This is a genomic window from Streptomyces sp. NPDC048664, from assembly GCF_040650555.1.
Taxonomy (GTDB): domain Bacteria; phylum Actinomycetota; class Actinomycetes; order Streptomycetales; family Streptomycetaceae; genus Streptomyces.
Genome location: NZ_JBEZHK010000014.1, coordinates 57,358 through 115,028 on the forward strand (window position 1 = coordinate 57,358; position 57,671 = coordinate 115,028).

General features: G+C 74.0%; 28 protein-coding genes and 1 pseudogene (1 of these 29 running past the window's edge). 14 read left to right on the forward strand and 15 right to left on the reverse strand.

Features of this window, described 5'->3' with window-relative positions:
• Positions 1–70 precede the first annotated feature (70 nt).
• Positions 71–3,991 (reverse strand): type VII secretion protein EccCa, encoded by a 3,921-nt coding sequence (eccCa, locus tag AB0C59_RS17425; RefSeq protein WP_363005485.1) that lies wholly within the window; start codon positions 3,989–3,991, stop codon positions 71–73.
• A gap of 280 nt (positions 3,992–4,271) precedes the next feature.
• Here eccCa and eccD point away from each other — a divergent pair, with 280 nt between their 5' ends.
• From eccD to AB0C59_RS17480, 11 genes are all read left to right on the forward strand, one after another.
• Positions 4,272–5,672, forward strand: a complete 1,401-nt coding sequence (gene eccD, locus AB0C59_RS17430) for a type VII secretion integral membrane protein EccD (RefSeq protein ID WP_363005312.1) — start codon at positions 4,272–4,274, stop codon at positions 5,670–5,672.
• Positions 5,673–5,727: 55 nt separating this feature from the next.
• Positions 5,728–7,254 carry a type VII secretion protein EccB gene (gene eccB / locus AB0C59_RS17435; RefSeq protein WP_363005314.1) on the forward strand — a complete coding sequence of 509 codons (1,527 nt, stop codon included), beginning with the start codon at positions 5,728–5,730 and terminating at the stop codon, positions 7,252–7,254.
• 155 nt (positions 7,255–7,409) lie between these two features.
• Positions 7,410–7,751, forward strand: coding sequence for a hypothetical protein (locus AB0C59_RS17440; protein ID WP_363005316.1), 342 nt, complete (start codon positions 7,410–7,412; stop codon positions 7,749–7,751).
• A gap of 55 nt (positions 7,752–7,806) precedes the next feature.
• Positions 7,807–8,130 (forward strand): WXG100 family type VII secretion target, encoded by a 324-nt coding sequence (locus tag AB0C59_RS17445; RefSeq protein ID WP_363005318.1) that lies wholly within the window; start codon positions 7,807–7,809, stop codon positions 8,128–8,130.
• 97 nt (positions 8,131–8,227) lie between these two features.
• On the forward strand, positions 8,228–8,683 hold the full coding sequence (locus tag AB0C59_RS17450; RefSeq protein ID WP_363005320.1) for a type VII secretion system-associated protein: 456 nt from the start codon (positions 8,228–8,230) through the stop codon (positions 8,681–8,683).
• Positions 8,684–8,749: 66 nt separating this feature from the next.
• On the forward strand, positions 8,750–11,410 hold the full coding sequence (locus AB0C59_RS17455; RefSeq protein ID WP_363005322.1) for an AAWKG family protein: 2,661 nt from the start codon (positions 8,750–8,752) through the stop codon (positions 11,408–11,410).
• Positions 11,410–11,910, forward strand: coding sequence for a YbaB/EbfC family nucleoid-associated protein (locus AB0C59_RS17460; protein ID WP_363005324.1), 501 nt, complete (start codon positions 11,410–11,412; stop codon positions 11,908–11,910). Before AB0C59_RS17455 ends, AB0C59_RS17460 begins: the two co-directional genes overlap by 1 nt.
• The gene (locus AB0C59_RS17465) at positions 11,903–12,259 is read left to right on the forward strand and encodes a hypothetical protein (protein WP_363005326.1); all 357 of its coding nucleotides are present in this window, start codon (positions 11,903–11,905) and stop codon (positions 12,257–12,259) included. Before AB0C59_RS17460 ends, AB0C59_RS17465 begins: the two co-directional genes overlap by 8 nt.
• A 6-nt stretch (positions 12,260–12,265) precedes the next feature.
• Positions 12,266–28,657 (forward strand): hypothetical protein, encoded by a 16,392-nt coding sequence (locus tag AB0C59_RS17470; RefSeq protein WP_363005328.1) that lies wholly within the window; start codon positions 12,266–12,268, stop codon positions 28,655–28,657.
• On the forward strand, positions 28,654–29,238 hold the full coding sequence (locus AB0C59_RS17475) for a type VII secretion system-associated protein (protein WP_363005330.1): 585 nt from the start codon (positions 28,654–28,656) through the stop codon (positions 29,236–29,238). Before AB0C59_RS17470 ends, AB0C59_RS17475 begins: the two co-directional genes overlap by 4 nt.
• A 49-nt stretch (positions 29,239–29,287) precedes the next feature.
• Positions 29,288–30,550 carry an RICIN domain-containing protein gene (locus AB0C59_RS17480; protein WP_363005333.1) on the forward strand — a complete coding sequence of 421 codons (1,263 nt, stop codon included), beginning with the start codon at positions 29,288–29,290 and terminating at the stop codon, positions 30,548–30,550.
• Positions 30,551–30,586: 36 nt separating this feature from the next.
• Here the strand turns inward: AB0C59_RS17480 and AB0C59_RS17485 are convergent, their stop codons facing one another.
• Entirely contained in the window at positions 30,587–31,261 is a 675-nt protein-coding gene (locus AB0C59_RS17485; protein WP_363005335.1) for an FAD binding domain-containing protein, read from the reverse strand.
• A 24-nt stretch (positions 31,262–31,285) separates the two neighbouring features.
• Here AB0C59_RS17485 and AB0C59_RS17490 point away from each other — a divergent pair, with 24 nt between their 5' ends.
• Complete coding sequence (locus tag AB0C59_RS17490; protein ID WP_363005337.1) at positions 31,286–31,441, forward strand: hypothetical protein; 156 nt, start codon at positions 31,286–31,288, stop codon at positions 31,439–31,441.
• Positions 31,442–31,463: 22 nt separating this feature from the next.
• Here the strand turns inward: AB0C59_RS17490 and AB0C59_RS17495 are convergent, their stop codons facing one another.
• From AB0C59_RS17495 to AB0C59_RS17510, 4 genes and pseudogenes are all read right to left on the reverse strand, one after another.
• A complete protein-coding gene (locus AB0C59_RS17495; RefSeq protein WP_363005339.1) occupies positions 31,464–32,006 on the reverse strand; it encodes a UTRA domain-containing protein in 543 nt (180 codons plus the stop codon).
• A 57-nt stretch (positions 32,007–32,063) separates the two neighbouring features.
• Positions 32,064–32,237 (reverse strand): annotated as a pseudogene (locus tag AB0C59_RS17500) (hypothetical protein); the annotation flags it as partial.
• 83 nt (positions 32,238–32,320) lie between these two features.
• Positions 32,321–34,288: a phosphocholine-specific phospholipase C gene (locus tag AB0C59_RS17505; protein WP_363005341.1), complete on the reverse strand. Its 1,968-nt coding sequence runs from the start codon at positions 34,286–34,288 to the stop codon at positions 32,321–32,323.
• A 28-nt stretch (positions 34,289–34,316) separates the two neighbouring features.
• Positions 34,317–36,086 (reverse strand): hypothetical protein, encoded by a 1,770-nt coding sequence (locus tag AB0C59_RS17510; protein WP_363005343.1) that lies wholly within the window; start codon positions 36,084–36,086, stop codon positions 34,317–34,319.
• 453 nt (positions 36,087–36,539) lie between these two features.
• Here AB0C59_RS17510 and AB0C59_RS17515 point away from each other — a divergent pair, with 453 nt between their 5' ends.
• Positions 36,540–37,415, forward strand: a complete 876-nt coding sequence (locus tag AB0C59_RS17515; protein WP_363005345.1) for a 3-hydroxyacyl-CoA dehydrogenase family protein — start codon at positions 36,540–36,542, stop codon at positions 37,413–37,415.
• Between the two features lie 24 nt (positions 37,416–37,439).
• On the opposite strand, the gene AB0C59_RS17520 is transcribed toward AB0C59_RS17515, so the two are convergent.
• Genes AB0C59_RS17520 through AB0C59_RS17545 form a run of 6 tightly spaced genes read right to left on the reverse strand, consistent with a single transcriptional unit; the run spans position 37,440 to position 52,911 of the window.
• On the reverse strand, positions 37,440–38,513 hold the full coding sequence (locus AB0C59_RS17520) for a class I SAM-dependent methyltransferase (RefSeq protein ID WP_363005347.1): 1,074 nt from the start codon (positions 38,511–38,513) through the stop codon (positions 37,440–37,442).
• Entirely contained in the window at positions 38,510–39,736 is a 1,227-nt protein-coding gene (locus tag AB0C59_RS17525) for a glycosyltransferase (RefSeq protein WP_363005349.1), read from the reverse strand. Before AB0C59_RS17525 ends, AB0C59_RS17520 begins: the two co-directional genes overlap by 4 nt.
• Positions 39,737–39,750: 14 nt before the next feature.
• The gene (locus AB0C59_RS17530) at positions 39,751–40,584 is read right to left on the reverse strand and encodes an alpha/beta hydrolase (RefSeq protein WP_363005351.1); all 834 of its coding nucleotides are present in this window, start codon (positions 40,582–40,584) and stop codon (positions 39,751–39,753) included.
• A gap of 3 nt (positions 40,585–40,587) precedes the next feature.
• The gene (locus AB0C59_RS17535) at positions 40,588–40,968 is read right to left on the reverse strand and encodes a phosphopantetheine-binding protein (protein WP_363005353.1); all 381 of its coding nucleotides are present in this window, start codon (positions 40,966–40,968) and stop codon (positions 40,588–40,590) included.
• The gene (locus AB0C59_RS17540) at positions 40,965–45,767 is read right to left on the reverse strand and encodes a beta-ketoacyl synthase N-terminal-like domain-containing protein (RefSeq protein ID WP_363005355.1); all 4,803 of its coding nucleotides are present in this window, start codon (positions 45,765–45,767) and stop codon (positions 40,965–40,967) included. Before AB0C59_RS17540 ends, AB0C59_RS17535 begins: the two co-directional genes overlap by 4 nt.
• Positions 45,757–52,911, reverse strand: coding sequence for an SDR family oxidoreductase (locus AB0C59_RS17545; protein WP_363005357.1), 7,155 nt, complete (start codon positions 52,909–52,911; stop codon positions 45,757–45,759). Before AB0C59_RS17545 ends, AB0C59_RS17540 begins: the two co-directional genes overlap by 11 nt.
• An 802-nt stretch (positions 52,912–53,713) precedes the next feature.
• Between AB0C59_RS17545 and AB0C59_RS17550 the strand changes: the two genes are divergently transcribed.
• Positions 53,714–54,460 (forward strand): SGNH/GDSL hydrolase family protein, encoded by a 747-nt coding sequence (locus tag AB0C59_RS17550; RefSeq protein WP_363005487.1) that lies wholly within the window; start codon positions 53,714–53,716, stop codon positions 54,458–54,460.
• Between the two features lie 83 nt (positions 54,461–54,543).
• On the opposite strand, the gene AB0C59_RS17555 is transcribed toward AB0C59_RS17550, so the two are convergent.
• The 3 genes in view from AB0C59_RS17555 to AB0C59_RS17565 are tightly spaced (at most 31 nt apart) and all read right to left on the reverse strand, a layout consistent with a single transcriptional unit that may run on beyond the window.
• Positions 54,544–55,968 (reverse strand): zinc ribbon domain-containing protein, encoded by a 1,425-nt coding sequence (locus AB0C59_RS17555; protein WP_363005359.1) that lies wholly within the window; start codon positions 55,966–55,968, stop codon positions 54,544–54,546.
• On the reverse strand, positions 55,965–56,576 hold the full coding sequence (locus tag AB0C59_RS17560; RefSeq protein ID WP_363005361.1) for a phage tail protein: 612 nt from the start codon (positions 56,574–56,576) through the stop codon (positions 55,965–55,967). The genes AB0C59_RS17555 and AB0C59_RS17560 overlap by 4 nt, the downstream gene beginning before the upstream one ends.
• A 31-nt stretch (positions 56,577–56,607) precedes the next feature.
• Positions 56,608–57,671: the 3' portion of a putative baseplate assembly protein gene (locus AB0C59_RS17565; protein WP_363005363.1), read on the reverse strand. Its footprint extends 889 nt past the window's final position; 1,064 of the gene's 1,953 nt are visible here — the last part of the coding sequence; its start codon lies beyond the right edge, outside the window; it ends in the stop codon at positions 56,608–56,610.

The following is a 57,671-nucleotide window of genomic DNA, read 5'->3' on the forward strand; positions in this document are numbered from 1 at the left end:
CGGTTCCCCGCGCCCCCCACAGAGGTGAGGTGCTGCGCGGGGGGGCTCGCGCTTCTGCGGGGGCCTTTCTCTACTCCTCGGCCAGGGCCGTCTGGATCAGGGTGGGCTTGCGGCGGGATACGTGTTGGGCTCGGCCCGGGGGGAGGTTTCGGGGCTTGATGGTGCCGAAGACGTAGCCCTCCGACGGGGGGCAGGACATCAGCAGGCCGGGGGTGTTGACCTCGTCCAGGCGGCGGAGCAGTTGGTCGTTCAGGCCTCGGCTCGCGCCGGTCGCCGAGCGGACGACGACCAGGTGCAGTCCGACCTCGTGGCCGAGGGCGAGATGGTCGAAGAGCGGGGCGAAGGGGTGGTCGAAGGCGTTGCTGCCGCCGACCATGTCGTAGTCGTCGACGAGGACGAACAGCCGCGGCCCCGTCCACCAGTCCGCCTGACGCATCCGGGCCGGGGTGATGTCGGCGCCGGGCAGCCGGGTCTTGATGGCGCGGGCCGAGCCGCCCACCAGTTCGCGCAGCCCGTCCACGGACACCGCGTGCCCGAGGCGGTACTCCTCCGGGACCGCCTCGGCCAGTTCGCGCCGGTAGTCCACGATCAGGATGCGCGCCTGGGCCGGGGTGTAGCGGGCGGTGATGCCCTGGGCGACCAGGCGCAGCAGGTTGGTCTTGCCGCTCTCCGTGTCGCCGACGCCGACGAGGTGCGGAGTGCGGCTGAAGTCGTGCCAGACCGGGGACAGCGTCTCCTCGTCCAGGCCGAGGGCGATGCGCAGGCCGTCCCGGGTCTCGGGGGCCGGGAGTTCGGCCACGGGGAGGCGGTGCGGGAGCATCCGTACCGACGGGGCCACGGGGCCCCGCCAGGCCTCGGCGACGCTCTCCACCAGCTGGGCCACGCCGTCCGTGAGGTCCTCGGCGTTCTCCTTGCCGTCGATGCGCGGCAGCGCGGACAGGAAGTGCAGCTTGGAGTCGGTGGTCAGGCCGCGGCCGGGTGACCGCGGCACGGTGGCGGCCTTGCGGACGTCGACCACCGAGTCCATGGTGTCGCCGAGCCGCAGTTCGAGGCGGGTGGCGATCTGGTCGCGGACCTGGGCGGACAGTTCCATCCAGCGGGCCGCCGCGACGACCAGGTGGATGCCGTAGTTCAGGCCGCGGGCGGCGATCTGGTTGAGGACGGGGAGGAGGTGGTCGAAGTCCTGGCGGACCGTGGACCAGCCGTCCACCACCAGGAACACGTCGCCGTGCGGCTCGTCGGCGAACTCGCCCGCCGTGCGGCGCCTGCGGTAGGTGGCCATCGAGTCGATGGAGTGGTCCAGGAAGAGCTGCTCGCGGTGGTTGAGGACCGCGGTGACCTCGGCCACCGTACGGGTGATGCGCTCGCTGTCGAGCCGGGCCGCGACCCCGCCCACGTGGGGCAGCCGGGCCAGGGAGGACAGCGTGCCGCCGCCGAAGTCCAGGCAGTAGAACTGCACTTCGCGCGGGGTGTGGGTGAGGGCCAGCGCGGTGATGAGGGTGCGCAGCGCGGTCGACTTGCCGCTCTGCGAGCCGCCCGCGACGCCGACGTGGCCGCCGCTGCCGGACAGGTCCACCACCAGCGGGTCGCGCCGCTGGTCGAAGGGCTTGTCCACCAGGCCGACGGGAACGCGCAGGTGCCCGGTTCCGGGCCACCGCGGTGAGGTCAGTCCGCGCTCCGGGTCGGGGGCGAGGCCGGGCAGCAGCGCGTCCAGGGTGGGGGCGAGGCCCAGCGGCGGCAGCCACACCTGGTGGGCGGGCGGGCCGGAGCCGCGCAGCCGGTCCAGGGCGACCGACATCAGCGTCGGGCCGCTCTCGTCGTCCTCCGCCGTGGCCGGCTCCGGGTCGGGGAGCTGTACGGGGGCGCGGGGCACCACCCAGCCGGCCGTCCACGGCACCACCTGGCTGGCCACGCGCTCCCGGGCCTCGGCTCCGCGGCGCCGCCGGTAGGAACCGGAGACGTAGGCGGCCCGGAAGCGGGTGAGCGCCTCCACGCCGCTCTTGAGGAAGCCGGCGCCGGGCTGCGAGGGCAGCTGGTAGGCGTCGGGCACGCCGAGCACGCCGCGGCTCTCCATCGCGGAGAAGGTGCGCAGGCCGACGCGGTAGGACAGATGGCTCTCCAGCTGGTGCATGCGCCCCTCGTCCAGACGCTGCGAGGCCAGCAGCAGATGCACGCCCAGCGAGCGGCCGAGGCGGCCGATCATCACGAACAGGTCCATGAACTCACGGTGTGCGGCGAGCAGTTCGCTGAACTCGTCCACGACCACGAACAGGCTGGGCAGCGGGTCCAGGGCGGCCCCGGACGCGCGCGCCTTCTCGTACTCCAGGGCCGAGCTGTAGTTGCCCGCGGCGCGCAGCAGTTCCTGACGTCGTATCAGTTCACCGTGCAGGGCGTCCTGCATGCGCTCCACGAGCGCGACCTCGTCGGCCAGGTTGGTGATGACGGCGGAGGTGTGGGGCAGTTCGTCCAGGCCGAGGAAGGTGGCGCCGCCCTTGAAGTCCACGAGGACGAAGTTGAGCGTCTCGGAGGAGTTGGTGAGCGCGAGGCCGAGCACGAGGGTGCGCAGCAGTTCGCTCTTGCCGGAGCCGGTCGCGCCGATCAGCATGCCGTGGGGGCCCATGCCGCCCTGCGCGGCCTCCTTGATGTCCAGTTCGACCGGAGCGCCGTCGGCGCCGACGGCGACGGGGACGCGGAGCCGGGCGGCGCCGGTGCCGCGCTTCCACAGCGTGGCCGGGTCGTGGCGGTGCAGGTCGGGGATGCCCAGCAGGGCGGTGAGTTCCACGTCGGTGGAGAGCGGTTCGACGGCCTCGGCGGTCAGGCTCATCCGGTACGGCGCGAGCATCCGGGCGAGCGCCTCGGCACCCTTGGGCCCGATGGCGTCGGGGCGGCCGAGCGGGGTCGTCTGCTCCTTGCGGCTGCTGTCGGTGCGCACCAGGCGCAGGGAGTCGGGCCGCAGGTCCAGGCGGAGCGTGGTGCGGCCGGGGCGCCAGCGCAGCGCGCCGGACAGGTCGAGGACGACGGCGTTGCGGAACCCGGGCCCGTCCAGGCGGTGTCCGGCGGGGACGGTGACCCCGTCGACGACGATCACGGTGAACGGCTCGTCACGGCCGGGCAGCGCGTCGGCGTCGAAGACCGGGCGTTCGGTGAACTCGGCGCCGAGCAGGTCCTCCAGGTCGTTGAAGGCGGTGGCGACCATGCGGGCGGGCCCGGCGCCGTCCTGCTCCTGCGGATGCAGGTTGTGCGGCAGCCACTTGGCCCACTCCCACTCCGCGCGGCGCTCGTCCGCGACGCACAGCGCGATCCACAGCTCCTCCGGCGGGTGGAAGAGGGCCAGTTGGCACAGGGCGGCGCGCACGGCGGACCGTATCGCGTTCTCGTCGCCGCGCATCAGCACTCGCACCCAGGAGCGCAGGTACAGGGCGATCGGCTGCTCCGGGACGGTGCTGTAGGCGCGTACGAACCGGCGCAGGGCGTGCGCGGACAGCGGGTCGAGGTCCTCGACGGGCTTGGTGGACAGCGGGGTCAGGCGCATCGCCAGCTGCTGGTCGCCGACGGCGATGCGGACCTCGGCGAAGTCGTCGTCCTTGGGACGCCGTTCCCACAGCCGGGTGGTGCGCACCATGGAACGCAGGGTGGCCGGCGCCGGGTGACGCCACGCCAGGGCCAGTTGCTGTTCGATCACGGCTCGGTGAACTTTGCGCCGGGTCTGGGACAAATACCGCAGATAGTCGCGGCGTTCGCCCCGCAGCCGCTGCTTGCGGTCGCTGCCCTTGCGCATCACCTGGCCGACCATCATGGCGCCGGCGGCCAGGACCATCATGCCGAGCGCCATGTAGGTGAACACGCTGGCCGAGGCCCCGGGCCGCACGAAGATCAGCATCATGGAGACGGACATCATCGCCATGGGCAGATACGTCCATACCGCCGCGTTGTCGGGCACGGTCTCCGGGAGCGTGGGCGGCTCCTGGAGGTTCAGCTCCCCCTGCGGCATCTGCGGGCCGCGTCGGCGACCGGGACGGCGGAACAGGACAACACTCAACGAACCGGCTCCTTCTGCGGCGACGCGACGCGCGGACCTGACGCCCTCGCGTCGCGGACGACGCGCCCCCGTACGTGGACAACCGCGGACAACCAGGGGGCAACCTCGGGGCAGTTCACGGAAACCGCCTGGACAGCAGTAGTCTGCATGTGCATCACACGCACGTCCAAACGTGCCTCACACATGTGTCCAAGTCGCCTCGGATGCCTCCCGGGAAGCGTGACCCTCATTCATGACTGACACCTCGGTGGCGGGCCTGTGCCGCCTCACCGTCCGTGCCCCCGCCCATGTGCTCGACCTCGCGGTGCCCGCGGACGTGCCGGTCGCCGACCTCCTCCCGATCCTGCTGCGGCACGCGGGCGAGGACCTGGAGGAGAGCGGCCTGGAGCACGGCGGCTGGGTGCTGCAGCGCGCGGGCGGCCGCCCTCTCGACGAGGAGGGCACCCTGGAGACCCTGGACGTCCGGGACGGCGAGGTGCTCTATCTCCGCCCGCACACCGAGGCGTTGCCCGAGGTGCGGCTGGACGACCTGGTCGACGGGATCGCCGGTGTCACCCGGGAGACCCTGCACGGCTGGAGCACCGAGGCGAGCCGGCGACTGCTGCGCGCGCTGGTCGTGGCCGCCGTGCTGACGGGCCTGGGCGTGCTGGCGTGGCCGGGCGGCCCGGTCGCCGCCCGCGCGATCGCGGCGGGCGTCGCAGGCCTGCTGCTGCTGGCGGGCGCCGCCTCCGCGGCGCGCGCCGTGGGGGACGCGGCGGGCGCGGCGACACTGGGGCTGCTGGCCGCCCCGAGCCTGGCGCTGGCCGGCTGGCTGCTGCCGGGCGGGGAGATCGCCGGGTCGAACGCCCACCATGTGCTCGGCGCCAGGCTGTTGGCGGCGGGCGCGGCGGGCGCGGGCGGCGCGGTGCTGGCCCTGGCGGCGGTGGCCGTGTACACCCCCTACTTCCTGGCCGGAGCCGTGGTGGCGCTCACCGGCGCGGTGGCGGGCGCGCTGATGAGCGTGCTGGACGTGTCCGTGGACGCCGCCGCGGCGGCGGTCGCCACGATCGTGGTGCTGTTCGGCGGCTTCGTCCCGGCCCTGTCCTTCCGGCTCGCGGGCATGCGGATGCCCGCCCTGCCCACCAGCCCCCAGCAGCTCCAGGAGGGCATCGAGCCGTACCAGGGCGAGGACGTCGCCACGCGCACCGAGTTGGCGAGCGGCTGGATGACGGCGCTGTACGGGGCGACGGGCGTGGTCTGCGCGGCCTGCCTGGTCGCTCTGAGCCACCGTCCCAGCCTTCCCGAGGCGCTGACCGCGCTGGCCCTGTCCCTGCTCCTGCTGCTGCACGGCCGGGGCATGGTGAACACCGGGCAGCGGCTGAGCCTGGTGGTTCCGGGCGCGTGGGGCGTGTTCCTGCTGGCCGTCCAGTACGCCGCCTCCCTGGACGCGGGCGAGCGGCCGACCCTGGTCGGGGGGCTGCTGGCCCTGGCCGCCGTCCTTGCCGTGGCCTCCTGGACGATCCCGGGCCGGCGCATGGCCCCGTACTGGGGCCGGGCCTTCGAACTGCTGCACTCCCTGCTGGCGATCGCCCTGCTGCCGCTGACCCTGTGGGTGCTCGGCCTCTTCGGCGCCCTGCGGGCCGTCAGCGGCTGAGACGGCGTAGCGGCAGCAGCGACAGGCCCACGACGGGATCGACAGGAAGACGACCATGCAGTCCAAGCGCGACCAGGTGCAGGCCCACACCTTCGTCATGAGCCGGCTGACCTCCGGCATGCTGATGGCCGACCCCGACGCCCCGGAGAGCCCGCTCGGGCGCACCACGCGCGGCGTCGTCGTCGGCACCGTCATCACGGTGCTGATCGCGGCGGGCGCCACGGTGTACGGGCTGATCAACCCCGGTGGCAACGACTCCTGGCGCGACGCGAGCAGCCTCATCGTCAACAAGGACACCGGGGCCCGGTACCTGTACGTGGACGGCCGTCTTCGCCCGGTGCGCAACTACGCCTCGGCCCTGCTGATCGGCGGCCCCGGCACCAAGACCACCGACGTGGGCTCCGCCTCGCTGCGCGGCACCCCCGTCGGCACCCCGGTCGGCATCCCCGGCGCCCCGGACTCGGTGCCGGGCGCGGGCGACCTGGACCACGGGGCGTGGCAGGTCTGCTCCGCCGCACCGGCCCCGGGGAGCGCGGGAGCCGCCGGGAGCGCGGGAGCCGCCGGGGACGCGGGCGGCACCGGAGCCCGGGCCGCCGTCACCGCCGTGGTCGTGGGCGCCCCGGCGGCCGGCACCGGGGTGGCCGCGGACCGCGGCGTCGTGGTCCTGGGCCCGGACAGGGCGACCTACCTGGTGTGGCGCGGCAGCCGGCTGCGGCTGGACAAGGCGTCCGGGGCCGCCGTCTCGCTGGGCTACGGCTCGGTCACCCCGCGGCCCGTCTCCGCGGCCTTCCTCGACGCGCTGGTCGCCGGGCCCGACCTGGCCGCGCCCGAGGTCGTCGGCCGCGGCACGGCGGGGCCGTCGCTGGACGGGCACGCCTCCACCGTGGGCCAGGTGTTCCAGGTGCGGGTGCCCGGCTCCGCCGCCCAGTACTACCTGCTGCGCCGGGAGGGGCTGGTGCCTCTCACCGACACCGGTGCCGCCCTCGTGCTCGGCGACCCCGCCACCCGCAAGGAGGCCTACGCGGGCGCGGCGCCCACCGCCTTCGTCATCGGCGCCGCCGCCCTCAAGGAGCACGCGGCGCCCGGCAGCGAGAGCCGCTCCCCCGCCTCGGGCGGAACGCCCGACTCTCCACCCCGCTCCCTGGACGTGCCGCCGGACTCCGCGGCGTGCGCCCAGGTGCAGCCGGGTCACGGCGGGACCCGGGTCACCACGGTCATGGTGCCCCTGGCCGCGGTCGGCCCGGCCGCGCAGGCGGACAGCGAGCGGCTGGTCCCGGCCTGCCTGCGGGTGGACGCCACCGTCGTACGTCCGGGGCACGGCGCGCTGGTACGGGCGCTCAGTGCGGACGGCTCGGCCGTCGGGGACACGACGTACTTCGTCGCGGACAACGGCGTCAAGTACCGCGTGCCGACCGCGACGGCGCTGCAGGACCTGGGGTACCGGCAGAGCGACGTCGAGGCGCTGCCCTCGCCCCTGCTGTCGACGCTGCCCTCCGGCCCGGACCTCGACCCGGCGGCGGCGACCGGCGGCACGGGTGCGGCGACCACCCCACCGGGCTGCGCGCCCGACAAGTCCTCTTGAGGCAACCGAATTCAAGGCACCTCACGTTGCCTTTTGGTTAACGCGGCTGAACAACTGCTCCCGGAGAGCACGGATTTCCCGCCGCGTTGCTCCGTTCCCGAGAACAACTCTAATCTTCAGCACAGCAGTTCATTCGTTCGATCGAAAGGCAGACCATGGCAGGCGATGGCCAGAAGTCAAGCGAGCAGGCGACACGCAACGGCATCCAGGCGCTGGAATCGGCCTTCAGCGGCATCATGAAGTCGCGCCAGGACGTGGACGGCACCCGCGCCACCCTGTCCAGCGGCTACCAGGGCAGCGACGGCGGCCAGTACGGGCAGCTCCTCCAGCAGTGGGACGACCAGTGCAACGTCATCCTGCGCAACCTGGAGGACATGATCGACAAGCTCAACACGAGCCTGACCGAGCACGGCAAGGCGCAGGGCTCCTCCAACGACGCGATCAACCAGGCGTACAACGCCTCGGACTCGGTCTTCCACCAGCTGACCGGCTCCTGACCCGCCCTCAGCCCGAGCCCTGACCCCCGCACCGACGACCGAGACGAGACGCCTCATGTCCGACAACCTCACCGACGGATACATCTACGTCGACTACGGCCACATGGAGAACGCGGCCGACGACATGGTCCAGCAGACGCGCGCCATCGCGAACACCCTGTCGTCGCTGGAGGCCGAGCTCAGCGAGCTCAAGAAGACCTGGTACGGCTCCGACGCCGAGGTCTACACGCAGAAGCAGGCGGCCTGGGACCAGGCGGTGCACAACATGGAGCAGCTCCTCACCTCGCACGCCTCGCTGCTGACGGACATCTCCGGCAACTACAAGTACAGCGAGAACTCCCTGTCCCAGATGTGGTCCGAGGTCCAGATCGGCCGCTGAGCCGCCGACCGCACCGACATCCCGCCCTCCGCCGTCCGGCCCCCGTGCCTGGACGGCGGTCGGGGCACCGCAGCAGGACGCAGAGCAGGAGGACGCGATGGCGGACCTGACCCATCTGGACAAGGCCGGGATGCAGGCCTTCGTCAACGGGGATCTCGCGGATTTCATCACCGCGATCGACAAGATCCGTAAGGACGACCCCGCGGGAGCGCGCGCGCTCAAGAGTCTTCTGGACGGCCGCAACACCGCCGACACCCTGCAGGAGAACCCGTTCCTCGCCATCGGGCTGATGGCGGGCAGCGACGACGTCCACGGGGCGAGCCTGATCACGAAGGTCAAGGCGATGGCCCAGTCGGTGGACGACATCTTCGGTTCGCAGAAGACGCTGTTCAAGGACATCGACACGGACGTGCGGGAGACGATCAGGACGCTGCTGGCGACCCAGGGCGACAACCTGGGCTCGATCGACGGCGAGAAGCTGCTCGACGTCTTCTCCGACGTCGACGGCGACCTGAGCGACACGGGTGGTTCCGGCCACAGCGAACAGCACTAAGGGCTGTCCCGCGGGCCCCTGTCCCGCCTTTCATCCGTCCCCCACCTCCGCGGAGCACACACCGCCATGCCAGCGACCAACGACGCCGACGACTACTGGGGCAAGGCCGTCAACCTGTACACCGGCTACCCCATGCCCAGCCGCAAGACGCTCTTCGACAAGCTGAAGAGCAAGGAGGGCATCCCGCTGTTCCGCATGGACATCCAGGACATGGACGTCCGGGCGGTCACCGCAGAGGACTACTCGGCGATCAGCGGCTGGATGAAGCACGACGGCGAGGACTACGACCTGGTCTTCTACACCGCCGGCGGTGACGGGCAGCACGACGACGGCGTGTCGATGCGGCGGGCGCGGATCGTGCTGATCGGTGTGCCCGTCGACGACAAGAGCAGGGCACGGCTGCTCGACCAGGGCGAGATGAGCTCGGGCGGCGCGTTCACCGGCCACTACGGCGACCAGTGGGACGCGGGCCCCATGTCGCAGTACATCAGCGGGGCGAAGGCGGCCCTCGACAAGCTGCTCACCGACCACAGCACCCGGGGCTTCTCCTACTCCGGTGCCACGGTGGCCGACGCGGAGGCCGTGGACCTCAACTCCTTCGAGCGGACCGCCGACGCCTTCGACCGCGCGGCCAAGTTCTTCATCGACCACGCCACGATCCTGGAGCAGTGGGAGACGTCGCTGGGCAGCGAGCAGTCGTCGTGGAAGGGCCAGGCGGCGGGCGTCTTCTGGCATCTGGTGCACCAGCTGCGCAAGAACTACGACAGCTACGTGACCCAGCTGGGCGGCACCGACTACCACGCCGCCAACACCACCGTGGGCGGCGTCACCCCGAAGTCCAAGCTCGGCGACTCCCTGGCCAAGGCGCAGCAGCAGCTGGTGACGGAGCTCACCAACCTCCAGACGGCGTGGACGAACTGGGCCAACACCCGGGAGCACGACCCGCACCGCGCGGTCCTGGAGATGCTGGACGACCTGTCCACCTGGGTGCTCGCCAACAACGTGCCGTTCATCGACGAGACGGAGAGCAGCACCGGTGACGGCGGGTCCAGCACCAGCTACTCGACCCGCGGCGGGTTCAAGCAGAACCATCCGACCTACGGCGACCTCAACGACACCCAATCCTGGAAGAAGCTCGGCGAGGCGGCGGTCGCCCGCTGGAACTCGTACGTGGACAACCAGTTGGTGCCGACCGCCACGACCTCGCTGTCCACGCTCAACGGCGACTGGATCGACGCGGGCACCGAGTTCGAGGACCCGCTGAAGACCAAGGACACCTCGTCGCTGTCCCAGTCGTACCAGCAGGAGCAGACCCAGCTCAACCGGGATCAGCTCAACCAGAACCAGCAGAACCTCAACAACATCCTGAACAACAACCAGCACGATCTCAACGACGGGCTGAACAATCTCGGCAACAACCTCAACAACCTCGGCGACAACTTCAACGGCCTCGGCAAGAACCTGAACGACGGGCTCAACAACTTCGGCGACGGGATCAGCAACGGTCTGAACAACAGCCTGAGCGGCCTCGGCAACGGGCTGAGCCACGGGCTGAACAACCTCGGCGCCGGTCTGAACAACAGCCTCGGCAACCCGCTGGGCGGCGGTGACCCGCTCCTCTCGGGCAGCACCCCGGCAGGTCTGAACGGGGGCCCCGGCCCGGCGTTCACGTCGGCGCTCAACGGTCTGACGGGCGGCGGTGCGAACGGTCTGAACGATCCGGGCGGCGGCACCACCCGGCTCAACTCCGACGGCACGCTGACCAGGACGCTCCCCGACGGCAGCAGCACCACCTTCAACCCGGCCACCGGCTCCCTGACGACGACCACACCCGGCGGCAGGTCCACCACCACGCATCTCAACCCGGGCGGCAGCTTCAAGAACTCCGACGGGTCGACGACGACCCTCAACCCGGACGGGACCCTCACCACGAAGTTCCCCGACGGCACCAGTACCACCGTCAACCCCGCCACAGGGCTGACCACGACCACCCACCCCGACGGGTCGACCACGACCACCCATCTCAACCCGGGCACGGGACTGAACAGCGGCGGCCACACCTCGCACCTGCCGGACCTCGACCTGCCCGGCACCCATCTGCCGGCCGGGCACTCCACCGTGGGCCTGAACGGCTCGGAGCACTCCCTGGACCACTCGCTGGACCATGCGCTGGAGCACTCCCTGGGCGGTCCGGCAACGAGCGGCCTGAACTCCGGAGCCTCGCACTCCGGGTCCCTCAACTCCGGCCTGGACGGGCATCTCGGCGACGACCTGGCCTACGAGGACTACGACAGCGACCCGTTCGGCGGCGGCGCGCTCGGCGCCCCCACCGGGTCCCCGGCGGCCGGCTCCGCCGCCACCCCGTCCAACGGCGGCACCCCGCTGAACCCGGGCGGCCTCGGCGGTATGGGCGGCGGCGGCAACTCCAACAGCAACGAGCGGGTCCGCAAGGTGCTGGACGAGACGGGCGGCGCCTCGCTGCGCCGTCCGACCGTCTCCCGCGGCACGGCCGCCGGGGAGGAGGAGGAACGGGAGATGGTGCTCTCCCGCGGCTCCACCCCCACCACCAGCTCCGGGTCGCCCGGCTACCCGGGCGGTGGCGGATCCCCGGCCGGCCAGGGCAACCAGTCCACCGAGAGCGGCGACCGGGAGCGGTCCAGCTGGGTGCCGGAGGACGAGGACGTCTGGGGCACCGACGAGGGCGGCGCCCCCGCGGTGATCGGCTGATGGGCGGCGTCGGTGGTGAGCGCCGGGAGCCGGCCCAGCCCCTGTCGATACAGCAGCGCCTCGCCGAGGCGATGGCCGAGCTGGAGGCCGTCCAGACCGGTGTGGCGCAGGCGGAGGAGGAGCTGAGGAGCGCGGCGGTCACGGTGCGGTCCGCCAACCGCGCGGTCGAGGTCACCGTCGGCCCGCAGGGCGAGCTGACGGGCCTGAGGTTCCTGGACGGGAAGTACCGCACCATGGCGGCGGCCGAGCTCGCCGCCAGCGTGCTGGAGTGCGCGGGTCAGGCCCGCACGCGGATGTCGCGGCGGGTGATGGAGACCTTCCGGCCCTTCACCGAGCCGAGTGCGCGGGTGCCCGAACTCACGGGTGTCGACGTCGACTGGTCGAGGGTCTTCGGGCCGCAGGTGCTGGAGGAGCCGGGCGGCGCGCCCGGCCGGGTGGGCGATCGCAGGCTGCGGGACGAGATCGTCGAGGACGCGGAGGACGAGGCGAACCATGGCTGACAACGACAACTCCTACTATGCCGACCCCGGCCGCATCCAGGGCGGTGTCCGGCAGATCGACCAGATCAGCTCCATCGCACGGGACATGATGCGGGACTTCGTCAACGAGGTGAACCTGACCCGGGACTGGACCGGCACCAGCGACAGCTTCGCCAAGGAGGTCGCCCCGCAGGAGAAGAAGGAGCGGGAGGGCGCGAGCGACACCGGGCAGGCGCTGGCCGACGCCGTCCTCTCCGTGGCCGACGGCACGACCGCCAACCTCAAGAACATCCTCACCACCCAGAGCGGGAACCTGGACGCCATCCACGAGTCGGGCGGCTCCCGCGGCGACACCAGCGGGAGACACTGAACCACCATGGCGATCGAGGCCTCGCCCCAGCTCAACAACCTCCTGTTCGTCCTGATCGGTGAGCGTCTGCTCCAGGCGAACGAGGATCTGGCCTACGCGAGCCATGTGCCGTACAAGCAGCTCGGCAAGCGGGTTCTCGAACTGTCCGACGTCATCGAGCAGTCGGTCGTGGGCACGGGGCGGGCGCTGCCGCCCCGGGTCGGCAACGACTACGTGCGGGCCATGAACCTGTTCGTGAACGACGGCGGCACGAACTACCTCAAGGACTTCGCCGACCAGCTGGACGAGATCGCGCAGGGGCGCGTCCAGACGTCGATGAACATCACCGAGTCCAAGTGGCAGATCATCGCCGAGCTGATCCGGCTGCTGGTCGAACTCGCCATCATCCTCGTGATGTCCGTCTTCAGCGGCGGTTCCTCGGCCGGGGAGGCGGCGGTCGCCAAGGCCCGCAGCCGGGTCGTGGTCCTGACCGTCATGGACACCCTGCTCAAGCGGACCCATCTGATGCCCACGCTGAGCGAGGCGTTCGAAGAGGCCTTCATGACCTTCGCCGTGCGCCTTGCCATGATGGTCGCGGGTCCCGAGGGCCGTCGCCCCAAAGGCTTCGACTGGGCGCAGATCGCCCAGGACGGCGCCTTCGGTGCCTTCGCCTCGCTGTTCCACGGCGCGTTCTCGCACATCGGCGACGGGCTCGGCAAGTTCTTCAAGAACGACTTCAAGCACGGGCCCGTCACCAAGGACCTGGCCGACGACATCACGTCGAAGGTCGGCAAGAACGAGACTCCTTCGAAGTTCGGCAGGAACAACGACGTCCACCACTTCGACGGCGACGGCAGCCACGTCCGCGACCTCGGTGAGGGGAAGAACTCCCGCTGGTCGCCGGACGAGATCGCGCGGGACCTCGGCCGGGACAGCCGAGACTTCGTGACCGAGGGCGGGTCCGAGGCCGCCGCCGAGTTCCTGGGCAGCGGCCTGTTCACGGGCAACTGGTCGACCAGTTGGGACACGTTCCTCGGCGCGGGCATCAGCGGCAAGGTCGAACACACGCTGAGCGAGGCGGCGGCGGGCGCCGGCACCTTCGTCAAGAACACCTTCGGCATCAACCTGCCCGGCACCAGCGGCCTGAAGAGCGACGACCGTGGCGGCACGGGGCATGGCACGGAGGGGAACGGAAGCGGCACCCGCACCTCGTCGGGGCCGTCCCCGACGTCCGGCGCGCCCGGGACCTCGGGCAAGGGCGGTGCACGCGGGGGTGTGTCCGGCACGCGCTCCGGCTCCGCGGAGGACGCCGAGGAGCACACGACGAGGCCGCGCACCGAGACCGAGCACGAGCAGGACCCCGAGCACGAGTCCGGGCACGGGGCCGAGGGCAGCGACGTGACCGCGCCACCCGTGCGCACGAGCACCGTCGGAACGGGAACCGGCACCGCCGGGAACACAGGCCACGCGCACGAACCCACCGACCCGGAGCACTCCGAGGAACCCGCCGGACACCAGGAACACGGGCCCACGGACAGCGACATGACCGCGCCGCCCGTGCGGACCACGGGGTCCGGCGCCGACGGGCACCGGGCGCACGAGGTCGAGAGCCCGACCACCGGGGTGCTCACCGAGGGCGGGGGCACTCCCTCGGCCACGGACCCCACTGCCCCCGGCAACCCGCACGTCACGACGAGTTCGGCGCCCGCACCCGGGGCTCGCGGCACGTCCGGCTCCACGGACGCGTCCACCGAACACCGCACCTGGCACGAGCTGTTCGGCAACCCGCACGGCTCTCCCGAAGAGCACCGGGCGCTGCTCGACCAGATCGCCGGGCACCGGGGCGGCGACCTGCCGTCGCCCGAGGAGCTGGATCTGCGCCGCGCGGTGCACGACCAACTCGCCGCGCTGCCCGGGGTGACGGTCGTCGTGGACGACGCCGCCAACTTCGGCCATCAGGCGGCGGCCACCATGCTGATGGACTCGCTGCACGAACTCGGATACCCGGGGCGGATCACCGTGATCGCCCCCGACAGTGTCCGCGACCGGCTCCAACTGCTCGTGTCGGACACCCTGAACCAGCGGATCGACTGGCACACGGGCACGTTCGGTTCGGGCACCCCGGGGTCCGGCGCGCACGCCGAGGGCGTCAAGGACTCCCTCGTCCTCGTGGCCGCCAGCGACCGGCTCGACTCGGACACCGGCACGGCGAAGGACTTCCTGGACTTCGTCGGCGCGGACCGCGCGGTCGTCCTCAAGCCGTACGCCTGGGGCGAGTCGCATCGCATGCTCTACACCCGGCCGGGCCCCGGCGACCCGGTCACGGTCCACGACCTGGAGGACGACGGCACCGGCACACAGCCCATCCCGGGCAGCGCCCTGTACCGCTTCCACGTGCCGAAGCTGACCGGGCCCGAGCTGGACGCGCTGATCACCGAGCAGGTCCCCGGCGCGCGCGGCCAGGGGCTGCGGGCCGTCGCGGACGCGGTCCTGCACAGCCGGGCCGAGCTGATGCCGGTCTACGGCCTGCACAACGTGGCGACCCCCGGCCGCGCCTCCGCGGCCACCACCCTGGCCTCCGGGGCGCACGCGGCCGGACTCGGCAAGCCCTCGGTGGTGCTCACCCTGGGCGAGGCGACGGTGCCCTTCGCTCCCCGTCACAGCGCGGACTGGCTGCACCACGCCGACCTGGGCGACCCGGACCTCGCGGACCGCATCGACTCCCTGGGACCCGACGAGGTCCTGGTCGTCAGCGGCGGGAAGCTGCCGCAGGACGTGTTCCGCCAGCTGTACCGGCTCGGGAACATGCCCGCGGTCCTGGAGGGCGCCAACACCAGCAACCTGGCGCAGCTGCTGGGGCGCCCCTTCTTCTCCGTGCTGACCCACCACACCCCGTACGACCGGCTCGACCCCGACGCCGCCGACCGGCTCCAGGGCGTCACGGACGCGATCGTCCACGAGAGCGAATGGGGCGGTCGACTGGAGGACGCCCCCGGTTGGGCGGACCTCCAGACGGCGCACACCGCGCGGTCGGTGCTGGGCGCGCTGCCCGCGCGGGACGGAGGACGTCTGCTCGGCCAGGACGAGATGCTGCGGCTGACCGACGTCCTGCCCACGGAGCGGATCACCGGCATCCTCGGCACCGGCGCGACCGTACGGCGGATGGTGGACTTCGATCCGAACGACCTGGGCCAGTACAGGCGGCAGGTGCGGGATCCCGCCGAAGTGGTCCTCACGTCACAGCAGTTGGAGCAGCTGACCCGGGCCGTCGACACCGCGTACGCCGACCACGAGAAGACCGTGCGCGAGGCCACCGGCACGTTCTCGGTGGCTCCCGGTCCGCAGCAGACCCAGGCCGTCGCGGACGCCATCAGGGACTCCCTGACCGAGGGCGCCCCTCTGCACACGTACTTCCAGGGCTTGGCCGCCCAGGCCCGGGACCCGCGCAACGACCAGGTGCTCCAGGCCCTGCACCTCGTCTTCTCCGGCACGCACACGAGTTCTTCCCCGGGCTCCGCCCGCCCCCTGCCGACGGTCTCCGCCCACGACCCGGCCGCCCCCTCGGCATCGACGTCGTCGGCGGACGCGCTCTCGTCCCCGTCCCCGGCTCCCTCCCCGTCACCGGAGGCGGAGCCGGAGAGCGGGCCGCCCCGAGCGGTCCGCGCCGTGTCCGCGCCGGCCCCCGCCCCGGCGACCTCCACGGCGGACCCCGAGGTCTCCGACACGGAGTCGCAGGCGGACTCCGAGGACTTCGGGGACTTCACCGACCTGCTGGGCGACCCGCAGCCCACGACGGGCGTGCTCACCGAGAGCGGCAGCGGACCCCAGCCCGACCTCTCCGAGCACTCCGCTCCCTCCCTGTCGACCCAACCGGCGCCGACTCACGCCGACTTCCCCGCCGAGCAGACGCTGACGGCGGACCCGGGGGACTTCCTGGGTGCGAACGTCCTGTCCATGGACCTCGACGAGGGACTGGCGCGGCACGCGCCGGGGCTGGACGCGAACGCCCGTCGTGCCTTCGTGCGGGCCCTGGTGGACCCGGAGCTGGACGAGCACCGGTTCGTGCTGGTCGAGGACGGCAGGCGGGACAGCGGCGGGCGGCCGGTGTACGTGCTGGCGCCCGCGGTCGAGTGGTACGCGCGGCACTACGCGGGCGTGAAGTCCTTCGGCCTGCCCGCGGACGGGCTGCCCCCGGTGCGGGCCGAACACGGCTATGTGGAGGCCGCCTTCACCCCCTACCTCACGGGCGGCACCGCCGACCCGGGGCGCAGTGTCGGCCACACCTCGGTGCCACGGGACCCGCGGGACGGCGCCGGTCCGACCCTCGTGGTGACGCCCGCCATGAACGGCTGCGCGTTCGTGGTGTCGGGCCACCCGGACCCGGACCGCTTCACCGTGTGGCACTACCAGTCCCCGGAGTCGAACTTCCACCACACCGTGGACTTCCGGCGCGACATCCGGCCGACCGACTGGTTCGGCCACGACGAGTACTACGGCGGCGACCACGCGGAGGGCGACGACCGGCTCTTCGAGGTCGCGAACATGCTGTGGCACGGCCCGAACGGCTGGGAGATCCTCAGCCAGGAGAACCACACCAGTGCCCGGTCCAAGGACTCCCTCTCCTTCGGGGAGCTGCGCAGGCGCCCGCTGGTCCTGGATCCCGGCACGGAGCTGGCGCACACCGTGCGCTTCTACCAGGCCATGGCGCGCAGTGAGCGCGAGCAGCACAACTGGCCGCTGCGGCAGGCGCGCCGCAAGATCCTCGACGTACGCCCGCAGAGCGGCGACCCGCAGGCGCTGAACCAGCTCTTCGGCGCGATCGACGCGCACATCGACCGGGAGATCGACGCGCTCGCCCGGGTCGGCGACTTCGACTCCCTGCGCGGCCTCGCGGACCAGTTCACGTCCCAGCGCGCCGCGCTGCGCGATCAGTTGGAGAGCCTGATCGGGCAGGCGAGCGTCCTGCGCGCCGGCGCCTCGAAGGCGCAGGCCGAGGCCGCCGTCAAGGTGCGCGATCTCGCGCAGCGGATGGTGAACGAGTTCATCCACAGTCCGGCGAAGAACTGGACGGACCTGCTGCGCGACGAGGGCGCGGCACCGCATCCCCGCACGGTCGCCGCGCTCCATCTGGCCAAGGCCAGGGCCGAGCGGGACGACCCGATCTCGCTCCTGAACGTGCACCGCGCCGACGTCACCCGCACCAGGCCGTCCGGTGCGGAGGCGGCGGCCGTGCAGCAGGTGCTCACCCGTGTCCACGACCACATCACCGAGGAGATCCGCCGGCTCGAACAGGTCAGGGACCTGGACACGCTGCGCGGGCACGCGACGACGTTCCAGCAGCGGCGCCGCGCCCTGACGGAGGAGCTGGTGGGGCGGTACGCGACGGTGATGGCGACGTCCGCCAAGGGCATGAAGCCGGACGCGCTGCGCGCCATGGCGGAGCGGCAGCGGCTGACGTCCCAGATGCTGGAGACCTTCGCCAACAGGCCGTTCGACGACTGGATCGGCAGCATGGACCGGGCGTCGTCCGCCCTCGCGGCCCGGCCGGCCACGGGGACGGCAGGGTCCGGCGCGGGGCGGGCGAGCACCTCCGGTGTCGTCACCGAGGGCCGCGCCCCGTCGCCCGCTCCCGGTGCGCCCCACCGTCTGGTGACCCGCCCCGTCACGCCCGCTCCGGCCCCGGGGACCTCCCCGCCGGCTCCCGGCTCCTCCACGCCCGCTCCCCCGGCCGCCCTGCGGACCCTGGACGACCGCACGGTGCCGGACACGGCGCTGCGCCGGACGACCCTCACGGGCAGCGACGGCCGGCCCGTGGGCCAGGCCTCCTACACGCGCGCGGACTGGTCGCGGCGCGAGCAGCGCATGCCGACCGTGCTCGCGGGAGGGACCTACTCGGACCACCGCAGCGACCGGGCCGCCCTGGTGGGGACCCCGCACGCCCTGCCGTGGCGGGACGGGAACGCCACCTTCTTCGCCGGGCACGGCACCGCGACCCGGGTCACCCTCGCCCTGGCGGACGGGACCACCGTGCAGGTCACGGGCCGGGAGCTGGCCCGCTATCTGGAGCGCGGGGACCTCGGCCCGAAGGACCGGCCCATCGTGCTGTACTCGTGCACCACCGGGCGTCCGCCGGAGCACGGCGGTCTGCCGGTCGCCCAGCACGTGGCCAACCTGACCGGCCGGGTGGTCCACGCCCCCACCACCGAGGCGGGCACGGCCGTGGACAGCCGGGGCCGGGTACGGCCGATCCTCTACCTCGACGCCGACGGCACCCGCGGCGCCTGGACGTCCTTCACCCCCGAACCGTCCGGCGGGGCCCTGGACGACCTGGCGCGCGCGGCCGGGCTGCACGAGGGCCCGGATCCCGCCGACCCCTGGGTCCGCAACCGGACCCTTCAGCTGGTGCGGACGCTGCGGGGCACGTGGGGCGCCGAGATCGAGGGAACGGCGGGGCACCGCACCCTGCTGCGCGGTCTCGCGGCCCTGGACACGCTGCGCTGGAACCCGGGTCCGGACGGCTCGCCCGCCCGCCACACGGACGGCCGGATGACCCCCGGTGTGCTGCACGCCATCACCCGCGACCTGCTCGGGCTGCCGCCCTCCGCCTCCCCCGGCCGTGAACAGGTCACGGCCGTGCTGAGCGCCGCCGCCACGGCCCACGGGGCCGATCCCGGGACCTCGCTGCACGGCCTGCGCCCCTCCCCCGCCGAGCCCGCGCCACCGCCGCTCCCCCACTCCCCGGGCGGCGCCGGTTCCCCGGCCTCGGACGCCGTACGGGACGGGGTCACCGACGGCTCACCGGAAGCGACGGCGGACCGTCGCGTGACCCGGAGGGTACCGGCGGCGGGCGGTCGGCCCGGGCTCGACGTGCTGAACGTGGTGGGCGACGGGGACTGCTTCTTCACCTCGATCCTGGCGAGCACCGCGCGCCAGCAACCGGACTCCGCCGTACGTCATATGACCGTGCGTCAACTTCGTGACCACGCGGCGGACCGGTTCGCCCGGTCGTCTCTGCGGACGTCCGCCGCCATGCGCACGGACCCCCTGGAGATCCTCGTCGGCGACCTGGACACCGACACGCTGCGCCATGTCCTCGGTGGCGTCGCGCTGCCCGCTCTCACCTCCGGGCAGCAGGCCCGGATCGACGGCCTGCTGACCGAGCGGATGTACCTGGACGAACTCCGCCGCCGTACCACCGACCCGGAGCAGCGCCGGGCCATCGCCGACCTGAACGCGGCGGGCATCCGCGCCCGGCTGCCGCACTACACGGCCGACCCGGCCACCGCCCCGCCCGCCGAGCGGGACCGGCTGACCGACCAGTACCACCGTGACGCGTTGCGGACCCGGCTCCTGGCCGAACTGCGCGCCGGCGGTCCCGCCGCCCGGCGGCGCTGGCAGGACCTGCTGACCACCGCCTATCCGCGCTGGGCGAGGACGGCTCCCGGGCTCGACGAGATCAGCGGCGCCACGACCGGCGACCTGGTCGAACGGGCCATCCGGGACGTACGCCTGTGGGCCACCCCGTTCTTCGACCGGGCGCTGCCGGCCGTGGCCGGCGCCATCGGGCTCGACGTGGTCGTGGTGCAGGAGGGCCGGCCCGACCACCATCTGGCCGAGGGCACCGCCGCGACGGTGTACGTCCACTACAACGGCACCGACCACTACTCGGCCGCCGCGATCACCGGGGCCGCGAGCGGGTCGACACCCCCGAAACCGCCCACGACGTCCGGGGAGACGTCCGGGAAGAAGGTCCGCTTCGCGCCGGGCACCAAGGGCGGCGACACGGCAGGGACCGCCACCGGAGGCAAGGAGGCCGTAACGGGGCCGTCCGCCGAGGACACCGCCGCGCGTGACCCGTTCGCCCGGATCGAGCGGCAGTTGGACACCCACCGGCCGCCCCGCCTGGACCGCTCCCTGCTCCCGCCGCCCCGCACCGGCGGACCGGTGGTCTTCAGCGACGGCAGCCGCCTGCCGTCGTACCTCACCGGCGACGGCACCGACGGGAGCCAGACCGGCAGCTACGGCCACAGCCAGGTCACCCTGCGCGGCGTCGACGCGGTCGTGCGCGAGATCGGCGACCGCATGGGCCTCGCCCGCGCGGCGAACCCCGGCCCGGGGGATCCGCTCGCCCATCTGGAGCGGGCGCTGCGCACCACCCCGCGCGTCTTCCACGGCGACGGCTACGAGTCGCCGCCCTTCCGCGACGCGCAGGGCCGGATCCGGGTCATGCGGGTGACGACCCGTCCGCACGGCCGCTGGGAGCGGTTCACCGACGTCCACGGCGCCCCCGTCAAGGTGGACGAGGGACAGCGCAGCCAGGTCACCACCGGCGCCGCCAAGACGGTGGGCACCACGGTGCAGGTGGCACCGTCCGTCGCCGTCGGGCCGCCGTCCGGGCCGGTCGCGTACGGCAGGGTCGGCGGGGCGCTCGCACTGAGCCGCTCGTACGAGTTCGGCATGCAGGACCAGACGCTCAGCCAGGTCGAGACCCGCATGGGGGACGGCTCCCATCTGCACCTGGACGATGTGCAGTACGAGGTGTCGCTGGTCGGGGCGCCCTCGGGCGTGGGCCCGTCGGGCCTGCCCAGGGCGTTCGCGGCGGGCGGGTCCCACACGACGTTCGCGGTGCGCGGCGGGCTGGCGGTACGGCTGTCGGACAGCGAGACCTCGCCGGCCGCGCCCGGACCGGCGCCGCGCACGATGACGCTCGGCCCGCAGGCCGACTACCGGCTGGTGCACACCGAGGGGTACGGCTCGCTCAAGGAGATCCGCGACTGGGCGGTGGCCCGCGCGGGTGCGCGGCCCGGCAGTGCCGCCTACGGCGAGATCACGGGCTTCTTCACCTCGGAGAGCTTCCACCGCATGGCGGACCGGCTGGCGCACGGCCAGGTGACGGGCCGCCCGCTGTTCGGCGAGGACACCTCCCGTTCCCCGCAGGGCGCGTTCGTGGTGGAGCGGGTGGTGCCCGGCAAGGCCACGCTGCTCACCGAGACCGACGCCGCGGAGATGCGGAACACGATCCAGCAGACCGTGAAGAACGAGCGGACGCTGTCGAAGACCTACACCCAGGAGGTCAACGCCTCACTCGGTCCCAGCTTCGACCTGCTGGGCTTCTTCGGTCCCGCCGCGAACCTGCGCGCGATGTTCGGCGCGGTCGGCCGCTACGGGCGCAGCACCACGCACGGCGGGGTGTTCGGCGGCTCGGGCGCGCGCAAGATCGTGGGGCGGGCCAAGAAGGTTCCGACGGACCTCTACCTGGTCGGCAAGACCGTCTACGTGCGCAAGACGGGCGACAAGGAGGCCACGCCGTTCACCACGTGGAGCCTGGACCGTATGACGCGCACCGAGGCGCGCCGTCAGGCGGGCTGGGACGACGGCACCCGGCTGCGCCGCCGAGGCGGCGACGAGCCCTTCGCCCCCGCCCATCTGACCACGAACGCACCGGCGTTGCTGGGTATGAGCCGCCCGGAGGCGTTCACGTACGACGACGGCGACGTGGTGCGCGCGCCCGCCGACCGCACCGGCACCGAGGCCTCGCCCCGCACCCTGCTGGACTCCTTCACCGACCAGGTGGTCCGCGCCGCCGCCCGCCGCTACCCGGGGATGCTCGCTCCGCTGGACGAGCTGGGCGACCCGTCGGACAGGCGCTGGCGCGACGCCGAGCACTACCGGATGGCGCTGCAGAACACGCTCACCGTCATCAACACCCTGTCCCAGCAAGGTGTCGCGGGAAACCTGGAGGCCCTCACGACGTCCGGCATCAGGATCGGCCTGGTCGATCCGGGGCGGTTCAGCCGCGCCTACCGCTGGATCTGGATCGACGGCGCGCTGTCCGACCGCCGGTACGAGGGAACGCAGAACGACCTGATCCTGCGCGGGAGTTCGCCGGGTACGGACCGGCTCGACGGCCAGCAGAACGTGGTGCGCACCGTGGAGGGCGGGTTCGACGCGACCCTGTCGGTGCGCGACACCCGCAAGGACGGCATCGGCGCGCCCCCGTACGTCGGCACCGTGCAGGCGGGCCCGCGCTGGGGCCGGCAGAAGGGCCGGAGGACGGGATACGGCGCCACCGCGTCGTACGAGCCGATGGCGGTCAGCGCCGGCCCGTCCCCTCTGCACAGCTACCGGCTGGAGTTGACCGCGACCAGCGGCGGCTACTGGCGCCCGCGCAGCCTGTGGCGGGGCATCGGCTCGCTGGGGCTGCTCGGCACCCGGGTGATGGTGCGCCGCGAGGCCGAGGTCGACCTGCTGGCCGAGCCGGTGGTGGGCCGCGTGGTGCTGTCGGTGCCCGACGAGCACACCCCGGGCACCGATCCCCACACGGCACCGGCCGCGGCCGTGCCGCCGCGCACGCAGACGCTGGATCCGGCGCGGGCCAAGGCCCTCGCGACCGGCGACACCCGCGAGGTGTCCGCGGACCACGGCAAGGACCCGTTCGGCGACCAGCCCTACCAGACCGTCGGCGTCGGCGGGCACGAGGAACTCGCCACCGCCGTCGAGGAGGTCATGCGGGACGCGTCGGGCGGCTCATGGCACTTCGCGGAGATCGGCGCGTCGGCGCACGACGCGTCGGTGCGGCCGTTCCAGCCGCAGTACCTGGCCGCGGGCTTCGACCAGTCGTCGGGCCCGGCCGGGACCCGGATCGCCGGGCTGTTCGGGAAGGGCCCGTATCTCAACCGGCTGGGCGCGCTGGTGCACCGGACGCGGGTCGTGGACCCCGTCGTGGTCTCCAAGCCGGTGAAGGTCGAGACGGAGCAGACGCTCGGCAGCGACCTCCAGGCCTCCGGGGCGGTCACCACGACCCACACCTTCACCCTGGCCGGTGGCGGCTCGCTCGGCCACACGCACCCCGTCGGGCCGTCGGTGAGCGGCGCGTACGGCCTGCTGGGGCGCCTGGGCCGCTCCCGTGCCGTCTCGCACACCGTCACCCGCACCGTGACCTCGGAGATCGACCGGGACGCCGAGGGCCACAAGGTGCTGGTGTCCGGGGGGACCCAGCACGACATCGCCGGTTCGGTGCGCACGGGCGGACTGCTCTCCCCGCTGCACTCGCTGGTCACCTGGTACCGCTCGACCTGGGCGGGCCGGCGGCTGACGTTCGCCTCCGACTGGCTCGGACATCTGCCGGAGAAGGCGGCGCACCGGCTGGGCCTCCTGCGCGACGGCCTGGGCGAGGTGCCCCGCTACACCGCGAAGGCGTGGAGCCAGCCGAAGTGGCTGCGCGACAACCCGTTCGGCTCGTATCCGGTCAACTCCCTGGACACCACCAAGGTGCTGGCCGACTTCGACCGGCAGCTGCGCGACCTGGGCATCGACGACGCGAGCCGCGACCGCGTCCACTCCATGGTCACGCCGCGCGCCGTGCGGGCCCTGCGCGAACGGATGACGGGGGGCGGTGCGACGACGCGGGCGCGGATCGGCGGCTGGGGGCACGGCTCGATCCGCGTCGGCGGCCGCACCGGCTCGCTGCGCGTCGAACTGATCGCGGACGAGCCGCGGTTCGACGGCCTCGACCACAGCGCCACCCTCCAGGACAACCGGGTCGCCACCGAGACGGTGGAGGAAGGCGTCGTCACCTCCCGGTCCCGGGCGCTCGGGGCGAGCGTCGGGGAGGGGGTGCGCACCGGGTCGAAGACCGCGACGGCGGCCGGGCCGGCCTACACCGAGACGGGCACCAGCGCGCAGTCCACGTCCACCGGCCGCTCCACCGCGCGCATGAAGACCCACGTCTTCTACGCGAACGAGCCCTACGCCGAGTACCTCACGGGCTACCGGCTGCGCCTGACCCTGGACGTCGGCGGACGCACGCTCGCCCGGCAGGAGGGCGAGGTGGGCCGGCTGCGGGAGCAGCTGCCGCTGAGCCTGACCGTCCCGGACCGCGACGACGCGAAGGGCGCCGGGGCCGATCCGCTCGGCACGCCCGACCTCGCCGCTCCCGAGCGTTCGGCGACCGTCTGGCAGCAGGGCCGGGTCACGCCGGACGCCATCGAGAAGTGGCGTGCGGCACCGCGTCCGGATGGCACCTCACGGCCTTTCCGGGTTCCGGCGAACGGCTTCCATGTGCGCCGTGTCGTGGGTCTGGACACGCTGCGGGACGCGGGTGACCTGGCCGTCGCCAAGGCGTACGGCACCTCCCTCGCCCCGGCCGCGAAGGGGCCGCGCGAGCTGACGGGCGAGGAGCTGGAGTCGGCCGTGGCCGCGGCGCGCCGCACCGGGCTGACCCGGCCGGGCACGGCGTCCGCTCTCGCGCTGCGCGACGGCACGGACAACGCGGCGCTCGCCGCCTTCTTCGGGGACAGCGCGGGCCCCGACGGCCATGCCGTGGCCGGACTGACCGAGGACACGTTCGCGGGCGGAGCCCAGGGCGACCTGCGGCTGTACTCCCGGCCCGACTTCGCGGGGGCGCGGCTGCTGGCGGTGGCCGCGGACGCGACCATGGAGAGCACGGAGCGGCACACCGACAGCCTGGACGCGTCGGTCTGGCGCACCGGCGTCCAGGACTCGTCCCTGGGCGGCCAGCCCGTCCTGGCCACCGACACGTCCGGCTCCGCGGTCCCCGGGGCCTCCGGCACGGGTGTGAACACCACGGAGACGGACGGCCGCAAGCTGGCGGGCGCCGAGGGCGCCCAGCTCAACGTCAAACCGAAGACGGGCCGCGCCTTCCTGTTCGCGATCCCCACGAGCTGGCTCGGTGTCGCGGACGTGGACCGGCACTTCAAGGACAGCGCGGCAGGCGCCTGGATCGGACGGCACCTGGGCCCGTTCGGCTATCTGAAGCCGGGCCCGCAGGCCGTGGAGGCACGGACGCAGGTCCTCGCCTGGGTCCGCGAGGACGTGGCACGGGAGCTGGGACTGGTCGGCGACGACACCTTCCCGCCGCGCGTCGCGGACGCCTGGGCGACGGTCACGCGGGCGAGCGACGCGTGGGTGGCGGCGGACAGGAAGTACTGGGAGCACCGCCGGGCCGTACCGGAGCTGAAGGAGGTGCGCCATGAGCGCAGGCGCGCACTGGCCTCCGCCAAGCGGCGGCTGGAACAGGCTCTGGAGGCGGACCGCACGCGCGCCGCGGACGCCGGCCCGTCCGGCGCGGCGGCCTCGGACGGCACCCGGCCGCCCGGGGTACCCGCGTCCGGGGTGCCCGCATCCGGGGCCGACCGGCCGTCCCGGTCTCCCGAGCTGCCCGAGTCGCCCGAGACCGCGCTCGCCCGGCAGCGGGTCCGTGAGGCGGCCGCTGCGCTCAAGGCCGCCCGGCGCGCACTGCATCTGAAGGTCGGCGCCGTGCGCACGGCCGAGCGGACGGCGGAATCGGCCGCCGCCGCCTTCCACGCGGTGCGGGCGGGCGCGGACCGGCTCACCCGCTGGCACCGGCTGCCCGCCGAGCCGCACGGCCCCGACGAGGCCCCGCGTCGCGCGGGCCTCACGGAGCCCCCGCCGGTCCGGTTCAACGCGCCGCCCGCCAAGGCCCGGCCCGCGTGGGAGCGCTTCACGGCGACACCCGGCGGCAAGGGCCTCGACGCGACCCTGGTCTCGCCGGGCGGGGACGAGTACACCCTGCGCGAGATGCCCTCGGACGGCGACGCCTTCGCGCACGCCCTGGCCGAGGGGCTGTATCACGCCGACCCGGATCTGCTCGGCGGACTCGCCGCGTCCCAGGACCGCCGGGAGATCGTCGCCGGACTGCGCCGGCGGCTCGCGCACGAGCTGGGCGAGCCGGCCAACGCGGACCTCGCGGAGTTCACCTCCCCCGACACCCTCGACGTGTTCAGCGCGGCCGAACTGGCCGACGCGGGAATCGCGTTCGAGCCGGGCACCCCCGAGCGCCGCGAGTTCGACGACTCCGGCCGGATGCCGCTGCACGCGGCGCTGCCCGAGGCCGGTCGGTCGGAGCTCGCCGCGGCGCAGATACGCCGTGCCGGTGACGGCGACGACGACGCGGGCTGGGACCACGGCGGCGCCGACCTGCTGCCCGCGCTCGCGTCGCGCGCCTTCGGGGTGCGCCTCACGGTGGTGCGCGGCGACGGCGGCTTCCAGGAGTTCACCCCGCCCTGGGCAGGACCCGACGAGGCGTTGCCCCAGGTCGTCCTGCATCTGAAGGACCGCCACTTCAGGCTCGCGGTCCCCGTGGGCGAACCGGCGCGGGAGCCCGCGCTCCCGGCCCCGCCACCGCGGTCGTACGCACCGAGGACCGGCGGGAAGGACGACGAGCCCGGCGTGCCGCGTCGGCCGGCCCATGCGAGCGCGCCGTGGAACACCACCACGACGACGGCCTGGCGCCACGGCACCGACGGCGGGGCGGCCACGCTGACCGCGCCCGACGGCGCCGTCCACGACCTGGTGGAGCCGTCCGGCGACGGCAACGGCTTCTGGTCCGCGCTCTCTTCGGCACTGGACCCGGCCGGTGAACGCGACGCGGCGGCACCGGTCGGCGCCGGCTCCCTGCCTCCGGGCGCCGCCCTGGACCGCGACGCGCGCTTCACCCACGACGAGGTGGTGCGGGCCGGGGTCGTCCTCGACCCGCGGCAGGCCGAGCTGCTTCGGCGCGACGGCGGCAGGCTGCCGGACGGGCTCGTCCTGACGCCAGGTCAGACCCGGGAGCTGATCCGTACCCAGCTGCGTACGGCCCGGCACTGGGACGGCGCCACCGCGCGCACCGCCGCCGAACTCGCCGCGGCCGCCCACGGGGTCCGGCTCACCGTCGTCTCGGAGGACGGCACCACCGAGACGCACGGCGCGGCGGACGGTCCTGTCGTGACGCTGTACCGGCGCGGCGGCGAGTACCTGTGGGCACGCCCCCGGCAGGCGGCGGCGCCGAGGCCCGACACGGCGGCCGAGGCGCACGAGGAGCCGACCACCGGCCCGTTGACGGAGTCGGGTGCCGAGTCCCTCACCGACGCCGATCTGACCGACGACTTCAGGCAGCGGCTCAACGCGCCCGCCCTCCTGGACGTTCCGGTCACCCGGGAGGACGTGGAGGGGCTCGCCCACGACGCCGGAGCCGAGATCGCCTGGCAGTTGGCACCCGCCATCCCCCTGCGGGAGGCCGGGCTGAGCGATCTGGACCGGGCCCGGCTCGTGCTGCGCCGCCCGGACCTGGACCCCGAGCTGGCGCGGGCCCTGGAAGGGCCGGGCGAGGAGACCGAGAGGGAGCCGAAGCGGCTGCTGTGGCAGCCGGGCTACGCCACAGGTGACCAGTTCGGCATCGCCGCGGCCCTCGTCGCCGACGAGAACCTGCATGTCGCGGTGCTCACCGGCATCTCCGGGCGGGAGAAGCAGGACAAGGGAGCGGCCATTCACGCGTTCTACCTGGCCTCCGGGGTGCCGGCCGAGCGCGTGCACCTCGTCCAGGTCGGCGAGGGCAAGCCCGCGAAGGTCGCGGAGGCCAAGGCCGCGGAGGTCATGGGCCGCAACCTGACCGGAGGCGAGAAGAAGAAGCTCGTGATCCCGGTGGGCTCCGGCACCACGTGGATCGGCAGGAACTTCAGCGTCGACGTCCGCCGCAAGGTCCGCGCGGCCTGGGGGCTGGACGAGGCGGGCTTCCCGAAGGACGCGCGCGCGGCGGTCGGGGAGTGGCTCGGCGGGCAGGGCGTCCACCCCTCGCCGGACCGCGACACGATCATCCTGTGGTCGCGGTTCAGCGGCAAGAAGGGCGACGTCCACGTCGAGCACGACACCGCCTACCGGGGCGTCCGGCAGATCCTGGACGGACTGCGCGAGGAGCGGGAGCGCACAGGGCACCACCCGCTCGTCCTCGTCGCGGGCGACCCGTACGCCGACCCCGCGCACGCGGACAAGTACCCCGGGATCGTCGCGGACTTCCGGGCGGCGGGCCTGGACGTGCACGACCTCACCGGGTTCTGGGACAAGGACAAGGACGGCACGGCCTCCTGGGGCGGCGGCAGCCGCATCGGCCAGATGCGGCTCTACGAGCACCTGCGCCTGGGGAGCCGCTCCACCCGCCACCTCGGCTTCCGCAGCGGCAACCTGGAGGCCATGGCCATGGTCGGGCACACCGTCCGCTACATGGAGGAGCCGGACAGCGAGGGCGGCGACCGGATGGCGAAGTGGCACGCGGCCCTCAACTCGCTGCACACCACGACGGGCGGGCTCGCCACCGGCTACGAGCGGATCACGGTGAAGGAGCCGCCGACCCGCTCCGGCAAGTTCCTGGTGGGGCTGCGCGGCGGCGAGGTGCACAACTCCACCCCGGACCCCAAACGCCCGCCGTGGGTGTACGGGGCGGACCCCCGGGTCGCGAAGCCCGACGAACTCCGTGCCAAGATCAGGGGTTTCGATCCGGAGGACGTCGACCGGATCCTGAGCTATCTGCTCGGCTCCGCCCCGCACCCCCCTGGCGGCGACGCCGGGCAGGACGGCGACGGCGGTCCGGTCCAGAACAGTCGAGAAGGAGTCAGGCAGTGAGCGAGAGCCCCGACGCCGCCGCGGCGTTCCCGGACGTGCCGGACGATGTGCGTGAGGCGGCGCGGCTCGCCCCGGACCACTGGCTGGGCGTGGTCGACCCCGCCTGGCGGGGCGAAGGCCCGCCGCCCGCCTGGGCGTTGGTCGGCGAGTGGCGCTCGGGCAGCGGTGGCGAGGTCGAGGAGTGGCGCGACAACGACGAGTACCGCCCCTCCCCCGCCGCGCTCGGGTGGCCGGAGCCGACGGACGCGGTGGACGAGGCCGTCCAGCGGGCGTCCACCGGCTACGGGCCGGCCGAGGAGGTGCCGCGCCTGCTGGCCGCCGCTCAGGTGTCGGTGCTGCTCGGCCCCGGCGGCGCGCCGCTCGCCGCGTGCACCCCGGACGGTGAGGCCGTGATCCCCGCCTTCACCTCCACCGATCATCTGCGGGCGGCCGGTCTGCTCGCCTCCAGGACCGTGCCGGTCGCCGAACTCGTCGGTGAACTGCCCGACGGACACCGGCTGTACGTCAACCCGACCGCTACCGTCAGCATGGTCGTCGAGAACGAGCCGCTGCTCGACGCTCTCGCCCCGACGGCACCGTGATCCACGTCGTACCCCCGCCCCCCGCCACCGTCTTCACCGGAAGGACGCCATGACGGCCTCCCAGCCCCACCGCTCCGAGAACGAGCCGACGCAGGCCGAGACCGAGGAGCCCCAGCAGAGCGGCACGGCCGGTGCGTCGGCCACCGCGACCGCCGTGGCCCGGATCGCCCCGGAGCCCGAGCCCGAGGCACCGCAGGCCACGGAAGGCGGGTCCGGCACCGAGGCGCCCGGCGCCGGTGAGGCCGGGCGGACGCCCGCCGAGGTCGCGGCCGAGCAGGCGTCGGGCGGGGCCGCGACCGACGAGGGGACGGGGGCCCCGACGGCGGCCGCCGAGGCGGGGGCCGGGGACGCGGGCACCGCCGCCGGGGAGAGCGCCGAGGCCACGCGGACCGACGAGGAGGCCGAGGAGCTGACCGCCGAGGCCGTGGCCGCCCAGACCGCCACCGCCGCCGCGCCCGGCAGGCCCCACAAGAGCCTGCTCGCGGCGGCCGCCATCGTCGGCACGCTGCTCGTCTCCGTCCCGTTCCTGGTGACGACCGGCGGGGACGGCTCCAACAGCCGGGCCGCCGCCTCCGGTGCGGCGCCCGGCACCGTGCTGGGCGGCGATCAGCAGGCCGTGGGCGCTCCCGGCGCCTTCGACTCCGCGTCCCCCTCGCCCGTCGCCTCCCTCGACGGGTCCCCGACGGCCCCGCAGAAGTCCGGGCACCCCGCCGCGCCCGCCGGCGCCGCGGCCGGTGCCGGGGCCGCGGCGGTCGGCGCGGGCGCGGGCGGCGGCGCGAAGCCTCCGGCCGCCGCACCCGGACACCACGCCGGGTCCTCGTCCGAGGGCAAGGCGGCGTCGGGCACCGGCTCGTCGTCGTCCGGGCACGGCGGTTCGTCCTCCGGTTCGTCCGGATCGGGCGGTTCGACCCATGTCACCCCGCAGATCCCCGGCGTCTACATCTGGAGTCACGCCTCCCATCGCTGCATCGACGTGGCGGGCGGATCGGGCAACGACGGTACGCCGCTGGACATCTGGGACTGCTTCAACGGCTACCGCGTCAAGTGGCAGTTCATGTCCGACGGGACGGTGCACGCCATGGGCAAGTGCATGGACGTGGCCTGGGGTTCGCGCGACGACGGCGCGGTGATCCAGCTCGCCAACTGCAGCGGCAACCCGGCCCAGCAGTTCCGCCTCAACTCCTCGAACGACCTGGTCAACCCGCAGGCGAACAAGTGCGTGGACGTGAAGGACCAGGCCACGGGCAACGGCTCCCGCCTCCAGCTGTGGACCTGCAACGGGCACGACAACCAGAAGTGGAGCTCGACCTGACCTGACCGCGCCCGGCGCGCAGGGCTCGGAACGTGGTCAGCCCCCGAGCCGGTCCACGAGGTCCGACACCTGGCGGCATGCCGCCTCCCAGGCCCGGGAGTGCAGTTCACCGATGGCGGTGGCGCGCAGGGCGCGCAGCACCTGGTCCGCACCGGCGCCGGCGTCGCGTGCGGCGGTGCCGGTGAGCACCTCGTAGCCGTCGCGGACGGCGACGCGGATCCGGTGCCCGTCCTCGCCGTCCGTGCCGTCCGTGAAGGCGGCGGACGCGATCACGAGCGGGGGCGGACCGGAGGGCGCGCCCTCCTGTTTGTCGTACGCGCTCACGGCCGGTGGGTGCCAGCGCAGTCCGAGCAGCAGCGGGTGCTTGTCCACGACCTCGGCCAGCTCCCTCTCCTCCACCCCCTCCCGGTCCAGTGTCACGGCCCGGGCGTCCAGGACGAGCGCGGCGGGCAGCAGGCAGCGCAGGGAGCTTCCGACGAGGTTGCCGCCGACCGTGGCCGCCCGGCGCACCGCCCCGGTGCCCACCAGGGCGGCGGCCCGTCGCAGGGTCTCGGGCACCCGGTCGTCGATCCTGTGCAGCACCACGGCCGCGCCCAGTTCCCCGTTCCCGATCCTGGTGGCCTCGGGCAGGTCGCGCAGCGACATCGCCCGTTCGGGGAAGCCGTCGCGCTGCCAGGAGGCCCACACCAGCGTCGCTCGGCCTCCCGGCACACCCTGGAGGTGCAGGGCGGGGTGATGTCCGCCGCGGAGGCCGCGGAGTTCGGGGCGACCGCGGGCGCGGCCGACGCGGTCGCGGTCCGGCGGTGGGACGAGGAGGCGAAGGACCCGCTCGGTGCCACACCGGCGTTGGAGCACTTCCTGCCGCTGCTCGAAGGGCTGCTGCGGGGGTGAGCCGCCCGGTGCCGGGGTGCCGTCAGGTGGTCCTGGGGTGGCGGCCCAGGGAGGTCGCCGCCACCGAGTTGTGGACCGTGAAGGCGATCGTGCCGGGCAGGTAGCGGTCCTCGGACCACTCCACCGGGGTGCCCGCCGGGTCGGTGGTGCGGCGGCGTTTCCGGAGGAGGACCTGGCCCGGCGGGCAGGCGAGGAGTCTGGTGTCGTCCTCGTCGGCCCAGGTGAGGTCGATGGTGTGGTCCGCGTCGGTGAAGTGCACACCGTGCTCCACCAGGGCCTCGGTGTGGGAGACGGCTTCGGGGGGCAGTGCGGCCACCAGGGCGCCCACCCGGGGCGGGTACAGCGTGCGCTCGACCATGACCGGCCGGCCGGACAGGGTGCGTACCCGCAGGACGAGGTAGAGCTCCGCGCCTTCCTCCAGGCCGAGCCGGCGGGCCTCCTCCGGGTCGGCGGCGCGGCGGTCCACGCGGTCGACGCGGCCGCCCGGCGTCTCGCCGAGGGAGCGGGCCCAGGCGGTGAAGCTCAGGAGCTGGGAGAAGCTCTGGGCGCGGGGGCCGCCGAGCACGGTGCGGCGGCTGCCGCGCCGGGAGGTGACCAGGCCGTCCGCGCGCAGGACGGCCAGGGCGTGCCGGATCGTGCCCCGGGAGACGCCGTGGCGTTCGGCCAGGGCGGCCTCGGGGGGGCAGCTTGGCGCCGGTGGCGTACTCGCCCGCGACGATCGCCTCGCGCAGTGCGGCGGCGACCTTGCGGTAGCGCAGGTCGCCGGCCGGGTCGTCGTGCTCCTGCCGCACCGGATCTCCTGGGCCTCTCACGGGTGGTGCGGGCCGGATCGACCGGCCCGCACCAGACCCTACCCGCGGTGGCCCCGAGGGGCGGGGCTCACCCCGCGTGCACGGTGCCCGCGTACCGCTGGGCGAAGCGGGTGCCGGTGCCGGCGGTGACCGTGACGTCGTACCGCCCGTTCTCGGTGGGCCAGGTCAGGCGGCTGCGCTCCCCGGCCCCGACCCACACCGTGCGCTCCTTGCCGGCGAAGTCGTTCGGGGTGAGGGTGAAGGCCACCTCGGTGCCGCCGAGGTTGCGCAGTTCCAGTTCCAGCGTGGCCGTGCGCGGGCGCCCGGACCGTCCCGGTAGCGCCGTCACCGAGGGCACCGCCACGTCGCTCTGTCCGGCGCGGACGACCGTGCCGGAGAAGCGGCGGACGAACCCGTCGGCGCCGTGGACGGAGAAGTCGTAGCGGCCGTCGGTCGCGGAGGTGTCCCACACGTAGGTGCGCGTCGAGCGCGGCGGGACGGTGAACGGGGTGCCGGTGAAGGGCAGGGCGGTGTTCGGCAGCACGGTGAAGTGGTAGCCGACGCTGCCGTCGTTGGTGAGGGTGCAGGTGACCTTGCCGGTGGCGCGGTCGACCGTCACGTCGGCCGACGGGCGGTAGGGCAGCGGACGGTGGGAGCGGGTGCCCGGTTCCTGGACGGGCATGGACTGCTCGGTGGGTATCTGCACGCCCGGCAGTGCGTTGCCGGCGTCGGCCTTCGCCATCAGGGCGACGGTGTCGGGCAGTCGCGGGATGCTGTAGTCGGGCTTGGTGAAGTCGAAGCAGCTGGTGAGGTCGCCGCAGACGGTGCGCCGCCAGTCGGAGATGTTGGGCTCGCGCACCCCGGTGACGCGCTCCAGGAAGCGGAGCACCGAGGTGTGGTCGAAGACCTGGGAGTTGACCCAGCCGCCCCGCGACCAGGGCGAGACGACCCACAGCGGGACACGGCTGCCGAGCCCGATGGGCTTGCCGTTCGCGAACTCGTCCTTGGTGCCGGGCTCGGGGAACGGCGGGATGACATGGTCGAAGTAGCCGTCGTTCTCGTCGTACATGAGGAGGAAGACGGTGTGCTTCCACACGTCCGGGTTGGAGAACAGCGACTGCAGCGCCGTGTTCACCCAGTGGGCGCCGTAGTCGGGGCTGGCCGCGGGGTGTTCGCAGAACAGATAGGGCGCCACCAGCCAGGAGACGGTGGGCAGGGTGCCGTCCTTGCAGTGCTGGTCGAACGCGGTCAGGTCCCACTTGGTCATGGCGTTGACGTAGCGCGGGTCGTCCTTGGGGAACGCGTGGAACTGCTTGAAGTACGACAGCGCGTTGTCGTCGTAGTCGCCGTTGCGGTCGTCGGAGCCGTCCGGGTTGTGGTAGACGCGCCACGTGACGCCCGCGTCCTGAAGGCGTTCGGCGTACGTCGTCCAGTCGGCCACCGGGTTGCCGGTGACGGGGGTGTTGTCGGTCCAGGGGCCGGTGGTGCCGTCGACGCCCGGGCCCGCCGTACCGGTCCACAGATAGAGGCGGTTGGGGTCGGTGGGGCCGTTGAGGGAGCAGAAGTAGCCGTCGCACAGGGTGAAGGCGTCGGCGAGGGCGTACTGGTAGGGGATGTCCTGGCGGGTGAAGTAGCCCATGGTGCGCTCGCCCTTGGACGGGACCCACTTGTCCATGGCGCCCTGGTCGACGGCGCTGTGGCCGGTGTCCCAGTCGTGCGGGAGGCCGCCGGCGTTCTGCGCGTTGTACCGGGTGGTGTCCATGCGGAAGGGCAGGAGGTAGCCCTCCTTGCGGCCTCTGTCGGGCTGGCGGAACACCGGGTCACCGTTGGAGAGCACGCTCGCCTGGCGGTCGCCGAAGCCGCGTACGCCGTTCAGGGTGCCGAAGTAGTGGTCGAAGCTGCGGTTCTCCTGCATCAGGATGACGACGTGCTTGACGTCGGCGACATCGCCCTGGGCGCCGCGCGACGCGGCCTGCGCCGTGCCGGGGAGCCCGGCGGCGAGGGCCGCCGACGCCGCTGTGGTGCCGATGAAGGTACGGCGGCTGATCTCGGTCATGGGGGGAAGTCCTTTCGGGGCGGCGCGGTCAGCCGCGGGCGGAGAGGGAGAAGGTGACGACGGCGGCGGCGTGGTCGGAGGGCCAGCCGTTGGCGGCGGTGTCCGGCACGGGCCGGGGCCAGCCGGTGGACAGGGTGTGCGCCTCGACGACGTTGAGGCGTCCCCTGTACTGGATCTGGTCGACGCGGTCCTGCGGTTCCGCTCCGTCGCCGTTCTCCCGCCGGGGCCTGACGGGCGACCAGGTGGTGCCCGGTGCCTTCACCGGGTCGGGGTGGGCGTCGCGGAAGGCGTCGACGAGGCCCGCCTTCTCCAGCGCCTCCGTGACGGGCCAGCGGACCCGGCCCACTCCGCCGTGCGCGGCCGCGGTGCGGCTGGTCCAGTCGCGGTGGGACGGGGAGGCGAGACCGGCCGCCAGCACGAGGGGGGTGCGGGAGCCGAGGTCCGTACGCAGCGCCGCCACCAGGGCCTGTGCCTGCGCGTAGCGCTTCGTCCCCTTCTCCGCCGCCTCGGTCTGGGCGGGCGTGCGGCCCGCGAGGAGGGCGTAGGGGCCGTAGTCGGCCTCGTCCAGCTGGGCCGTCCACACGCGGACCGCGCGGTCGCCGGTCAGGTGCAGCGTCGCGGCGGCGGCCGGCAGCGCGGCGGTCGGGGCGACGAGGTCGGTGAGCGGATGGCGGCTCACGATGCCGAGGCCGCCGGCCTGGTGCACATGCCAGCCGAGCGCCCCGGCGAGGTTCTCGGCTCCGTCGTCGCCGCACTCCTGGAGCGCCACGACGTCCAGGCCCTGGGTGAGCACCAGCCGCAGCTGCTTCTCCAGGGACCCGTCGACGTGGGCGCCCGCGTCCCAGAGGTTCAGGGTGGCGGCCTTCAGCCGCAGGCGCTCCCGTGAGGTGCGCACCGGCACCTGGACGGTGACGGTGTCGCGGCCGGCGGCGCTGTCGGTGACGGAGACCACCATCCGGCCGGGCCGGCGGGGCGCGATCAGCGGGGCCGTGCCGGTGACCGTCCCGTCCGCGCTCACCGACAGCCAGGAGTCGCCGCCGGCGCGCTGGAAGGCGGCGGTGCCCGGGGCGTTGCCCTCGGGTCTGATCCACAGGCCGCCGAGCTTCAGCGAGACGTCCGCGCCCGCGGTCCAGGGGGCGGTGGTGACGGCGTCCACCACCGCGTGCGGGCGCGGGATCACGGGGCGGGCGGCGAAGGTGAAGGGTTCCGTCCGGGCGAGGACGCCGTAGCCGTCCTTGGCCAGCAGGTAGGCGGTGTACGGGCCGCCGGTGAGGCCGGAGGTGTCCAGGGTGAGGTCGCCGCCGGCGCCGGGGGTGTACTGCCAGGCGAGGGAGGAGCCGTGGCCCGGCTGCCGGTCGCCGTCGTACACGCCGACCCAGTTCTTCGCGTCGGGCGTACCGGTCGTCCAGTGGAAGGAGAGCTTGTCGCCCTCGTGCGGGGCGGTGGAGGTCAGCTTCAGCGAGTCGGTGGCCGGAGCGCCCGGGGCGAAGCTGAACGGCTCGGTCCGGGCGAGGACGCCGTAGCCGTCCTTGGCCAGGAGGTAGGCGATGTACGGGCCGCCGGTGAGAGCGGAGGTGTCCAGGGTCGTCCGCACCGACGTGCCGGACACGTACGCCCACACCAGGGAGCTGCCGCCGCTGCCCGGCAGCCGGTCGGCGGGGTAGACGCCGATCCAGTTCTTCGGGTCCGGGGCGTCGGTCGACCAGGTGAGGGCCAGGGTGTCGCCGGGTTTGGAAGGCGTGGTGGAGCCGGTCGTGATGCTGCTCCCGGACGCGGCGGTCGGTGAGAGTGATGCCACGATGGTGGGTCCCCTAAGTTGTCTATATAACTTCGGGTCCCAGCAAGCCGTCCCCGGGCGACGGGCCCATGAACGAGGGGTTGCCGCCATCCGGGAAGTAGAGGGAAATCTGTGGATCCCCCGCGCCGGACGCACGAGGGCAATTCGACCCCGACAGGCCATCTGAGCGGGGGAGTTGACGGCTCGCGGGGCTCTGCGGGGGGGCTCGCCCGCTGGGGGCCACCGTCGGTGCGGGGGCGTGGTCACGGGCGTGCCGCGCCGCGCCGCCCTCTCGTCCACGGCTCCTGTCGTGCGCACAGCGGGGGCGGCGCGGAGGCGGCGGGACGCACCGGGTGGTCCCTCCTTCGGAGCAGCAGCGGTGGCCGCCGCGCACCGATCCGGCGGAAGCTGGCCATCGAGTGGGACACCGCGGTGCCGGCTCGGCGCCGCGGCCTGTCAGGAAGCGGGAAGAGCATGGCCTTCACCCTGCCCACCGACATCGAGAACCGGCCGGTCGGTGTGATCGGAGCGGGCACCCTGGGCCGCAGGATCGCGCTGATGTTCGCCACCCGCGGCGGCGAGGTGCGCGTCCACGACCCCTCCTCGCGGGCCCGGGAGGACGCCCGCGACTTCGTGGAGGAGAACCTGACGCAGGTCGCCGCCGGGATCGACGGCGGAACGCCCGGCCGGGTCACCCTCACGGACGATCTGGAGGAGGTGCTCGCGGGCGCGTGGCTCGTCGTGGAGGCCGTGCCCGAGCGGCTCGACCTGAAGAAGGACCTCTTCGCCCGCCTCGACCGGCTGGCCGGGCGCGACACGATCCTGGCGAGCAACTCCTCCTCGTACCCGGCCAGCCGGTTCATCGACCGGGTCGAGCACCGCGAACGGGTCCTCAACACGCACTTCTACATGCCGCCCGGCCAGAACGCGATCGACATCATGTCGGACGGCCACACCGACCCCGGCGTCATCGACCTCCTGAAACGTGAACTGCCCCGCTACGGCATCTACCCGTTCGAGGCGCGCAAGGAGTCGACCGGGTTCATCTTCAGCCGTGTCTGGGCCGCCATCAAGCGGGAGGCGCTGGCGGTGGTGGCGGAGGGCGTGTCCACGCCGCAGGACGTCGACCGGATGTGGCAGATCAACATGGGGACGGCGGCCGGGCCGTTCCGGATGATGGACATGGTGGGCCTGGACGTCGCCCTCGACATCGAGGAGCACTACGCCGCCGAGCACCCCGGACTCCCCTGGGGGCCGCGGGCGTTGCTGCGCTCCTACGTCGACGCGGGCCATCTGGGCGTGAAGACGGGCCAGGGGTTCTACGACGACTACGCGAAGCCGTCGCGCTAGGCGTGTTGTCCCGGGCGGGCCCTGTCAGTCTCGGCGGGCCAGCAGGCGGTACGCGTTGGACAGGCCGAGCCGCTGGGACACGGGCCCGGCCGCGCACCGGTCCAGGAGGGTGCCCAGGACGAGCAGCGGGACGCCGGCGAGCAGCGTCACCGTCCGCAGCGCGCGCCGGAGCGCGGTCGGTGGCCTCGGCAGCCAGGGCAGGTCCTCGCGCGGGGCCGCGCTGTCCAGTGCCAGCCAGACCGCCGCGAGGAGGTCCACGGGGTCGTGCGGCCCGGCGTGCTCCTCGGCGACCACGGTGAAGCCGAGTCCGGTGAGCCGGGCGCGCAGATTGCCGACCGGGGCCAGGTGCAGGTGCTGGGGCTGGAGCCAGGGCAGCCACCAGCGGCCGAGGAGGCGGGCATAGCGGCTCTCCGGGTCGGGGACCTCGATCAGCAGATGCCCGCCGGGACGCAACGCCGTGTGCGCGGCGCGCAGTTCACGGTCCGGTTCGGTGCTGTGCTCCAGGTAGTGGAACATGCTGACGACGTCGTAGCGGCCGGTGAGCTCCGGGGCGAGGTCGGGGAAGCTGCCCCGGTGGCCGCGGTCCACCCGTCCGGCGCGCTCGGCCAGTTCCACCCCGTCGGTGAAGTCCAGGCCGTCGAAGGAGGTCTCCGGGTGGACGGTGCGGGCCGCCTCGCAGAAGTGGCCGTGGCCGGTGCCCACGTCGAGCCAGGTCTTGGGCGCCGGTTCGTGGGCCTGCACCGCGCGGGCGCGGGCGACGTACATGCGGGTGCGTCCGCCGAACGTCCGCCCGAGTTGCCGCTCGCCGAGTCCGTCGTAGAAGTCCCGGTAGTAGAAGTCCAGTCCGGCCGCGCTCAGGCGGGGGTTCTGGAAGACGTGCCCGCAGTCCCCGCAGCCGGCGAGGGTGAACCGGCCCGGTTTGTGCTGGAGCAGGTCGGTGGTGCGCAGCCGTGTCGTCAGCCGCGCCGAACCGCACCAGGGGCAGTCGGCCCGGCGGGGCTCGAAGAAACGGTCGAGGCCGTGCGCCAGGTCCGCCTCGTAGACGGGGCGCAGCGCGGCCACCTGCTCGGTGCGGCTCGGTCGCGGCTCGTCGCTCACTGGGGCTCCTCGAAGGTCGCGTCGGTGGCCAGCCGTTCCAGATGGGACGCCGCCGCGGGGGCGCCGCCCGCGGCGTGGAAGGAGGCGCGGATCCGGTCGGCCGCGGCCCGGTGGCCGGGGTCCTCCAGAAGGGTGTCGAGCGCCGTGCCGAGCCGCGCGGCGGTGACCCGGCCGAACCTGACCCTGATGCCCGCTCCGGCCTCGGTGACCTGTCCCGCGACGGCGGGCTGGTCGTCGCGGATGGGCGCCACCAGGAGCGGCACACCGTGCCACAGCGCCTCGCACACGGTGTTGTGCCCGGCGTGGCAGACTACGGCTTCCACCCGTTCCAGGAGCGGGAGTTGGGGGACGGCGGGGACGACCAGCACATCCTTGTCGTCCCCGGTCCCGGCGGCGCCGAGCACCCGGCCCGGGTCGACGATCACCGCCTGGAGCCGGTCCGCGCGGGCGCGCAGCGCGGTGCGGCAGACGTCGAGGAAGCGGGCCCCGACGTCGGTGTTCGCGGTGCCGAGGGTCACGAGCACCGCGGCCCGGTGGGGGTCGAGCCAGTCCCAGGGGAAGTCCTGCTCGGCGGGGCGGGACGTGAGCGCCGGACCGACCCAGCGGATGCGCCGCGCCTCCTGCCCCTCCTCCCCCGTCGGCGCGCCCGAGCCGACCAGTTCGGGGGTGCTGAACGCGAGCACGAGGTGGGGTGAGAAGCGGGGGTCGGCGGTGCTCGCCGGATCGCCGACGCGGCGTCGCAGCGAGTCGAGAAGGGCGTGCAGCCAGGACGCCATGCCGGGCATGTCCGCCAGCGTCCGGTCGAAGGTGAACTCGACGGTCGTCGTGCAGGAGGTCGCCCACGGGATGCGCAGCCGCTCGGCGACCAGGCCCGCGACGACGGTCTGCTGGTCGGCCACGACCACGTCGGGGCGGAACTCCGCGACGGCCGCCTCCACTCCGGGCGCCATCTCCTCGGCCAGCGGCACCAGGAAGCGCTCCCACAGGAACCTCAGCGCCTCCGGACCGCGCAGTCCGGCCGGCCGCACCCCGTCCCCCTCCCCCGGGACGGGCCCGGCGCACGGGAACACCCGCGCCGTGCCGCCGGCGAGCCGGCGCACCAGCGCGGGATGGGCGCAGGCCCAGGCCACCTCGTGGCCGCGCGCGGCCAGCGCCGCCGCGACACCCACCGCCGGGTTGATGTGCCCGACCAGGGGCGGTACGACGAACAGGAATCTGCGCACCGGGCTCACCCCGCTCACCCGGCCTCGGTGGGCACGGCGTCGGCCGCGCCGTGTTGTGCGGCGACCGCCTGGATCAGGGCCAGGACATGCTGCCCGACGGTGCGCGGGGCCTCGACCAGGACGGAGTGCTCATGGCCCGGCAGGACGACGGTCCGGCAGTCGGGCAGCAACGACCTGAGCCAGGGCGCCAGTTCGGCCAGGTCCGAGTCACCGCCGTAGAGGAAGAGCGCCGGGCAGCGCACGGAGCCGATCTGCTCCTCGGTCAGGGCCGGTCCGGCGGGGATGTCGTCCACGATGGTCGTGGCCCGCACCAGGCGTGCCGCGCCCTTCGCCAGTCGCGCGGTGTGGGCGCCGCGGTGGGCGGCGATCCATCGCAGCGCGGCGGTCTCGTTCTGCGCGAGTTCGGTCACCACCCGGCGCAGGAGCCCGCCGATGGACGCCGCCCACGCCTCGGTCGCGGGACCGGACTCGATCACGGACAGGCTCGCGGTGCGTTCGGGACGGCGTACGGCGTAGCCGAACGCGATGGTGCCGCCGAAGGAGTTGCCGACCAGGTGGACGGGGCCGGTCACCCCGAGCCGGTCGAGCAGCGCGTCCAGGTCGTCGATGTAGTGGTCCGGGGTGTAGCCGGTGCCCGGGCGGCCGCTGCGCCCGTGGCCCCGCTGGTCGTACATGACCACGTCGATCCCGGCCGCCGCGAACGACGGTGCCACGGTCAGGTAGTAGCTGGCCAGGCTGTCGGTGAGCAGACCGTGCAGCAGCACCGCGGTGGCGGTGGCGGGGCGGCCGTTCGGGGGGCCCATCCGCTGGACGTGCAGCCGGATGTCGCCGGTGTCGACCATCGCCATGGGTCAGCCCGCCTCCGCCGCCTTCAGACTGAGCACGACGTGTTCCACGAGCCGGCCCACGGTCAGCTCGATGATCTCCTCGAACTCCATGCCGGCGAGGAACTCCGCGAAGTTGACCTGTCCGCCGTAGCGCTCGTCGAGGAGCCCGGCCAGGGTGACCAGGTCGATGCTCTCCAGTTCGAGGTCGCGGTGGAACGTGGTCTCCATGCCGATCTCGACGTCGAAGAGGCCCTCCCCGTCCCCGATCTCGCCTTCGTTCCCGTCCCCGTCCCCGTCCTCGTCGAAGACGGTCGTGAGCATGGCGACGACATCGGCGAGCACCGACTCCTCGTCCGCGCGCACGGGGCGGTCGGTCGGGCCCTGGGTGGTCGGGGTGGGGTTCATCGGTCGTTCTCCTCTTCGTCCGCCGGGTCCGTCGTCCAGGCGACGACGTAGTCCCTGCCCGGCAGCCCGGGCGGATTGCCGGTCCGTTCGCAGCGCACATGGTGGGCGGGGTGCCGCGGCCCCGAGACCACCAGCCGGTTCGCGTCCGCCGCGTCCACCACCGCGAAGTCCTTCGGGCGGCCCTGGAATCCGGTGCCCTCGGCCTTGGCGGCGGCCTCCTTCGCGGCCCAGAAGCGGGTGAACCACAGCGCCTCGGACTCCCCGGTCGCGGCGCGGGCCGCGCGCAGCAGCCGGAGCTCGTCCGCGCCGAGGCTGACGGCGAGGACCGCCGGGTCGCGCTCCGCGATCTCCTCGACGTCGATGCCGGGGCCGAGGCCGCCGGGGGTGCGCGGCCGGACGATCGCGACCCCGGCCTCCGCCCGGTGGGCCAGCGAGAGGTCCAGCGGGGGCAGGGTCCGGCCGTGCAGGCCGGTGGCGTACGGCCTTCCCGACGCGTCGTTGCGGATACGGATCTCCGCCGGGTAGACCGGGCCCTCGCCGTGGTCCCAGAGCCACCGGCGCACCGCGTCCTTGGCGGCGATACGGCCCAGCAGCCACTGCCTGCGGCCGCGAGGAGGGTGCGCGGCGTACTCCGCGCGCTCCTCGCCGCTGAGGGAGTTGCGCATGACCAGTTCGCGGGAGGCGAGGTCGGGCCAGCGCTCGTGGAGCAGGACCCAGCCGCCGGGGCGGGCCCGGGAGAGGGTGTTGCGGTCGGGGAAGCGTTCGACGGGCCTGGTGGACGGGTCGTTGTCGAAGCGGCGGTCCTGCCAGCCGCTCACCTCGGCCCACATTTCGCCGTCGACGGTGAGCAGCGCGTCCGCCTGCAGGAGGGTGTCGGTGAGCGAGGTGACGCGTACCAGGCACTCCACCTCGGTTCCCGGCAGGGGGTGTGGTCCGTGGAACCTCATGTGCCGCATGCCGACCGGGAACACCACGGTGCGCTCGGCGCGGGTGGACATGATCCAGTAGCCGAGCAGCTGGCCCACGTTGTCGAGCAGGGCGCCGGGGGCGGGGGGCGTGGTGATCACGCCCCGTATGTGGTGCTCGCCGATCGCGGTCAGTTCGGTGATCCCCTGGAAGGCGGGGCCGTGGAACATCCAGCGCTCGTCGTAGAGCTGGGCGGCGAGGTGCTCGGGGACGCGTTCGGTCGCGGGGTCGGTGCGCCGGTGGACGGCCGGTGGGGCCGGGTAGGCGGGGGCGAGTTCCACGACGGCCCGGGCGTAGGGGCCGCACGACACGGCGAGGCGGTGCGGGCCGCCGGCGTCCTCGGTGACGGTCACCGGCACGTCGACGGGCGGGGTGGCGGCCAGCCACTGGTCGAACCTGGCCCCGTGCACGGCGACCGCGCGCAGACCGGGGGCGGCTCGCTGCGCGGTGTCCATGAGCAGCTGGACGATGGTGGTGGCCGGCACGACGGGCCAGCGGTCACCGACCTCGGGCCACCCGGCACGCTGCGGAAAGAAGCAGTGGTCGAGGAGATGGGGCATGGCCTCCACCGAGACCCGCAGCACGCCCCGGCTGGTTCGAACTGCGGGCGCCGGGCCGGGGACATCGGCAGAGGTCGGGCCCGGCCCGGGGGTGGGGGCAGAGGGGATGCCGATGACCGAGGCGGCATCCGCCTGGGTCCGGCCCCGAGAGGGACCCGAATCCGCGCCTCGAACCACAGCTGGGGCGCGGCTCTGGGCCGGATCCGGGTCATGTCCCGAGCGCGACGGCTGAGCCAGCACGGGCGTTGGAGCCGGGGCCTGCCGGTGGGCCGAGGCCGTGGCCTGGGGCTGACGGTGGGCCGGGGTCGGGGTTGCGTGGCGGGGTGGGGGTCGGCGGTGGGACGCGGCGGTGAGGAGGGCGGCGGCGGTGTCGGCCGTGTCGTGGAGCAGCGCGTCGAGTTCGGCGGCGATGGGGGAGCGCGCGGCGAGGGCCTCCAGCGGGGCCGGTCGGCGCGTCCCGGTGGTGTGCAGCCGGGCGCGCAGCTCCGCGAGGGGCCCGGCGTCGAGGGACACCAGTGCTCCGCCCAGGTCGAGCCGGACCGGCGGCCGTCCGGCCGGGGCGGTGCGGGCGGGTGGCAGGCAGGGGGCCACCGCCGCGCCCGCGGTCCACAGCGCGGCGGCCACGCGCCGCAGCTGCGCGAGCCCGGTGCGGCGCGGTGAGTTGGCGGCGACGACGAGATGGTCGCGGCCGCCCAGGGTGTCCCCGATGAGCGAACCGAGCTGCCCGGTGCCGACCTGGACGAAGACTCGGTGGCCGGCCGCGTACATGGCCTCGGCCAGCTGCCGGAAGCGCACCGGTTCCAGCAGGTGCCGGAGGAACAGCTCGCGCACCGCCCCCTCCTCCTCGGGGAACGGCGCGGCGGTCGACCCCGACCACACGGCGACGGCGGGCGGGCACAGCCGGAAGCGGCTCGCGGCCTCCTCGATGGGCGCGAGATGGGACGCCAGCATCGGTGTGTGGAAGCCGGACCGGAAGGGCAGCACCTGGCTCAGCACGCCGCGGGCCCGGAAGGACCGTACGAACTCCCGCACCGCCGCGTCCGGGCCGCACACCATCGACTGGGCGGGCGCGTTGTCGTGGGAGAGCACCAGTCCGGCGTCCGCCCACCCGTCGTCCAGCGCGTGGAGCACCTGTTCGGCGGACGCCCCGATCGCACCGTAGGCGAGGCCGGGGACGGTCACCGTGTCGGGGTCGAAGGACGCCATGAAGTCGTCGACCTCACCGCCCGCGTACAGCCCGGCGACCGTCATCGCCGTCCACTCCCCGACGCTGTGCCCGGCGACGGCGCCCGGGACGACGCCCATGGCGCGCAGTGCGGCGTCCAGGAGCCGTCCGACGCCGACGACGTCGAACCCGTGTCGCCCCACGTCCGCGACGCGGTCGTGTCCACCGGAGCGGGCGGCGACGCGCGGCAGACCGAAGTGGGCGGCGACATCGTCCACATGGGGTTCGAAGTCCCCTTCGAGGCCCGGGAAGACGAACACCGGCCCCCCGTTCCCCGTCCCCTCCGCGCCCCGGCCCAGCAGCGGGCCCGGCCTGAACCACACGTCGCCGCGGCCGTGCCAGGCGCGCCCCTTGGCGACCGCCCGGCGGGCCAGGGCGAGCCGTTTGGCGGTCGGGGCGACGACGGCGAGCCGCGACCGTCCGGCGTCCGGGTGGCCGCGCCCGGCGTCGAGGCCGCGGGCGAGCACCACGTGGTCGTCCCCGTCGAGCAGGGCGGTGAGGCGCTCGGGGGTGTCGGCGGCGAGCAGCAGCACCCGCTCCGGCTCGGCGACCGCGACCGTGCGCGCGGTGGCGGGGAGCGGCGCCGCGGTGCGTGAGGGGCGCGTCGCCCCGGCGCCGGGCGCCTCCTCCAGTACGACGTGGGCGTTGATGCCACCGAACCCGAAGGCGTTGACGGCGGCCCGACGGACCGGCTGGGCGTCGGTTCTCTCCCAGGGCGCGGCCCGGTCCAGGGGGCGGAAGCGGGTGGCCGTGAGCGCGGGGTGCGGGTCGTCGCAGTGGAGCGTCGGCAGCAGCGTCCCGTGGTGGACGGCGAGCGCGGCCTTCACCAGCCCGGCCACTCCGGCGGCGGGCATCGTGTGGCCGATCATCGACTTCACCGAGCCGATCACGGCGCGGTCGCGTCCCTGGGTGACCGCAGGGCCGAACACGTCGAGGAGGGTGGCGAGTTCGGCCGTGTCCCCGGCCGGGGTGGCGGTGCCGTGGGCTTCCAGGAGGCCGATCGAGCCCGGCACGGCGGGGTCGAGCCCGGCGGCCCGCCAGGCCTGGCGCACGGCGTGGGCCTGGCCCCCGGGGTCCGGATTGACCAGCCCGGCGGCACGGCCGTCGCTCGCCACTCCGGTGCCCCGGATCACCGCGTACACCCGGTCGCCGTCCCGTTCGGCGTCGGCGAGCCGTTTGAGTACGACCACGCCGGTCCCCTCACCGATCAGGATGCCGTCGGCGTCCCGGTGGAAGGGGCGGATCCGCTGGCTCGGGGACAGCGCGCGCAGTTGGGAGAAGACGCTCCACAGGGTGATGTCGTGGCAGTGGTGGACGCCCCCGGCGAACATGACGTCGCAGCGCCCGCCGGCGAGTTCGCGCACCGCCTGGTCGACGGCCACCAGCGAGGAGGCGCAGGCGGCGTCCACGGTGTAGGCGGGGCCCCGCAGATCGAGGCGGCTCGCGATCCGGGAGGCGGCGAGGTTGGGTACCAGGCCGATGGCGGACTCCGGGCTGTCCGGTCCGAGCCGCTCGGTGAAGGCCTCCCGGATCTGGTCCAGTTGGCCGGGATCCACGTCGGGGAGCAGTTCAGCGAGGGTGCGCACCAGCTGGGTCGCGGTGCGGACCCGTTGGTCCAGGCGGACCAGGCCGGGGGTGAGGTAGCCGCCCCGGCCGAGGACGACGCCGACGCGGTGCCGGTCGGGCAGCCGCTCCGGGCCGCCCGCGTCGGTGAGGGCGGCGGCGGCCACGTTCAGGGCGATGAGCTGGTCGGGCTCGGTGCCGGGTACCGAGTTCGGCATGATGCCGAACCGGGTGACCTCCACCTCGGCGAGGTCGTCGACGAATCCTCCGCGCCGGCAGTACACCTGGTGGGCGACGGCCGGTTCGTGGGCGGAGCCCGGACGGTAGTAGTCGGTGTCCCAGCGCGTCTCGGGTACGTCGGTGATCGCGTCCACGCCCCGCACCAGGTTCTGCCAGTACGCGTCGAGGCCGGAGGCTCCGGGCAGCAGTACCGCCATCCCGACGATGGCGACCGGGAGTTGAGGGTCCGTCATGTCACTGGCCATGGCCCGACGGGGTGTAGACGACGGTGGGAGTCGACCGGTCGCCCCAGGCCAGTTCCCGCAGCAGGGCCGCGACCCCTTCCTCCGGGTCGATCAGCGCGATCCCCCGCCTGGCGTACTCGCGGGCGAGTTCCGGGCCGACCATGCCGCCGTGCGCGGCGGTGGGGGCCCAAGGGCCCCAGTGGACGGTGAGGACGCGGTGGCCGGTGCGGGCGGCCCAGGAGGTTCCGAGGGCATGGAGGGCGTCGTTGGCGGCGGCGTAGTCCGCCTGGCCCCGGTTGCCGAGGGCGGCGGAGACACTGCCGAACAGGACGGTGAACGCGGGGCCGTCGGGCAGTTCCTCCAGCGCCGCGAGGAGCGTTCCGGCGCCGCCCCGCTTGGTGTCGTAGACCCGTTGGAAGGAGTCGGCGCTCTTGTCGGCGATGAGCCGGTCCTCGATCACCCCGGCCGCGTAGACGACGCCGTCGAGCCTGCCGTGCTCGGCGTGGATCTCCTTCACGGCCTGGAGCGCCTGGTCCGGCTTGCGGAAGTCGACCGTGCGGTAGCGGGCCGTGCTGCCGAGGGCCGCGAGTTCCCGGAGGGTGGTGGCGATCTCCCGCTGGGCCAGTACGAGTTCGGCCTCGCGGTTGATGTCGGCCGGTGTGCGGGGTCCGCCGGGGCGGGCGGCGAGCGCGGCGCGCAGCTCCGCCGGTGTGCGGGCGGCGGCCAGGTGCGGTTCCTCGGGGCCGGCCGCCGCGGGTGTCCTGCCGAGCAGTTCGAGCCGGCACCGGGAGGCCGAGGCGAGCGCGGCGGCGAAGGTGGCGGTGATGCCCCGGGCCCCGCCGACCAGCACGACGACGCTCTCGCGGTCGAGTCCGATGGCCTCGGCCTCGGCCGCGCCGTCGCCCGCCGGTCCCGCGCCGGTGGTGCCGAGCGGTCCGAGGGGAGTCTCCACGAGGTGGAGGCCGTGCCGCCCGGACGCCGTGCGCAGGACGACGGGTTCGGGTCCGGGTGTGAGCAGTTCGGTCAGCAGCGCGTCGGCGACGGCGGCGGGGCCGGTGTCGGTGAGGTCGACGACGCGGGCGGTGGTGTCCGGGTACTCGCGTGCGATGGTGCGGAACAGGCCGTGCAGCCCGGCGGAGCGCAGCGGTGGCGCGGCCCCGTCGGCGGGCCGTACGGCGAGCAGCAGGCGCGGGGCGACCGCGAGGGCGGCCCGCAGCACGGGGAAGGCGTCGGGGAGCACCGGCGGGCCGTCGTCCGCGAGGGCGCCCAGGTAGAGCACCCCGTCGAGGGGGCCGTCCGGCTCGCCGAGGAGGTGCCCGGGATCCAGCAGGACCGTCTGCGCCCCGTGGGTGGCGAGTCTGGCGGAAACCTCGCGGGTGACCGCGGCGCGGTCCGCGCCGCCGAGGACGGCGAACCGCTTCCCGGCCAGGGCGGCCACGGGGTCGTCGGCCGTGCCGTCGCCGGGCTCCAGGGGGACCGGCCGGAGCAGGAACCGCTTCGGGGCCGCGCCGGCGACGGGGTCCACCGTCGGCGGCTGGGCGGGTTCCGCCGATGCCGATGCCGAGGCGGCCGCGGGTGCTGTCGCGTCCGCCGGTCCCGTCGCCTCCGCGGGTGCCGCCGTCATCGCGGGCTCCCCGGGTGGCACGGCGTCGGTCGGCTCCTCGGGGGTGAGCAGGCGCCCGGCCAGCCAGGCGGCCACGGCGGCCGCCGTGCGGGCCCGGGTGAGGTCCTCCAGTTCCGCGTCGCCCAGGTCGGCGAGGTCCGCGCCGCCGGCCGCGCCCAGGCGCCTGGCCAGTTCACCGGCGATCTCGGCTCGTTTGATCGAGTCGACGCTGAGGTCCGCCTCCAGATCGAGGTCGGGCTCGATCATGTCGACCGGATAGCCGGTGCGTTCGCTGATGATGTCCAGGACCGTGCGCAGCAGGTCCGCCTCGCTCACCGCCGCGTCCCCGGTCGCCGCGTCGGCGGCGGGCTCGTGCTCCGCCGACGGCACCTCGGGTGCGGGGAGTTCCGGCGGGGCGTGCCGCACGACCTCCGCGGCCCCCGGCGCGGGCGGTCGCACGGCCACGGGCGCGGGGCTCCCCTCCCGGGCCGTCGCGCCGAGATAGGTCATCAGCACGTCGCGCTGGGCGGCGATCATCTCGCGGCTGGTGCGCAGGAATTCGGAGATCAGCGCGTCCTCGTCGCGCGGGGCGCCGGGCGGGGGGTTCGTCGTCACAGTCGTCTCCACCGTCTCCACGACTCGTCGGGCCGGTGCGAGGGCACCGGGAAGGGGGGATCCGGCGGCGGTGCGGACCATGTGCCCGTCGACCGTCCAGCCGGGGCGCTCGGGGGCGGGGGCGCGGCAGGCGTCGACGGCGCCGCGTCCGCGCAGCAGCCATCCGGCGCGTACCGGGAGCCCGGCGACGGCCAGTTGGGCGAGCGCCTCCAGGAATCCGCGCAGACCGCTGTCCGGGCGTGGTTCGCACACGACGACGCGGTGGGGCCGGTCCCCGAGGATCCGGGCGGCCAGCCGGGTGAGGACTCGGCCGGGCCCGGCCTCGACGAAGATCCTCGCCCCGGCCTCGTACATCGCCTCGATCTGGTCGACGAAGCGGACCGGGGCGCCGATCTGGGCGGCCAGTTCCGCGCGGATCGCGTCGGCGTCCCGGCCGTAGGGTGTCGCCGTCCGGTTGGACCACACCGGGAACTCGAGCCGGTGCACGCCGCGGTGCGCCAGCGCCCCCGCGAACCGGTCCATGGCCCCGGCGACCAGAGGGCTGTGGAAGGCGCAGGCCACCGGGATGCGCTGGGCGCCGATCCGTGCCTCGCGCAGCAGGGCGACGGTGGTGGCGACGTCCTCCGTGGGTCCGGAGACCACGGTCTGCGCGGGTGAGTTGTGGTTGGCGACGACCACGGACGCGGGCGCTCCGAGCGTGCTCAGCGCGCGCTGGACGTCCGGCGCCGGGGCGGCGACGGCGGCCATGGCGCCCGGGTCCTCGCCCGTCGCCTCCAGGATGGCCGCCGCCCGTTCGGCGCTCAGCTCCAGCAGGTCCTCCGGGCTGAACGCGCCGGCGGCGCCGAGGGCGACCAGCTCGCCGTAGCTGTGCCCGCCCGCCATGTCCGGCCGTACTCCCGACGCGGTGAGCAGGGCGTGCACGGCGAGTCCGACGGCGCCCAGGACGGGCTGGGCGACCCGGGTGTCGGTGATCGCGGCCTGCCTGCTGTCGCGCGCGGCGTCGTCGAAGGCCGCGGGCGGGTACAGGACGTCGGCGCGGGCCCCCAGGGGTTCCAGGTGGTAGCGGAGTTCGGGGAAGGCGAGGAACAGGTCGCCGAGCATCCCGGGCCGCTGACTGCCCTGTCCGGGGAACAGGAAGGCCACCTTGGCCTCGGCGGCGTCGCGTTCGTCGCCCTCCGCGACGTGGATCCCCGCGGCCCTGCCGTGCTCACCGGCCAGGACCGCGCGCAGTTGTCCGATCAGCCCCTCCACGTCCGTGGCGACGACGGCCACCCGTACGGGGGCGTGCACGGTGTCGGAGCGGCGGGACGCGCTCAGGGCGAGGTCGCGCAGCCGCCAGGTCCGGCCGCCGTCGGCGGCGAGGGGGCGGTCGGCCTCGGCGGCCTTGAGGATGTCATCGACGGCCCGCAGCGCTGCCTTCTCGTCCTTGCCCCGGAAGAGGAACAGCTCGGCGGGCCAGGTGTGGAGCGCCCGGCCCGTCGGTGCGGCGCCCGCCGCCGGGTGAGCGGCGAGGACGACGTGGAAGTTGGTGCCGCCGAAGCCGAACGCGCTGACTCCGGCCTTGCGTTCACGGGCGGGGGCGGCCCAGGGCTGCGCGCGCGTGGAGAAGGAGAAGGGGCTGTCCGCCTCGCGCCATGCGGCGTTGGGCTTCTCCAGGTGGAGGGTGGGCGGTCGGACGCCGGTGTGCAGGGCCAGGGCGGTCTTGATCAGGCCCGCGAGTCCCGCGGCGCACTTGGTGTGCCCGATCTGCGACTTGACCGAGCCGAGCGAGCAGGCGCCCGGTGCGGCCCCGGCCTCGGTGAACACCTCGCTCAGCACGCCGAGTTCGGTGCGGTCCCCGACCACGGTGCCGGTTCCGTGCGCCTCCAGAAGGCCGACCTCGGCGGGTGAGACGCCCGCGTTGCGGTACGCCCGCACCAGCGCGGCCCGCTGCCCCTCGGGCCGTGGCGCGGTCAGCCCGAGCGAGCGGCCGTCGCTGGAACTGCCGACTCCCTTGATCACGCCGTAGACGCGGTCGCCGTCCCGTTCGGCGTCGGCCAGCCGCTTGAGCACGACACAGGCGACGCCCTCCCCCAGCGCGATCCCGTCGGCCGAGCTGTCGAAGGCCCGGGAGCGCCCCGTCGGGGACAGGGCGTGCACCGAGGAGAAGAGCGCGTAGTCGTTGATGCCGTTGTGGAGGTCTGCGCCGCCGCACAGGACGAGGTCGCTGGTCCCGCCGGCGAGTTCCTTGCAGGCGATGTCGATCGCCGCCAGCGAGGAGGCGCAGGCGGCGTCGACGGTGTAGTTGGCGCCGCCGAGGTCGAGCCGGTTGGCGATGCGGCCCGAGATGACGTTGGCCAGCATCCCGGGGAAGGAGTCCTCGGTGAGCCGGGGCAGTTGCTCCTCCAGGGCGGCCGGGAGCCGTTCGTAGTACGAGGGCAGCACGACGCGCAGGGTCGTGGCGTTGGCGAGGTCGCTGCCCGCCTCCGCGCCGAAGATGACGGAGGCGCGTGAGCGGTCGAACTCCCGCTGCCCGTCGGCGTACCCGGCGTCCTGGAGCGCCTGTCGGGCGGCTTCGAGCGCCAGCAGCTGCACCGGGTCGATGCTGCCCAGGGACGTCGGGGGGATGCCGTAGCGCAGCGGGTCGAAGGGGATGCGGGGCAGGAAGCCGCCCCATTTGGAGGGCGTGGCGCCGCGGGGGCCCCCGGCGTCCTCGGCGGCGGGCGCGAAGTGGACGGCGGGGTCCCAGCGGTCCTGGGGCACCTCCCCGACGGCGTCGTGGCCGGCGAGGATGTTCGACCAGTAGGTGGGCAGGTCGGGGGCGTCCGGGAACATGCACGCCATGCCGACGATGGCGACGTCCAGCGGCGTGGGCGCCGGCGCCTCCTGGTCGCCCTCCTCCCGGAGGCGGCGCCGCACCCGCGCGGCCCGGTCCGTCAGGAAGGCCGCGGCCTTGGAGGTCACGGAGGTGTGCAGGGCGCCGACCGTGGTGACGGCCGAGCGCAGGACGGCCACCTCCCCGGCCATGAACATGCCCTCGGCCAGCTGGCGTGGTTCCTCCACGCTCACCAGCGCGCCGGCGGCGTCGCGTTCGGCGCCCTTGCTGGCGATCCGCAGCCGCCCGATGTTGAGCCGCTCCAGCTCCTCCCAGATCTGCCGCTCGGGCGCTCCGCCGGCGCTCAACTCCGCGGCCCGCTCGTGGTAGTCGCGGGTGAAGGGGCTGGGTACGCACCGGGTGGCGTGGCCCGGCGCGGTCCGCAGCAGCGCGGTCCGGGTCGCGTTCACCACCTGGCGCTGGAACAGGGGCTGGACGGCCCCGAGTTCGACGGCCTCCTCGGTGAACAGATAGGCGGTCCCCATGAGGACGCCGACGGCGGCCCCGCGTGCGGTCAGCGGCGCGGCGAGCGCCGCGACCATGGCCGCCGAGCGCTCGTCATGGACACCGCCCGCGAAGAACACCTCGACGCCGTGGGCCGTGTCCCGCTCCGCGTCCTTGCCCGCGCCCTTGCCCTTGCTCTCGTCGGTCTCGGCGAGGAAGTCCTCCAGGACGCCGAGTTGGGCCTCCCACAGGGGGAAGCTGCCGCGCGGTCCCACATGGCCGCCGCACTCGGCGCCCTCGAAGACGAACCTGCGGGCGCCCGCCTGGAGGAACTGCCGGAGCAGCCCGGGCGAGGGGACGTGCAGAAAGGTCCTGATGCCCACCCGCTCCAGCGCCTCGGCCTGCGAGGGCCGCCCGCCCGCGATGATCGCATGGGTGGGCCGCAGCTCCCGTACGACGTCGAGCTGGGCGTTCCTCACGTCCTCGGGGGCGAAGCCGAGCACGCCTACGCCCCAGGGCCTGCCCGCCACCGCGGTGCGGGTCCGCTCCAGCAGTGTCCGGGTGCGCGCCCCGTCCGCGAGGGCCAGCGCGAGGAAGGGCAGCGCCCCGTCGCCGGAGACGGCGGCGGCGAAGCCGGGCTGGTCGCTGACCCTGGTCATCGGGCCCTGGGCGACGGGCAACCGGGTGCCGAGCGCCCGGCACATCGCGGAGCCCGGCCGCAGCGCGCCGGCCGGCGCGTCGTCGCGTGTCGCGTCCCGGACGGCGGCGGTCAGCGCGCGGATCGTGCGTCCCGTGTCGCCCCAGCGCTCGGCGAAGCGGGCGGCGAGGAAGCCGTCCTGGCCCACCGGCAGCAGCTGGGTGCGCGGATCCCGTGCGCCCAACCGGGCGGCCACCGCCTCCGGTTCGGTCGCGGTCACGTCCGGCGCGTCCGGTCCTCTGCGGTGCAGCACGCGGTGGCCCGCGCGGACGACGGTCTCCGAGCCGTCCATGTTTCGCAGCGTCTCGGCCACCGCCTCGTCCAGGCCCGATTCGGCCAGCAGCGCCAGTTGGCTGTCCAGGACCACCCCGGCCGCCCCGCCGGCCACCGCGGCGGCCGCCGTGCGGGGGCCGATGCCGCCGCAGGCCCAGACCGGGAGGTCGAGCCCGGGGTCGGCGAGCACCTGCTGCAGCAGGGTGAAGACGCTGAGCTCCCCGACCCTTCCGCCGCTCTCGCAGCCGCGGGCCACCAGCCCGTGCGCGCCGGCGCGGGCCGCCTCACGGGCCTGCTCCAGGTCGGTGACCTCGGCCAGGACCCGGTGGTGCGCGGCGAGTTCCTCGGGCCGCCAGGCGGAGCCCACGCCGAGGATCACCGTGTGCGGTACGTCGTCGCCGTCCCGTTCCGCGCGGTTGCCGCCCTCTCGCCCACCCCCGCGCGCGAGGTGCGCGGCGTCCATCCGGCAGCGCGCCCCGATCCGCACGCCGAACGGGCCCGGAGCGAAGTGACGCAAGCGCGCCAGTGCCTCGCGGGCGCGCCGGTCGCCGGACCCCAGGTCGAGCACCCCCAGTCCGCCGGCCCGGCTGACGGCCGCGGCCAGCCCGGCGTCGGGTTCCCCGAACGGGGTCACCCCGATGATCAGGTGCATGACATTCTCATGCTCGACAGACGTCATGGTTCTCCGAATGATCGCAAGACCGCGAGGTGGGGAATGCGGGCGGTGATGGGGGACGATCGACCGAGGTGCAGAGAAACAATCGACGCACTGAGAAACAGCGGCGCCAGAATGCAAGTGGAACCCATTGCATCAAGCCACAGGGAAGCTAGCGCCCTTGTTACTCGACAGTCAACGCCCGCGAAAACAGGACGCCCGACCGTCGAGTCGATCCAGCCAGCCCCCTCCGAGCACCCGCCGGACCCCCGACGCGCCCGCCGACGAGCAGAGAAACCCGGGCATTTCCCGCCAGGTGCGACACCACCCCGCATCCCGCGACGTGAAACACACCACCACAAGCCCGTCAAAGCGGCCGCGGGGCGCACCGGCACCGCACATCCGTGAAACGCGGCCACCATCGCGCCGAAACCCCCTGGAAAATGGGCGTCCACGCCACGATGGCCGAATCGGATCACCGCGAGAGAGGGATTCCCCTTTCTTTCCGCCGACCCGCCCCGCCACTCCGCCCGCGGAAGAGGCGGGGACAATTCCCGCCACGGTCCGCGTCGGAATTCCCCGTCCCCGCCGGCCCGCCGCGACGCGCCCGGCGCCCGCCCCCGCGACCCACCGCACCCTCACCCCCCGGAGCCCGCACCGCCGCCCGCGCCACGGGCCGGGCGGCTCTACGCGCAGAGAATCTTTGTCATGGACACTTCCCGAAACTGATTGCGACCTGTACCAACGGAGTGTCAGCTGTTCCTCTCAGGGAGGTTCCGTGAGACGCCCCACGCCCCTGTACGCCCTTGCCACGCTGAGCTTCGCGATCCTCCTCAGCCTGGTACTGACCGCACCGGCGCAGGCCGCCGGACCCGCCTACGTCGCACTCGGCGACTCGTACGCGTCCGGCAACGGCGCGGGCAACTACGACAGTTCGAGCGGCAACTGCCACCGCAGCCTCAGCTCCTACCCGTACCTCTGGAAGAACGCCCACTCCCCGTCCTCCTTCGCCGACACCTCCTGCTCCGGCGCGATCACCACCGACGTGACGAACAGCCAACTCGGTCCGCTGAACTCCGCCACGAGCCTGGTCACCGTCACCATCGGCGGCAACGACGCGGGCTTCGCCGATGTCATGACCACCTGCGTGACCGGCTCCGACTCCACCTGCGTCACCAAGGTCGACCAGGCCGAGGCCTACGCCCGCGCCACGCTCCCCGGCCGCCTGGACGCCACCTACTCCGCGATCCGCGCCAAGGCCCCCAACGCCAAGGTGGTCGTGCTGGGTTACCCGCGCATGTACACCCTGAACGTGTTCTGCATCGGCCTCAGCGACACCAAGCACCGCAAGATCGACGAGGCCGCGGACGCCCTCGACAGCGTGATCGCCGAACGGGCCGCGGCCCACGGCTTCGTCTTCGGCGACGTACGACCCACCTTCAGCGGGCACGAACTGTGCGGCAGCGGCAACTACCTGCACTCCCTGGTGATCTCCCCGAGCTGGGAGACCTACCACCCCACCGCCGCCGGCCACGCCAACGGCTACTACCCCGTCCTGAACGCCAACAGCTGAGCGGAGCCTTCACGCACCGAGCGGGACACTCCCGGACCTGGTCCGGGAGTGTCCCGCTCGGTGTGCTGGCGATGCGGCCGCGGTCAGCCGCCGTTGGACGGTCCGAAGAACTCGATCTCGGCGACGGCCACCTGCTTCTTGGCGCCGACACCGTAGGAGGACTCGACCGTGAAGCGGACCGAGGTGACGTCGCTGAACCGGAACTGCCGCCGTTGACCGCCGGCGCCCTGGTCCAGGGCCAGTTCAGTGGTCTCGGTCCGGCCCTGCGACGTCTTGACGATGGCCTTGACGCGGTGCGGCAGCGCCGACTGGGAGAGCTGGTCGGCGCGAGCGGACACCCCGGGGGTGATCACCAGGTCGAGCAGCCGCACCGGCTGGTCGAACTTGGCCTCGATCCACTGCCCCTCGCCGGACTGCGAGACGCCGGGCCCCCACCAGGTGTTGTTGAGCGCGTCGAAGGCGAGCTCCGGCTTGTGCCCCGGGTAGGAGCGGGAGGCGCTGACCCGGTCCGGGGAGATCGGGGCCCGCTTGGCGAAGTGGTCCCGCGTCGCCTGGACGCCCTTGGGGATGTTGACGACCAGCACGATCAGCAGGGTGAGGACCAGGGCCGCGCCCAGCCAGGTGAGCACCCGGTCGAAGGTACGGCGCAGCCGGGGCCGGTCGCCCGCCCAGGGGATCTCGCGGTTCCCGAACCGGAACAGCCGCCGCCACCAGGGGAGTCGGCCCTGCCCTGCCTCCTCCCCCGCCATCGGCATCGCGCAACGGGTGCAGAAGTGCCGGTCGGGCCGGTTCGGGGTGGAGCACCACGGGCAGGGGATCCCGCCGCCGGCGCCGAGTTCCTCGCCCGGGGCCCGTACCGTCTGGGGCCGCTGCGGCAGCGGCCGACCCGGCAGGACCGGCGCGACCGAGGGGGGCGCGGCGGCGGCCTGCGGATCGGCGACCGGGACCAGCAGGCGGCGGGCGCGGTCGGCGAGGTGGTCGTCGGAGGCGGCGGGCGCGGGGGCGCCGGACGTCGCGGCACCGGGCCCGGGCTCCCCGACCGGGGCGGACGCTCCGTGCCCTGCCGTGGGGGCCCCGGGGCCGGGCTGCTCGGGCAACTGCGCCGTGGCCGCCGGCTCGACCGGGGGCGGGGAGGCGGGAGCAGCGGCGGGGGCGTCGGCGCCCGGGGAGGCGTCATCGCCGCCGCCGGTCGCCGCGGAGCCCTCGGGGTGCGGAAGCGCGGCCGGGGTCGGGCCCTGGCCGGGGGCACGACGGGGAAGCGTCCCGGACGCGGTCCCGGCGCCGGACGCGGCGGTGGACGCGGAGGCCGACGGCGCGGAAGCGGCGGCGGAGCCCGCCGAGGCCGCCGGGGCCGCCACGGTGGCGGCCCGGCCCTCCCGCTCCCCCGTCGGCGCGCCGCCCGCGTGGGCGGCGTTCCCCCAGCTCAGTACGGCGCCGCAGGCGTCGCAGAACGACTGGCCCGGTTCCGCGCGGGTGCCGCACTCGGCGCAGTTCTGGGTGGTCGTCATCTCTCGGGGGTCCTTTCGGCGGGGTCGGCGGGTCGGCCGGAATCGGGGAACTCGGCGGTGCCGGCGGCCTCGGTGGCCGTCACCCGCACCGTGTACGGCATGTGGGCGGGGCGGGCGGCCGCGACCAGGGCTTCGAGACGCACCGTGTCCGCGGTGGTCGGGTTCGGCAGCCGCAGATGCACCTGGAGCCGAGGCCGCCGCTCGCCGGGGACCGGCCCCAGCGGGCGGGCGCTCCAGTCGGCGCCTCCGCTCTCGGTGATCTCCGGCTCGGTGCCGAAGGCCAGCCGGACCGCTTCGGCCAGGCCCCGCCGTGTGCCCCGGATCCGGTGCAGCCGGGCGGCGGCCGCCACGGCCGCGCGCAGCAGCGGCTCCGGCTCCGTGCCGTCGGTCTCGGCACCCACCCAGGTACCGAGCCAGCTCGCGAAGTCGGCCGGGGTCAGGGCGGGGTCGAAGTAGGTGTGGAGGCAGTCCAGGACGTTCAGGACCGGCGCCATCACGTCGTCCAGGCCGCCGACGAACCGCTGGGCGAGGTCGTCGTCCGCGAAGACCGCGGGAAGCATCATGCCGATCGGGGCGGACGAACCGAGGCCGTCGATGGAACCTCTCATCGCGCGCACCTCCTGGAGGAGCGAGGGCCGCTCATTCGCCGATCACCCGCACGCGGTGGTCGAAGGAGAACACCAGCGACGGCGGTGACAGGTCGATGCGGTCGGTCGGGTCGCCGCGCTTGCCGGTCAGCGGGTCGGCCGGGTGCAGCACCACCTTGTCGACCAGTTCCACGCCCGGCACCCGCTGGAGCACCGCGAACACCTCGCCGGACTGGACGGGCCGCCCGAAGGGCCAGCCCTTCCCGTCCGCGCCCCCGGTGAGCGGATCGAGGTGCCGGTACAGGGCGTCGTGGGCCTGCCGGCGCACGCGGTCGGTGTCCACGCCTCGGAACGCGTGCACCGTGGCCACGACCGTCACTCCCTGGTAGAACGGCGGCCCGACCGCCAACCGGGTTCCGATCAGGCGCCGTTCGTCCAGGTGCCGGGTGATGCGCCCCAGCAGGGCGTCCCCGGGCACGAGTTGTTCGAAGCGCAGTCGGCCGCCCGGGTCCGGTACCGCCTGCGGCACGACCAGCACCCGCACCGCGTAGGCCCCGTGCTCGCTCTCCTCGCCCTCCAGGCAGGTGATGCGGGCCGTCTCGGGCGCGGCCCGGCGCGCCAGTTCCTCGTAGTCGCGCAGGGTCACCGCGCGCTCCTGGGCGCGCAGGGTGATCGGGGCACGGACCTTCGCCTCCTCGACGGTCTCGCCGTCGACACCGCCGCGCGCGGCCTCGCGGTTGACGACCTCGGAGACGTAGGGGATGGAGGTGCGCAGGATCTGCACGGCGCCGCGCGCCACGTTGCCGGCCCGGCCGCCGCCGGTGCGGTAGCGGCGGGCGCGGACGACGGCGCCCTTGGGTGCCACCCCGCCGTACTGGCGCAGGCTCCCGTCCGCTTCGCGCACGGCCGGCCCGAAGGCGATGTCGCCGGTGGTCGCGTCGAGGGTGATGTGGCGGTCGTCGGGGCCCGAGGCGGCGAAGTGCGGGACGACCTGCCAGTCCACCCAGCCGTCGTACTCGGCGCTCTGCAGGATCAGGGGCGGGGTGTCGCCGACGACGGGTGCGTGCGCGAGGCGCAGCCGCTGCCCCGGCAGGCCCGTGGACTCGCCGAGGGCCT

Excerpts from the sequence above, each read along its gene's own strand:
- eccCa (WP_363005485.1), bottom strand. The coding sequence starts at position 3,991 with ATGCCGCAGGGGGAGCTGAACCTCCAGGAGCCGCCCACGCTCCCGGAG.
- eccD (WP_363005312.1), top strand. The coding sequence starts at position 4,272 with ATGACTGACACCTCGGTGGCGGGCCTGTGCCGCCTCACCGTCCGTGCC.
- eccB (WP_363005314.1), top strand. The coding sequence starts at position 5,728 with ATGCAGTCCAAGCGCGACCAGGTGCAGGCCCACACCTTCGTCATGAGC.
- AB0C59_RS17440 (WP_363005316.1), top strand. The coding sequence starts at position 7,410 with ATGGCAGGCGATGGCCAGAAGTCAAGCGAGCAGGCGACACGCAACGGC.
- AB0C59_RS17445 (WP_363005318.1), top strand. The coding sequence starts at position 7,807 with ATGTCCGACAACCTCACCGACGGATACATCTACGTCGACTACGGCCAC.
- AB0C59_RS17450 (WP_363005320.1), top strand. The coding sequence starts at position 8,228 with ATGGCGGACCTGACCCATCTGGACAAGGCCGGGATGCAGGCCTTCGTC.
- AB0C59_RS17455 (WP_363005322.1), top strand. The coding sequence starts at position 8,750 with ATGCCAGCGACCAACGACGCCGACGACTACTGGGGCAAGGCCGTCAAC.
- AB0C59_RS17460 (WP_363005324.1), top strand. The coding sequence starts at position 11,410 with ATGGGCGGCGTCGGTGGTGAGCGCCGGGAGCCGGCCCAGCCCCTGTCG.
- AB0C59_RS17465 (WP_363005326.1), top strand. The coding sequence starts at position 11,903 with ATGGCTGACAACGACAACTCCTACTATGCCGACCCCGGCCGCATCCAG.
- AB0C59_RS17470 (WP_363005328.1), top strand. The coding sequence starts at position 12,266 with ATGGCGATCGAGGCCTCGCCCCAGCTCAACAACCTCCTGTTCGTCCTG.
- AB0C59_RS17480 (WP_363005333.1), top strand. The coding sequence starts at position 29,288 with ATGACGGCCTCCCAGCCCCACCGCTCCGAGAACGAGCCGACGCAGGCC.
- AB0C59_RS17490 (WP_363005337.1), top strand. The coding sequence starts at position 31,286 with ATGTCCGCCGCGGAGGCCGCGGAGTTCGGGGCGACCGCGGGCGCGGCC.
- AB0C59_RS17505 (WP_363005341.1), bottom strand. The coding sequence starts at position 34,288 with ATGACCGAGATCAGCCGCCGTACCTTCATCGGCACCACAGCGGCGTCG.
- AB0C59_RS17515 (WP_363005345.1), top strand. The coding sequence starts at position 36,540 with ATGGCCTTCACCCTGCCCACCGACATCGAGAACCGGCCGGTCGGTGTG.
- AB0C59_RS17530 (WP_363005351.1), bottom strand. The coding sequence starts at position 40,584 with ATGGCGATGGTCGACACCGGCGACATCCGGCTGCACGTCCAGCGGATG.
- AB0C59_RS17535 (WP_363005353.1), bottom strand. The coding sequence starts at position 40,968 with ATGAACCCCACCCCGACCACCCAGGGCCCGACCGACCGCCCCGTGCGC.
- AB0C59_RS17540 (WP_363005355.1), bottom strand. The coding sequence starts at position 45,767 with ATGGCCAGTGACATGACGGACCCTCAACTCCCGGTCGCCATCGTCGGG.
- AB0C59_RS17545 (WP_363005357.1), bottom strand. The coding sequence starts at position 52,911 with ATGACGTCTGTCGAGCATGAGAATGTCATGCACCTGATCATCGGGGTG.
- AB0C59_RS17555 (WP_363005359.1), bottom strand. The coding sequence starts at position 55,968 with ATGACGACCACCCAGAACTGCGCCGAGTGCGGCACCCGCGCGGAACCG.
- AB0C59_RS17560 (WP_363005361.1), bottom strand. The coding sequence starts at position 56,576 with ATGAGAGGTTCCATCGACGGCCTCGGTTCGTCCGCCCCGATCGGCATG.